We start from the raw sequence: 54,960 nt of genomic DNA, 5'->3' as shown, positions 1-54,960 counted from the left end.
AGCAGCAACCAGAACTTCAGAGCCGTTCGGGGCGATGACCTGTGCGTAAATATGACGCGGGGTACGATGTACCACCAGGCGAGTAGCACCCAGCTCTTTGATCTTGCGACGTGCGCGGGTCGCACGACGGATACGAGCAGATTTCTTATCCATAGTGTTACCTTACTTCTTCTTAGCCTCTTTGGTACGCACGACTTCGTCGGCGTAACGAACACCCTTGCCTTTGTAAGGCTCAGGACGACGGTAGGCGCGCAAGTCAGCCGCAACCTGGCCGATCAGCTGTTTATCTGCACCTTTCAGTACGATTTCAGTCTGAGTCGGACATTCTGCAGTGATTCCCGCAGGCAGAGCGTGTTCAACCGGGTGAGAAAAACCCAGTGAAAGATTCACGACATCGCCTTTAACGGCTGCACGATAACCTACACCAACCAGCTGCAGCTTCTTAGTGAAGCCTTCGGTAACACCGATAACCATTGCGTTCAGCAGCGCACGGGCAGTACCCGCCTGCGCCCAGCCGTCAACGAAACCTTCGCGCGGAGCGAAAGTCAGAGCGTTGTCAGCATGCTTAATTTCAACAGCATTATTGATAGTACGAGTCAGCTCGCCGTTTTTACCTTTAATCGAAATTTCCTGACCGTTGAGTTTTACCTCTACGCCGGCAGGAACAACGACAGGTGCTTTAGCAACACGAGACATTATATTCCTCCGTTAAGCCACGTAGCAGATAATTTCGCCACCAAGACCAGCCTGGCGCGCTGCACGATCAGTCATAACACCTTTAGAGGTAGAAATAACAGCAATACCCAGTCCAGCCATTACCTTCGGCAGCTCATCTTTTTTCTTATAGATGCGCAGACCAGGACGGCTAACACGTTGAATGCTTTCTACCACAGCTTTACCTTGGAAATACTTAAGAGTCAGTTCCAGTTCCGGCTTGGTGTCGCCTTCGATTTTGAAATCTTCAATATAACCTTCTTCCTTCAGCACGTTGGCGATTGCCACTTTCAGCTTGGAGGAAGGCATGGTGACCGCAACTTTGTTCGCGGCCTGACCGTTACGGATACGGGTCAGCATATCCGCGATCGGATCTTGCATGCTCATCTGTCTTTACTCCCGTGATTCAATTGGTGACAATTACCAGCTAGCCTTTTTCAGACCCGGGATCTCACCGCGCATAGCGGCTTCACGGACCTTGATACGGCTCAACCCGAACTTCCGCAGGAAACCATGCGGACGACCTGTTTGACGGCAGCGGTTACGCTGACGAGACGGGCTGGAATCACGCGGCAGACTCTGCAGCTTGAGAACAGCATTCCAACGATCTTCGTCGGAGGCGTTCACATCAGAAATGATCGCTTTCAGTTCTACGCGCTGTGCGAAGAATTTGTCTGCTAATTTCTCACGCTTGACTTCGCGTGCTTTCATTGATTGCTTAGCCATTAAGTAACCCTACCTTACTTGCGGAACGGGAAGTCAAAAGCAGCCAGCAGAGCACGGCCTTCATCATCAGATTTCGCAGTAGTGGTAATGGTAATATCCAAACCACGAACGCGATCGACTTTGTCGTAGTCGATTTCTGGGAAGATGATCTGCTCACGGACGCCCATGCTATAGTTACCACGACCATCGAAAGACTTCGCAGACAGGCCACGGAAGTCACGAATACGCGGTACAGCAATAGTGACCAGACGCTCAAAGAACTCCCACATGCGTTCGCCACGCAGAGTTACTTTACAGCCGATCGGATAGCCCTGACGGATTTTGAAGCCTGCAACTGATTTGCGTGCTTTGGTGACCAGCGGTTTTTGACCGGAGATTGCTGCCAGGTCAGCTACTGCGTTATCCAGCAGCTTTTTGTCAGCGATCGCTTCACCAACACCCATGTTCAGGGTGATCTTCTCGACCCGAGGGACTTGCATGACAGAATTGTAGCCAAACTCAGTCATGAGTTTTTTAACTACTTCGTCTTTGTAGTAATCATGCAGTTTCGCCATCGTACTACTCCAAATTACTTGATAGTTTCGCTGTTAGACTTGAAGAAACGGACTTTCTTTCCGTCTTCGAATCTAAAGCCTACACGGTCAGCCTTGCCGGTAGCCGCATTGAAGATAGCAACGTTAGAAACCTGAATTGCAGCTTCTTTTTCAACGATGCCGCCTGGTTGGTTCAAAGCCGGAACCGGCTTCTGATGTTTCTTCACCAGGTTGATACCTTCAACAATGACCTTGCCAGAAGACAGGACATTTTTTACTTTACCGCGCTTACCTTTATCTTTACCGGTCAGCACGATAACTTCGTCATTACGACGGATTTTCGCTGCCATTGCTCGCTCCTTAGAGTACTTCTGGTGCCAGGGAGATAATTTTCATGAACTTTTCATTACGAAGTTCACGAGTTACCGGCCCAAAAATACGCGTTCCGATAGGCTGCTCGCTGTTATTGTTCAGAATAACGCATGCATTACCATCGAAGCGAATGACAGAACCGTCAGGGCGACGAACACCCTTCCTGGTGCGCACCACTACCGCCTTAAGCACATCACCTTTTTTCACTTTACCACGCGGAATTGCTTCCTTGATGGTAACTTTGATGATGTCGCCTACGCCTGCGTAGCGACGGTGCGAGCCACCCAGAACCTTGATACACATTACGCGACGTGCACCGGAGTTGTCGGCGACGTTCAGCATAGTCTGTTCTTGGATCATTTTAGTGCTCCGCTAATGTCAACTACTACTTCGGGACCCAAACAACGGGTCGTTAGAAAGCCCCATAATTGAGGGCGCGGCATTATAACACCGGTCCCCGCAGATGGGTAGAAAAAATAAACGGCTCATATCGAGCCGATATTTGAACCTGTAAATTAAGGAACGCGACATTCTAAGGAATTGTTCACGTTGTAGCAATCGTAATCTGCACACTTCTTCATCTTATTGATGGTTATTCTTCTGTAGGAGGCAGAAAGCCGCTCCAGACGTGCTTATTTGTCACTTCAGCGTCACCTGCCCGGCACGTTGCCGCTGCAATGCTGACAAATTTGCCGGTATGAACGTCTTCCGCTGACCGCAGGCAAAAAAAAACCCTCTGCCGAGGCAGAGGGTTTTAGTAAGAAAGAGGATTCTATTACAGAACCGCTTTCTCAATAACGCGAACCAGAGTCCATGACTTAGTCTTGGACAGCGGACGGCATTCGCGGATTTCTACCACGTCACCGATACCACATTCATTGTTCTCGTCATGGATGTGCAGCTTAGTCGTACGCTTAATGAATTTACCGTAGATCGGGTGCTTCACGAAACGCTCGATAGCAACAACTGCAGATTTCTGCATTTTGTCACTAACAACACGACCTTGCAGAGTACGAATTTTATCGGTCATTACGCACCCGCCTTCTCAGTCAGTAAAGTTTTAACGCGTGCAACATCACGGCGCACATTCTTCAGCAGATGAGTCTGCTGCAGCTGGCCAGATGCTGCCTGCATGCGCAGGTTAAACTGCTCACGCAGCAGGTTCAGCAGCTCAGTGTTCAGCTCTTCAATGCTTTTTTCACGCAGCTCTTTTGCTTTCATTACATCACCGTCTTAGTAACAAAGGTGGTTTTGATAGGCAGTTTTGCTGCTGCCAGCTTGAATGCTTCACGGGCCAGCTCTTCCGGAACGCCGTCCATTTCATACAGGACTTTACCCGGCTGGATCAAGGCAACCCAATACTCCACGTTACCTTTACCTTTACCCATACGCACTTCCAGCGGCTTCTCGGTGATCGGTTTGTCCGGGAATACACGGATCCAGATCTTACCTTGACGCTTAACTGCACGGGTCATAGCACGACGTGCTGCTTCGATCTGACGAGCAGTCAGACGACCACGGCCAACAGCTTTCAGACCGAAAGTACCGAAGCTCACATCCGTACCGGCAGCCAGACCACGGTTGCGGCCTTTGTGCACCTTACGGAATTTTGTACGCTTTGGTTGTAACATCAGCGACTCTCCTTACTTACGGCCTTTACGCTGCTGCTTTTTCGGTTGAGCAGCCGGTTTTTCCGGTTGTTCAACAGCAGCCATACCACCCAGGATCTCACCTTTGAAGATCCATACCTTAACGCCGATTACACCATAAGTGGTGTGCGCTTCAGAGGTGTTGTAGTCAATGTCAGCACGCAGGGTGTGCAGCGGTACGCGACCTTCGCGGTACCATTCGGTACGTGCGATTTCTGCGCCGCCCAGACGGCCACTGACTTCAACTTTAATACCTTTAGCGCCCAGACGCATTGCGTTCTGTACAGCACGCTTCATCGCACGACGGAACATCACACGACGCTCCAGCTGAGAAGTGATGCTGTCAGCAACCAATTTCGCGTCCAGTTCCGGTTTACGGACTTCGGCGATATTGATCTGCGCAGGAACGCCAGCGATATTCGCTACAACGTTGCGCAGTTTTTCTACGTCTTCGCCTTTTTTACCGATAACGATGCCCGGGCGAGCGGTGTGAATGGTCACACGGATGCTTTTAGCCGGACGCTCGATAACGATGCGCGATACAGACGCTTTAGCCAGTTCTTTAGTCAGGAACTGACGCACTTTAAAATCGCTGTCCAGGTTGTCAGCGAATTCTTTGGTATTAGCGAACCAGGTAGAGTTCCAGGGTTTAACAATACCCAGTCGAATACCATTAGGATGTACTTTCTGACCCATTGCTAGTCTCCAGAGTCTCAGCGATCGGACACAACCACAGTAATGTGGCTGGTGCGCTTCAGGATGCGATCTGCACGACCTTTCGCACGCGGCATAATGCGCTTCATGCTTGGGCCTTCGTCGACGAAAATTTTCGCGACTTTCAGATCGTCGATATCAGCGCCATCGTTGTGTTCTGCGTTAGCAATGGCAGATTCCAGAACTTTCTTGACCAGTACAGCCGCTTTCTTATTGGTGTAGGTCAGGATGTCCAGAGCCTGCGACACTTTCTTACCGCGAATCAGGTCAGCCACCAGGCGAACCTTTTGAGCAGAAGAACGAGCGTGGCGATGTTGAGCAATAGTTTCCATCTCTTCCTCCTGCCTTAGCGTTTCTTGGCTTTTTTATCAGCCGCGTGACCGCGATAAGTACGAGTCGGCGCGAATTCACCCAGCTTGTGACCAACCATTTCGTCGGAAACAAAGACAGGTACGTGCTGACGACCATTATGGACAGCGATGGTCAAACCGATCATATTTGGAAAGATCGTTGAACGACGGGACCAAGTGCGCAGGGGCTTCTTGTCACCGCTTTCCACCGCTTTCTCTACCTTCTTCAGCAAGTGCAGGTCAATAAATGGACCTTTCTTGAGAGAACGTGGCATGGCTTATCCTCTAATATTATTTGCTACGGCGACGTACGATAAATTTATCAGTACGCTTGTTGCTACGGGTCTTCTTACCTTTGGTCTGAACGCCCCACGGAGATACCGGGTGCTTACCAAAGTTACGACCTTCACCACCACCGTGCGGGTGATCTACTGGGTTCATCGCAGTACCACGAACGGTCGGACGAACACCACGCCAGCGAGCTGCACCTGCTTTACCCAGAACGCGCAGCATATGCTCAGCGTTACCGACTTCGCCCAGTGTTGCGCGGCAGTCAGATTCGACTTTACGCATTTCACCTGAACGCAGACGCAGGGTTACGTAGGAACCTTCACGCGCAACGATCTGCACGTAAGTACCAGCAGAACGAGCAATCTGACCGCCCTTGCCTGGTTTCATTTCTACGTTATGTACGGTGGAACCAACCGGGATGTTACGCATCGGCAGGGTGTTACCTGCTTTGATCGCAGCATCAACGCCAGACTGAATCTGGTCGCCAGCTTTCAGGCCTTTAGGGGCCAGGATGTAACGGCGTTCGCCATCTTTGTACAGAACCAGCGCGATGTTCGCGGAACGGTTCGGATCGTACTCAAGACGTTCAACAACTGCCGGGATACCGTCTTTGTTGCGTTTAAAGTCAACGATACGGTAAGCCTGCTTATGACCACCACCAATGTGACGCGTGGTGATGCGGCCATTGTTGTTACGGCCACCGGATTTGCTGTTTTTTTCCAGCAGCGGAGCAAATGGTTTGCCCTTGTGCAGCTCTGGGTTCACCACTTTAACTACGTGGCGACGACCCGGAGATGTCGGTTTACATTTAACAATTGCCATTGTTCTTCTCCTCCGACTTACTCTGCGCCGCCGACGAAGTCCAGATTCTGGCCTTCTTTCAGGGTGACGTAAGCTTTCTTCCAGTCGCTACGACGACCAATACGCTGTCCATGACGCTTAACCTTGCCTTTAACGACCAGGGTGTTCACGTCTTTGACTTCAACTTCAAAAAGTTTCTGCACAGCGGCTTTGATTTCTGCTTTGGACGCGTCTTTCGCAACTTTGAGAACGATGGTGTTGGTTTTTTCCATCGCGGCAGACGCTTTTTCAGAAACGTGCGGCGCGCGCAGCACTTTCAGCAGACGTTCTTCACGGATCATGCCAGCATCTCCTCAACTTGCTTAACTGCGTCAGCAGTCATAACGACTTTGTCGAAGGCGATCAGGCTAACCGGATCGATACCTGCTGCATCACGCACGTCAACCTTGTACAGGTTACGCGCAGCCAGGAACAGATTCTCATCCAGTTCACCGGTGATGATCAGCACGTCTTCCAGCGCCATATCTTTCAGTTTCTGTGCCAGCAGCTTGGTTTTCGGTGCTTCTACAGAGAACGTCTCGACAACAATCAGACGATCCTGACGTACCAGCTCGGACAGGATGCTTTTCAGCGCGCCGCGGTACATCTTTTTGTTAACTTTTTGACTGTGATCCTGCGGCTTCGCAGCGAAAGTCACACCACCTGAACGCCAGATCGGGCTCTTAACAGAACCTGAACGCGCACGGCCGGTGCCTTTCTGGCGCCACGGTTTTTTACCGGAACCAGTTACTTCAGCACGGGTTTTCTGAGCACGAGTACCTTGACGGGCACCAGCTGCATAAGCAACAACAACCTGATGTACCAGCGCTTCGTTGAAATCACGACCGAAGGTAGTTTCGGAAACAGTCAGCGCGCTTTGCGCGTCTTTCAATACTAATTCCATTGCTATCCCCTTACGCCTTCACAGCTGGTTTAACGATCAGGTCGCTACCGGTAGCACCGGGAACTGCACCTTTAACCAGCAGCAGGTTGCGCTCAGCGTCAACACGTACTACGTCCAGGCTCTGAACGGTTACGCGCTCATTACCCAGCTGGCCTGCCATTTTCTTGCCTTTGAACACTTTGCCCGGAGTCTGGTTCTGACCGATAGAACCCGGAACGCGGTGAGACAAGGAGTTACCGTGTGTAGCGTCCTGGGTACGGAAGTTCCAGCGCTTAACGGTACCGGCGAAACCTTTACCTTTAGAGGTACCAGTTACGTCAACTTTCTTAACTTCAGCGAAAATTTCAACGCTGAGGTCCTGGCCAACGGTATATTCTTCACCTTCAGCGGTGCGGAATTCCCACAGACCACGGCCAGCTTCTACGCCAGCTTTAGCAAAATGACCTGCTTCAGGTTTGGTCACACGGTTTGCTTTTTTAGCACCGGTGGTAACCTGGATGGCGCGGTAACCGTCGCTGTCCAGACCTTTAACCTGAGTAACACGGTTTGCTTCAACTTCGATAACGGTTACTGGGATAGAAACGCCTTCTTCAGTGAAGATGCGGGTCATACCCACTTTTTTACCGACTAAACCAATCATTGTTTCAACCTCTCAATCGCTCGGTGACCTGATTAACCCAGGCTGATCTGCACGTCTACACCGGCAGCCAGATCCAGACGCATCAGAGCATCAACGGTTTTTTCAGTTGGCTCAACGATGTCAACCAGACGCTTATGAGTGCGGATTTCATACTGATCACGCGCGTCTTTGTTAACGTGCGGGGAGATCAGAACGGTAAAGCGCTCTTTGCGGGTCGGCAGCGGGATCGGACCACGGACCTGCGCACCAGTGCGCTTGGCAGTCTCAACGATTTCCGCGGTTGATTGATCGATCAGACGATGATCAAACGCTTTAAGACGGATACGGATTCTTTGGTTCTGCATGAGACCAGAGCTCCAATTATTTTATAAACGAAAAGAATTACTCCTCGCACCCATTACGATTGATGGGGGAGTGTAATCGTTCAGCATATAACTCCCCAATCGGGAGTATTGTCAGGCCAGTCGATATCCGACTCGCCTGCGATTCTGCTCGAATCGCGCTCGCAATATTAGCAAGCCCGCGCATTATACGGGAATCCGCTCAGATAGCAACCCGTTGAAGAGCATTGCGCTAAAAAAATGGAAGCGGCCACGCGAACGTGGTGGGCACAGCGCAACCGGCTATTTTTCTTTGCGAGCCGACTTCAGCGGCAGGTAACAGGCGAAAGACAGATTCAACGCGACGCTTTACCCTAAAGCAACTCACAGAAGGCTAAAAGGGAATGGTATGCTGTCGCTTCTACTGGCAGGGCTGTCAGGTTTGGTGGTGGGAAGTTTTCTCTGTCTGGCGGCCGATCGCTATCGGCCTGATGCTACCGCACGGCAATGGCTGCTTTCACTCGCTCTCCCCTCTTCCCACTGCGCGGAATGCGGTCATCACCTTATGTGCAGAGATTTGATCCCTGTTTACAGCTGGTGTCGCGCGCAAGGAAAATGTCGTTACTGCCAGATCAAGCTTCCGCGGCGTTTGCTGATTACGGAGATTCTCACCTCTCTGCTGTTTACCTTACTGGTAAGTTATCAAACCTCTCCTGTCTCGCTGCTCTTTTCACTGCTTTTTAGTGCAGCGCTGATTGTGCTTAGTCTCATCGATCGACAACATCTTTTGTTACCCGACGCCATTACGCTTCCGCTGCTGTGGCTGGGGCTGCTTTATCACCTGATGCTGCTACCGGCAGGTCTGGCTTCTGCCGTTACCGGCGCTTTGCTCGGCTGGCTTTGTTTATGGATGCTCTATTGGGGATTCTGGGGATGGTATCGCAGGAAAGGTATCGGCTATGGCGATATGAAATTGTTTGCCGCGTTAGGCGCGTGGTGTGGCTGGCAGGCGCTGCCTTTGATTGCCACTGCTGCTGCCGTGCTGGGCTTATCACGCTTTATGTTTTGTTACTGGCAAAATAAAGCTGCCGACTGGCATCGTCGACAGCCATTTGGACCTTGTCTGGCTATAGCAGGTTGGATTATCTTTGTTTGGCAAACGCAGGCGGTTGATGCTATTGCTCTTCCCTGATTTGCGCTTGCAGATAGTTCTGGATGCCCATTTTCTGTATTAACTCCAGCTCGGTTTCCAGCCAGTCAATGTGCTGCTCTTCGTCTGCAAGGATTTCAATCATCATATCCCGGCTAACGTAATCAAACACTTTATCCGCCCAAGCAATCGCCTCGCGCAGATCTTTCGCCCCTTCGACTTCAAGCGCCAGATCGGAACGCAGCATCTCTTCGACATCTTCGCCAATGCGTAACCGGCCTACATCCTGAAGATTGGGGATGCCTTCCAGAAAAAGAATACGCTCAATGTATTTATCCGCGTGCTTCATCTCATCGATGGATTCGTGATATTCCACATCATTTAAGCGCATCAATCCCCAGTTTTTGAACATCCGCGCATGAAGAAAGTACTGATTGATAGCAACCAGTTCATTTCCCAACAGTTTATTCAAATGGCTTATGATTTTTGCATCGCCTTTCATTATGCTTCCTCCGCTTCCAGTTACTTTGAGCCTATACCGGGTTTTTAATCTTGCCACTTTCTCCTCTGTTCTCCTTACTGGTTTGGGCGGTGTATCGCGCTTGAATGCTCAACGGCGAGTTTTGCTTCAGGCGACAGAGAGCCGAAATTCGAACCTCTTACCGGCGCTAAGCATGTAAGGTTATGGGCAGCCAGAAGAAAGGGAGTCGTTTGCGCAGGAATATGAAAAATGAGAGAGCTGCACGTTGAACAGCGGTGCCCGGACATTCTTTTGCGCAAGAGGTGATAACAGATTAAAGAAGGCTAAATAGCAAAAACGCCGCCTGAAGAGAAAACAGGCGGCGCAGCCATCGGACGTGACTCCTTAAGTCATCTTACTTAAGCATATCTTCCGTTATGATAATACTTTTCAGTAGCTTACTGGACTCTACAATATGGCTCGCGTTGGGCTTGCCGGTAGCCAGAACCACCCTTACTTCATCGCCTACTTTCGGTTCTGCCGTAAAGTTTGTTTTTACGGTTACCCCACCATCATCATGGTAAGTATTGTAGGAGTAATATGATTTACCGTTGTATATCTCGCCTTCATAGGTGTCATTGATATAGATCACAATGCGTTTTTCAGCATTAAACGTTTCTTTATCCAGCGTGGTTTTGATAGCGACCCTGCCATTAGGCTGACGGGCAACCTCATACTTAAGGTTAAGTCCTATTTCCTGCGAAAGCAGCTTCGCGGAGATAGCACCCAATTCATGATCTTCTGTGTCACCACTCAGGTCCCAGATAATGGCACCGCCATAACCCTCACGTTCGATATAGTCTACTTTCCCCTTAATCGATGCGGCATCATCATAAGTATGGAACTCTTTTGTACGGACGTTATAGAGATAAGGCACTTGCGCCTGCGCATCCCAGTAACGTTTGAACTTGTTACTCAGCGCCATCTGCTTAAGCTTGCGATAAGGGTTGGTCCCGGTGAACTCGTTCTGATCGTCCCACTGGCCTTTTACCCCTGCGCGTCCTTCATTAAACAGCCCCGGCAGACCCGCAACTTTTTCACTACCTGCGACAGAATCCCATGCTCGACCATACCATGACAGGCCGACCATCAGTTTGCTTTTCGGTATGCCCCAGGTTTGGTGATATTCCTTCATAGTGGAATCGATATTAAATTTCTTATCATTATCAAGGGCGTTGGCATAAAGCGGCGAATTATGCCCGGTAATTTCATCAAAAGCGCCGTGATAGTCGTAGCTCATGACATTAACGCTATCAAGCAGAGGAGCCGTCACTGCCGGATTGGTATAAATAATGTTGTTATGATTTGCTGTAACCGCCGATGAGAGTTGGAAATAGCGATCGTTTTTTAAGCCTAATGCATCCAGCTTAGCGCGCAGGCTTTTGAGCAGTTGAGTATACTGTGCCGCCTGTTTTTCGGTGGCGGGATACTCCCAGTCAATATCGACGCCATCAAAGCCCCATTCCATCATGTAGTCAACAATGCTCTGGGATAGCCGTTCTACCCGGTACGCCGTAGCCGTAGCGGCCTCGAAAACATTAACCTGGTTTGCTACAGGCTCATTACAACGCTCCGCGCAAAGCTGAGAGTTGGTATAGCCCCCTACAGAAAGCATATTTATCACGCCCGCCTTTTTAGTGCGCTTAGCAATATCTTTCATTAATGCTGGCGCTTTCCAGGTATCATGCGTCTCAATAACCCCGGCAGGAGTAACAACAGCAAAACCATAATTTAAGTGGGATATTTGATCATAAGCCACTTTGTCTGGCGTAAAATAATCATGCGCCTCATAGACGCCCCACTCCGGGAAATAGCCAATAACTTTACGCTTACCAGCAGATTTTTCTTTAAGTTCTTTTTGGTAATCCAGCGCCTGCTGCCCGGTATATGGGCTAAAGCGTAACACTTTAATAATGTCAGGTTTAGCAGGTTTCAATTTCAGCCAGACAGGATCTACACCCGGTAACTGTCCCGGACCCGCCCACCATTGATTTTGCCAGAGCCAACCATCATGAATAATATATTGATTTTTTGTGTCATACACTTTCGTTTCATCATAAGCGTAGTTAATAAAATCATAGCTATATTCAGCAACGGTTACTGAAACCTCTCCAAAGAATGTTATTTCTTTATTATCTTCACTTTTGCCACCAGGAAAAACTTCATGCCATGTTTTTCCATCATCAGTTGAATACATATGCCCTTCATTTAACCCAACGATAACATTTTTCTGGTCATCAACCAGCAAGTCATCATTCACCGCCAGCGCATTATAGCTTGCCATTACGGTACAGCTTGCCAGCAATAATCCTTTTGCTATTTTATTCAAACGCATTTATTTCCCTCTGAATTATTAATTTTTTCAATTAATCGGTTTCTTTCAGGATGATATAAATTACCTTTTTGATATCACCGCGAATTGCGTAAAAAAGAAATCGACTACAAGAGGGACAATATATAACGTCGAAATAGATATCGTGATAAATCTGCTTAATTAATAAATATTGGTTTTTAACGTGAAAAATATAGGCCGGGATAAGAAACAACAGAACAGATTACAATGCCGTCGGAGGAGAGCGCGTAGCCTGTATGTCTGTAACAACAAGCTTGCGCCGCTGGTAAAGGTGGGTGAGCGAATAATCTGGTTTTCAGCAGCATTTATTAAGCTATCTCTTTATATTCTGCCAGCAACAGCAATTCTTCATCCATAATTTCACGCGTGGTGCGAATGCATTTCCCGCATTGCTGACCAACCGGCACAATTTTTCGCAAATGTTGGATCGATTTTGGCTGATGGCGACGTATAGCTTCGCGGATAGTTTTGTCACTAATCGCATTACACAGACAGACGTACATTCAACGACTCCAGTACAAATTTTGATCGCATTCTAAATGAGAATCGTTTGTATTACAACATGCAGTTTGTAGGGATTAATGCGGGCGGGTCGTGTGAAGTGTCACAAAATTAAGAGAGAATTAAAAATGAAAAAAAGAGCGCCGAAGCGCTCTTTTTCAGGCTAAAGCGGGACCAAAGGTTCCGCCAGCTTATCGACAATTAAGCGATAATTTTAGCAACAACGCCCGCGCCTACGGTACGGCCGCCTTCACGGATTGCGAAACGCAGACCGTCGTCCATCGCGATCGGGTGGATCAGGGTAACAACCATTTTGATGTTGTCGCCCGGCATTACCATTTCAACGCCTTCCGGCAGTTCAACGGAACCCGTCACGTCAGTAGTACGGAAGTAGAACTGAGGACGGTAGCCTTTGAAGAACGGAGTATGACGGCCGCCTTCGTCTTTGGACAGAACGTAAACTTCTGATTCAAAGGTGGTGTGCGGCTTGATGGAGCCCGGCTTAGCCAGAACCTGGCCACGCTCGATCTCTTCACGTTTGATACCACGCAGCAGAACACCAACGTTCTCACCAGCCTGGCCCTGATCCAGCAGTTTGCGGAACATTTCAACGCCGGTACAGGTAGATTTCGCAGTATCTTTGATACCAACGATTTCAACTTCTTCACCAACTTTGATCACGCCACGCTCAACACGACCGGTAACAACGGTACCACGGCCAGAGATTGAGAATACGTCTTCGATCGGCAGCAGGAACGGCAGATCGATAGCACGCTGCGGGTCAGGGATGTAAGAATCCAGGTGACCAGCCAGCTCAACGATTTTCTCTTCCCACTCAGCTTCGCCTTCCAGCGCTTTCAGCGCGGAACCGCGAACGATCGGGGTGTCGTCGCCCGGGAAGTCGTACTGTGACAGCAGGTCACGGACTTCCATTTCAACCAGTTCCAGCAGCTCTTCATCATCAACCATGTCACATTTGTTCAGGAACACGATGATGTAAGGAACGCCAACCTGGCGACCCAGCAGGATGTGCTCACGGGTCTGCGGCATCGGGCCGTCAGTCGCAGCAACAACCAGGATAGCGCCGTCCATCTGAGCAGCACCGGTGATCATGTTTTTCACATAGTCGGCGTGGCCCGGGCAGTCAACGTGCGCGTAGTGGCGAGACGGGGTTTCATATTCAACGTGAGAAGTGTTGATGGTGATACCACGTGCTTTTTCTTCCGGCGCGTTATCGATCTGATCGAACGCACGAGCCTGGCCACCGTAAGTTTTAGACAGAACGGTGGTGATAGCTGCGGTCAGAGTGGTTTTACCGTGGTCAACGTGGCCGATAGTACCAACGTTAACGTGCGTTTTGTTACGCTGAAATTGCTCTTTCGCCATGGCGATATTCCTTACTGTTATGCCCTCATCCGTGATGAGGGCATCTGTTCACTATTCTAAAACCGTAGCTTATTTGCTACGAGATTCAATAACGGCCTGAGCGACGTTGTTCGGCGCTTCCGCGTACTTCAGGAACTCCATGGAGTAAGAAGCACGGCCCTGGGTCTGAGAACGCAGGTCAGTAGCATAACCGAACATTTCAGACAGCGGTACCTGAGCGCGAACGGTTTTACCGGTAGCGGTGTCATCCATACCTTCGATGATACCGCGACGACGGTTCAGGTCACCGATTACGTCACCCATGTTCTCTTCCGGCGTTTCAACTTCAACCTTCATGATCGGCTCAAGCAGAACCGGCTTCGCTTTCTTAAAGCCGTCTTTAAACGCCAGAGATGCAGCCAGTTTAAACGCCAGTTCAGAGGAGTCCACATCATGGTAAGAACCGAAGTGCAGACGAACGCCCAGATCAACTACCGGATAACCCGCCAGCGGACCAGATTTCAGCTGTTCCTGGACGCCTTTGTCAACCGCAGGGATGTATTCGCCAGGAATCACACCGCCTTTGATGTCGTTGACAAATTCGTAACCTTTGCCGCCCGGCTCCAGCGGGTACATGTCGATCACAACATGACCATACTGACCACGACCACCAGACTGTTTCGCGTGTTTACCTTCGACATCCTTGATGGTGTCGCGGATAGTTTCACGGTAAGCAACCTGCGGTTTACCAACGTTAGCTTCAACGTTGAACTCGCGCTTCATACGGTCAACGATGATGTCGAGGTGCAGTTCGCCCATACCAGCGATGATGGTCTGGTTAGATTCTTCGTCAGTCCATACGCGGAATGACGGGTCTTCTTTCGCCAGACGTCCCAGAGCCAGACCCATTTTTTCCTGGTCAGCTTTGGTTTTCGGTTCAACCGCGATAGAGATAACCGGCTCCGGGAACTCCATACGTTCCAGGATGATCGGGTTAGCCGGATCACACAGGGTATCACCGGTGATCACGTCTTTCAGACCGATCGCCGCAGCGATATCGCCCGCGCGAACTTCTTTGATCTCTTCACGTTTGTTAGCGTGCATCTGTACGATACGGCCAAAACGCTCACGCTGTGATTTCACAGAGTTCAGTACGGTATCACCTGAGTTAACCACGCCTGAATAAACGCGGAAGAAGGTCAGGTTACCCACGAACGGGTCGTTGGCAATTTTGAACGCCAGAGCAGAGAACGGCTCTTTATCGTCAGAGTGACGCTCTGCCGGAGTATCTTTACCGTCGTCCAGCATACCTTTGATAGCCGGTACGTCGGTCGGTGCTGGCAGGAATTCAACCACTGCATCCAGCATCGCCTGAACACCTTTGTTCTTAAACGCAGAACCACAGGTAACCAGGATGATCTCGTTGTTCAGCACGCGCAGACGCAGTGCTTTCTTGATCTCTTCCTCGGTCAGCTCTTCGCCGCCAAGGTATTTCTCCATCAGATCTTCAGAAGCTTCTGCTGCAGATTCGATCAGGTTCTGATGCCATTCTTCAGCCAGGTCAACCATGTCAGCCGGGATATCTTCATAAGTGAAGGTCACGCCTGCATCTTCTTCGTTCCAGTTGATGGCTTTCATTTTGATCAGGTCAACAATACCGGTGAATTTCTCTTCAGCGCCGATAGCCAGCTGCAGAGGAACCGGGTTTGCACCCAGACGGGATTTGATCTGACCAACAACTTTCAGGAAGTTGGCGCCCATGCGGTCCATTTTGTTAACGAACGCGATGCGCGGAACTTTATATTTGTTAGCCTGACGCCATACGGTTTCAGACTGCGGCTGAACACCACCAACCGCACAGTAAACCATTACCGCGCCATCAAGAACACGCATGGAACGTTCAACTTCGATGGTGAAGTCAACGTGTCCCGGGGTGTCGATGATGTTGATGCGGTGCGGCTCAAACTGCTTGGCCATACCTGACCAGAACGCGGTGGTCGCAGCAGAAGTAATGGTAATACCACGTTCCTGCTCCTGTGCCATCCAGTCCATGGTTGCAGCGCCATCATGTACTTCACCGATTTTGTGGTTAACACCGGTGTAGAACAGGATACGCTCGGTGGTAGTGGTCTTACCGGCGTCGATGTGAGCACTGATACCGATGTTACGGTAACGTGAAATGGGTGTTGTACGAGCCATTTGATTCCTCGGATTTTCGGACGTTCAAAACAAGTCATCCCCAGCGGGTTGGCTAATTGAGCGCCCGCTGGGTTAACAATAACTACGCGGTTATTACCAGCGGTAGTGAGCGAACGCCTTGTTGGCTTCGGCCATACGGTGAACGTCTTCACGTTTCTTCACTGCAGTACCTTTGTTCTCAGCAGCATCAGAAAGTTCGTTCGCCAGGCGCAGAGCCATCGATTTATCACCGCGTTTACGAGCAGCTTCTACGATCCAACGCATTGCCAGAGCATTACGACGAACCGGACGGACTTCAACTGGTACCTGATAAGTAGAACCACCAACGCGACGTGACTTAACTTCGACAGTCGGGCGCACGTTGTCCAGAGCTACTTCGAAAGCTTCCAGTTCGGTTTTACCAGAACGCTGAGCCAGGGTCTCCAGCGCGGTATACACGATTGCTTCAGCGGTAGATTTTTTACCGTCTACCATCAGGATATTTACAAATTTGGCCAGCAGCTCAGATCCGAACTTAGGATCTGGCAGGATTTTACGTTGACCAATGACGCGACGACGTGGCATGGAAATACTCCGTTGTTAATTCAGGATTGTCCAAAACTCTACGAGTTTATTTTGACATTTAATTTAAAACGTTTGGCCTTACTTAACGGAGAACCATTAAGCCTTTGGCTTCTTCACGCCATACTTGGAGCGAGCCTGCTTACGGTCTTTAACACCAGAGCAGTCAAGCGCGCCACGAACGGTGTGGTAACGCACACCTGGCAAGTCTTTAACACGACCGCCACGGATCAGGATTACGGAGTGTTCCTGCAGGTTGTGGCCTTCGCCACCAATGTAGGAAGTCACTTCGAAACCGTTGGTTAAACGAACACGACATACTTTACGCAGTGCGGAGTTCGGTTTTTTCGGGGTAGTGGTGTACACACGGGTACAAACACCACGTTTCTGCGGGCAAGCTTCCAGCGCCGGCACGTTGCTTTTAGCAACTTTGCGTACGCGCGGTTTGCGAACCAGCTGATTAACTGTTGCCATTAAATAGCTCCTGGATTTAGCTTTTGCTTCGTAAACACGTAATAAATCGCCTCGTATTAATACGAGGACGCGGAATTTTAGGGCTGAGCAGAAAAGGTGTCAAGAAATAACCAGGCGTCTTATGCTCACCAGGGCATTTGTTGTTGCTGTTTTACCGTCAGCGTGACGAAATCATTATAGTCGATAACGGTGATTTTGGCGGATATTTGCGCAGTCAATCCGCGCGCCACTACATCCTCTTTCAGCGCCCACAGCCGCGCCGGGGCCTGTAGCAGCGGCGGCAACAGGCGGCTCTGCTGCAAACCAGCCAGCACGCCATCCTGCATCAACAAAAGATCGTCATCCGCCCTGAGCATGCGCAGCAATAAAAAATAATCGCACTGAAAGGGAGAACTTATCAGCGTATGCAGCATTATCGCCTCTTAAAAGGTCAGGATATGGTCAGCCTGCGACAAACGCGCCTGCAGCGCAACGTTGTCCAGCACCTGAGCGGGCAGCACGCGCGGGCTTTCTGGCGTTAATCCACGTTCAGCCAGCGAGTCTGCGCAAATATAACACGCCTCGACATCATACAGCGGCAGCACGCCAAAGGTGGCGATGTAGTTACGCGCCAGCACCTGCTCCGGCTGCTGATCGCCACTCAACTGGAGCACGCCATCACCGATAAAAAACAGCGAAACCTGCTCGCAGAGCGCGGCTGTTGCCAACACCGCATCCAAACCTTCTCTGCCGCTGCTGCTGCCGTGAGGCGCGCGAGTAAAAACAAAGGCGATCGATTTCATCAAAACTGCACCACTCTGTCGCAGGTAAGCACCGCTTCGGCTAACGCGCCCAGCCCCGCCAGCGTAAATCCTGGCTGCAGATTCGCGCCTGCCAGCCCCAGACTGGCAGCCTCCTGCTCATCGGTTACGCCGCGCCGAAGCGCCGCTGCCACGCAAATGTTCAGCAACACGCCCTGCTGCTGCAACGCCTGCCAGGCGCGCACGATATCAAACTCGTCGCTGGCCGGTGCCGTCAGCTGATTGCCGTTGAGCACGCCTTCGCGATAGAAAAAGATGCTCTCTAACTGATGCCCCGCCGCCAGCAGCGCACGTGCAAAAAGCAGCGCGCTGCTCGCCTGCTGGGTGCCGTACGCCGGCCCGGTAACCAACAGCGTGTAACGCATTAGCGCTCCTGCCCCTGCGTATCGCCGCTTTTAAACTGGCGGATATAGAGATAAACCGTATGTTTGGAAATATTAAGGCGGTCGGCCACCTGGTTAATCGCATCTTTAATATCGAAGATGCCTTTCTCATGCAGATTAAGAACAATCTGACGGTTCTTCATGTTGTTTGCGACGTTGCGATCGGCGCTGACCTCTTCAATGGTAAACTCCAGCGTCTGCGTCACCAGATCCTCGACCGACGAGGCGAAGTTAACCGGCGAAGGGACATCCGGAGTTTCCGGCGGCATAAACGTCGACATGATTTGCGAGAACGGCACGTCCAGATTCATGTTGATACAGAGCAGGCCAATCACCCGCTGCTGGCGATTACGGATGGCGATGGTCACCGATTTCATCAGCACGCCGCTCTTGGCGCGGGTGAAATAGGCGCGCGAGACATTACTGTCGGCTCCGGTCATATCATGCAGCATACGCAGCGCCAGGTCGGTAATCGGCGACCCCACTTTGCGGCCGGTATGTTCGCCGTTAGCAATACGCACCGCCGAGCATTTTAAATCTTCCAGCGAGTGCAGCACGATTTCACAATGCGAGCCAATCAGCATCGCGAGGCCATCGACGACGGCTTCGTAAGATTTCAGAATATCGTAGTCAGTTTGATCAAACGGGTGTTGCTCCAGCAAATCGACATCGGTCAGATCGCCTGGATTAAATGGATTAGACATGGAAGACATTACCCTAATTGGCTGGAGCCTGTCTCAGCGCGGCCAGGGCAGACTCATCATACAAATTTGCGCAGCGCTAGTCTGGCAAATGTCCGCAGGTTATGCCAGATTTTTGTCCAGTCGGGGATGGTGGGGCTGAAAAATAAAACCGCCGCGTTAACGCGGCGGTAGCAGAATTACTGTGCCTTTTTCTCGTCGGCGACCGGAGCCTGCGCTTTCGCGTCAGCTTTTGGTGCCGGTTTGATATCCAGCAATTCGACATCAAACACCAGCGTGGAGTTAGCCGGAATGCCCGGAACGCCGTTTTTACCGTAAGCCAACTGCGGTGGGATCACCAGCTTGATTTTGCCGCCTTTCTTCACATGTTTCAGGCCTTCGGTCCAGCCCGGAATCACGCCGTCAAGACGGAAAGAAAGCGGTTCGCCACGGGTATAGGAGTTATCGAACTCCGTGCCGTCGATCAGCGTGCCTTTGTAGTTAACCACAACGGTATCGCTATCTTTCGGCGCGTCGCCGCTGCCTTCTTTCTCTACCAGATAGAGCAGGCCGCTATCGGTTTTCTTCACGCCCTTCTGCTTAGCGAATTTCGCGGTGTAGGCATCGCCTTTCTCCGCGTTTTCCTTGGCATCTTTTTCCATCTTCGCCTGAGCGGCGCCTTTCACGCGGCCTTCAAAAGACTGCAGGGTTTGCTCAATTTCCTGATCGGAGAGTTTGCTTTTGCCAGCGAACGCATCCTGAACGCCAGCAATCAGCTGTGATTTATCCAGCTTGATGCCCAGCTTCTCCTGCTCTTTCAGCGAGTTTTCCATATAGCGACCCAGCGACGCGCCCAGCGCATAGGCAGACTGCTGATCTTCGTTTTTAAAAGCCGCATTTTTCGGGGCTTGAGGCGTAGCTTGTTCAGCCGGTGCGGAGTCTGCTGCCAGTACCTGCGGTGCATTGAGCGTGGCGGCCATCGTGGCGGCTAACAGCGTAATTTTAAACAGTGATTTCATCCATTATCTCCAAAACCGAAGCCTCTCACCTCGGCAATCGTTGCAAGCCATCAGGCCTGTACTATAACTGTGCGGAACAACTTATCATGCCCGCCCGGCAAACTTAAGTGTACATCCGACCCTTTTTTGTGTCGGGAAGTTCCAACTGATATGACGATAAGGCTGTGCTTTTTCAACCATCGCGGGCAAAATCGCACAACGTAAAGTGAAGGCATGCGGTTTTACCGTAAACGGAAAACCCGTCAACATGCCAGGCACCGGCAACAGGGGAACGGCTATGCAGCAACATATTTTTGAACAACAGCTGGAACGGCTGGAGAGCAAACTCGCTTTTCAGGAACAGACCATTGAAGATCTGAACCAAACCGTCGTACAGCATGAAATGGAATTGGCGAAAATGCGTGAGCAGATACGCCTGCTGATAGATAAATTAAAATCTGCCGCACCTTCCATGATGGCGCACCCTTCGGAAGAGACGCCGCCGCCGCACTATTAATTGTTACTAACTCGCGGCCGCTGCGACAAGATGAAATATCACGTAATAAAAAGGGCAGGAAGCTAACCGCCCCCTGCCCTCATTTAATGCGCTGCGTGCGCTTAGTGGCAGCCGCAGCCGCCGGTACCGCAACCGCCTTTACCATGCTCATGACCGTGGTCATGATCGTGGTCGTGGTGGTGATCGTGCTCGCCATGGACGTGACCATGCGCCAGTTCTTCCGGCGTCGCTTCGCGGATAGCAACCACTTCCACGTGGAAGTTCAGGTTCTGGCCTGCCAGCATGTGGTTACCGTCAACCACAACGTGATCGTCTTCCACTTCGGTGATTTCTACCGGTACCGGGCCCTGATCGGTTTCAGCCAGGAAACGCATGCCAACCTGCAGTTCATCCACGCCCATAAATACATCTTTCGGTACGCGCTGAACCAGATTGTCATCATACTGGCCGTAAGCGTCATTGGCGGCAATATGCACATCAAAGTTGTCGCCGACTTCATGATCTTCCAGTGCCTTTTCCAGACCAGAAATCAGGGAACCATGACCGTGCAGATAGTCCAACGGCGCGCTCACCGGAGACTCGTCGACCAACACACCGTCTTCTGTACGTACCTGATAAGCCAGGCTGACCACCAGGTCTTTTGCTACTTTCATGATATCTCCTAACCGTTGAGAGCTTTGATCCCGACTCATTGGTCTATTTTTGCCTGCAATAACACCAACCAGAAAGATCCAGATGCTGACCCTTTGCGCGCCATACCGGCAAGACGCTCAGGTAATATTAACGATGCCGATTGTAACGGAATTCAGGGTCGCTGTAAGGGTAAGCTTAAAAAAAGCTGCGCTGTTCCGCTACTCTGGATGAAAAATTCCAATGACTTGCTCCTGACTGCGGATCTGATCGCGTACCTGCTTATCCGCCTCACGCATCTGATGACCGCATTTCACGCACTCCACCACATCGATATTATTTTCACGCCACATCGCCAGCGTATCTTTTTGCTGGCAGTGCGGGCAGGTTGCATCCGCAATAAACCGTTTACGCATTTTTCTTTCCTGCTGTGTTGGTCAACACGCCCGACGGCGCGCGTTATTCAAATTCATCCCAGCTATCCAACTGCCGCTTTTCCTGCTGCATCTCACGCTGGAAAATATCCTCCAGCTCGCGCCGCGCCTCACGCGCACGGGAGATCTGCGCATTGTCGGTATGGCCCGGCATCAGCTCGCGCAGCATACGCATATCCAGCCGCCGAAAGTGCTGCTGCGCGCGATGCGCCTGATGCGGATGCATCCCCAGCGACATCAATGCCTTCCGCCCTAGCTCCAGCGCGCTGGAAAAAGTTTCACGCGAAAACTGCGTTACACCCGCCTGCAGCAGTTCATGCGCCTCTACGCGTCCACGCGCGCGCGCCAAAATTTGCAGATGGGGGAAATGCTGCTGACAGAGATGAACAATTGTCATGGTATCTTCTGGATCATTGCAGGTAATCACAATCGACTGCGCGCTGGCGGCACCGGCGGCGCGCAGCAGCTCCAGCTCCGTCGCATCCCCATAGTATACTTTATAACCATATTTACGCATCAAACTCACGGCGCTGATGTCGCGTTCAAGCACGGTAATGCGCTTTTTATTCGCCATCAGCAAGCGCCCGATCACCTGACCAAAACGGCCAAATCCCACCACGATCACCTGTGGCTGATCGTCATCCACCCAGGGTTTTTCCGCCTGTTCGTCGCCATCGTTAAAGCGACGCACCAGAATGCGGTCAACGCCCTGCATCAGCAACGGCGTCGTCATCATAGAAAGCGTCACGGTCACCAGCAGCAACGGCAGCTGATCGCCCTGAAACAGGCGCACGGCCGAGGCGGCGGAAAACAGCACAAAGGCGAATTCCCCGCCCTGGCTCAGCACGCTGGCGAACTGTAGGCGCTCTGAGCTACGCAGGCCGTAAATACGCGCCAGCAGATAAAGCACCAGCGTTTTTACCGCCACCAGCACCAGCACGCCGATCAACACCGTCAGAATATGGGTATAGAGCACGCCTAAATTCAGCGCCATGCCAACGGAAATAAAGAACAGCCCGAGCAGCAAACCTTTAAACGGCTCGATGGCGATCTCCAGTTCGTGGCGATATTCACTTTCCGCCAGCAGAATGCCGGAAATAAAGGTGCCCAGCGCCATCGACAGCCCCAGCGCATCCATAAACAGCGCCGAACTCAGTACCAGCAGCAGCGAGGCGGCGGTAAAGACTTCGCGCACGCCGGAGGCGGCGATATAGCGAAAAATCGGCCGCAGCAGCAGCCTGCCGCCAATCAGCATCCCGGCGAAAGCCAGCACCTTCATCCCGAGCTTCATCCAGTCGGTATGGCCGCTATCGGTTCCGGCCAGCAGCGGCACCAGCGCCAGCGCCGGGATCACCGCCAGATCCTGAAACAGCAACACCGAAAAGCCCAGCTGCCCCGCTTCGCTGCGGTTCATGCCTTTATCGCGCATCAGCTGCAACGCCATCGCCGTCGAGGACATCGCCAGGCCGATGCCGCCGACGGTCGCCGCCTGCCAGGAAAAATCCGTCAGCAACAGCAGCCCGGCCAGCACCGCCGCGCTGAAAATAACCTGCGCGGCACCCACGCCAAAGATGGAGCGCCGCAGCGCCCAAAGCTTGGCAGGATTCAGTTCCAGGCCAATCAGGAACATCAGAAACACCACGCCGATTTCCGAGAAGTGCAGGATCTCTTCCACGTCGCTGATTAAACCCAGCCCCCAGGGACCAATGGCGATTCCCGCCAGCAAATAGCCCAACACCGCGCCGATGCCCAGGCGGGCTGCGATCGGCACCGCAATCACGGCGGCGAACAGGTAGACGACACCGGCGGTCAGTAAAGTATGCCCTTCCATCTATAAAGCTCCAGCAGGCAAAGGAGAAGAAAGCCAGCTGCCATAGGCCTCGGCATAACTTTTCATGGTTTCCGGCGTTTGCCGACGCGCCCAGTAGATAATCATCGGCGACAGCCAGTGCATACGACACATCTGCGCCGTCAGCTCAAAGGGACGCATAATTTCCGTCATCGAATAGCGATTCAGGCCATCCTGCTGATAAGCCGTTTCCGGCTCGCCGGTGGTAATCACGCTGCGCCAGTATTTCCCCTCCAGCGCATTGCCGCCGACGCCGCTGGCAAAACCGCGCGACAGCACGCGATCCAGCCACTCTTTCAGCAGCGCCGGGCAGCTCCAGGTATAAAGCGGATGCTGAAAAATAATGACCTGATGCTCCCGCAGCAGCTGCTGTTCATAATGAACATCGATAAAAAAATCGGGATAGTGGGCGTACAGGTCGTGTACGGTAACGTGTGATAGTTGCTGTGCCGGCTGTAACAAGATTCGATTAGCAATTGAGTCTTGCGATTCCGGATGGGCATACAGCAGCAAAACTTTAGGCAGCTGCGCCATCTCTCTCCTCCAAATCGTCGTCATGATGCTGGATTTCCGCTACCATGCACGACATAACGGAATCTCTGATTCCTGACTAATTATGATGACAATAAATTAACATATTCTGACAATACGGCGCTTATGATTGTATTCTCTTCATTACAGATCCGACGCGGTACCCGCGTGCTGCTGGACAATGCCACAGCCACCATCAACCCCGGACAAAAAGTGGGGCTGGTGGGCAAAAACGGCTGCGGCAAATCGACGCTGCTGTCGCTGCTAAAAAATGAACTCAGCGCCGATGCAGGCAACGTCACGTTTCCCGGCAACTGGTCGCTGGCCTGGGTTAACCAGGAAACGCCCGCGCTGTCGGTTGCCGCCATCGAGTATGTTATTGATGGCGATAGAGAGTATCGACAGCTCGAGTCCGAATTACAGCGCGCCAATGAAAAAAATGACGGCAACGCCATTGCGCTGCTGCACGGCAAACTGGATGCCATCCAGGCCTGGAGTATCCAGGCGCGCGCCGCCAGCCTGCTGCACGGTTTGGGCTTTAGTCAGCAACAGTTACAGCGCCCGGTGAGTGATTTTTCCGGTGGCTGGCGCATGCGCCTCAATCTGGCGCAGGCGCTGCTCTGCCGTTCCGATCTGCTGCTGCTGGATGAACCTACCAACCACCTCGATTTAGATGCGGTGATCTGGCTGGAGCGCTGGCTAAAAAGCTACGACGGCACGCTGATTTTGATCTCGCACGACCGCGATTTCCTCGATCCGGTAGTAGATAAAATTCTGCATATTGAGCAGCAATCGCTGTTTGAATACACCGGCAACTACAGCTCTTTCGAGCAGCAGCGCGCCACCAAACTCTCCCAGCAGCAGTCGCAGTATGAACATCAGCAGCGCAAAGTGACGCATCTGCAAAGCTATATCGATCGTTTCCGCGCCAAAGCCAGTAAGGCGAAACAGGCGCAGAGCCGCATTAAAATGCTGGAGCGCATGGAGCTTATCTCTCCCGCGCACGTTGATAATCCTTTCAGCTTCAGCTTTCGCGCGCCGGAAAACCTGCCCAACCCGCTGTTGAATATGGAAAAGGTGACCGCCGGTTATGGCGAGCGCGTGATTCTGGACGCCATCAAACTCAATCTGGTGCCTGGCTCGCGTATTGGTTTGCTGGGCCGCAACGGCGCCGGGAAATCAACGCTGATCAAGCTGCTGGCGGGCGAACTCGCGCCGCAAAAAGGGGAGATTGGCCTGGCGAAAGGGGTGCAGCTGGGTTACTTCGCGCAGCACCAGTTAGAGTTTCTGCGCGCCGAAGAGTCGCCGCTCCAGCATCTGGCGCGTCAGGCACCGAAACTGCCGGAACAGCAGCTGCGGGACTATCTGGGCGGTTTCGGCTTCCAGGGCGATAAAGTCAGCGAGCCGACGGAACGCTTCTCCGGCGGCGAGAAAGCGCGCCTGGTGCTGGCGCTGATTGTCTGGCAGCGCCCTAACCTGTTGCTGCTGGATGAACCCACCAACCACCTCGATCTTGATATGCGCCAGGCGTTAACCGAAGCGCTAATTGATTTTGAGGGCGCGCTGGTGGTGGTCTCGCACGATCGCCATTTGCTGCGCTCCACCACTGACGATCTTTATCTGGTGCATGACGGCAAAGTGGACGTCTTCGCAGGCGATTTGGACGATTACCAGCAGTGGCTCAGTGATTTGCAAAAGCGGCAGACGCAAGAGAGCGAGCCGAAACAGGACAACGGCAACAGCGCTCAGGCGCGTAAAGATCAGAAACGCCGCGAGGCGGAACTGCGGGCGCAAACGCAGCCGCTGCGTAAACAGATTGAAAAGCTGGAAAAAGAGATGGAAAAGTTGAATGTCCAGCTTTCTGATGCAGAGGCGAAGCTGGCCGATTCCGCCATTTACGAGGCGAGCCGTAAAGCCGATCTCACCGCGGCGCTGCAGCAGCAGGCCGCAGCAAAATCAGCGCTGGAAGCGTGCGAGATGGACTGGCTCGACGCGCAGGAGCAGCTGGAAACCATGCTGGCCTGCTAACGCCGAGCCGTTGTCGCTTGCTGATGCGTCAGCAAGCGCGATAAAAAGGTTTATCCCCCAGTATGGTGGCGCGATGCATGATGCGTCTGGTGGGCAGATAGTCAGCGTTCGCGTAGTGCTGCGTGACCCGATTATCCCAGATAGCGACATCGTTAGCCCGCCAGCGCCAGCGAACCTGAAACTCCGGCTTGTTGATATGCGCAAACAAAAAGCCCAGCAGCGCATCACTCTCTTTCGGCGCCAGATCGACAATCCGCGTGGTAAATCCTTCATTGACAAACAGCGCCTGCTGGCCGCTGACCGGATGGGTACGCACCACCGGATGCAGCAGCGGAGGGTGGTTCGCCGCCGCCTGACGCCAGCGCGCATGTTCTTCCGGCGTGGCGCGGTGCTTATATTCAGGAAACGATTTTGTAAAATCATGCTCGGCCTGCAAACCGCTCAGCAGCGTGCGCAGCGGCGGTGACAGCGCGGCAAACGCCGCAATGCCGCTGGCCCACAGCGTATCGCCGCCGTGATCCGGCACCTGTTTCGCGGCCAGTATCGCCCCGGCGGGCGGCGTAGCGATAAAGGTGACGTCGGTGTGCCAGTTATCGTTATCGGGCGGATTATCGTTATGGGTATCCAGCACGATAATCTCCTCCACGCCCTCGGCGTGCGGATAGACCGGATGAATATGCAGATCGCCGAAGCGGGCGGCCAGCGCTCGCTGCTGCACCGGCGTCAGCGGCTGATCGCGCAGGAACAGCACCTGATGACGAATCAGCGCATGCCACAGCTGTTCAAACTGACCATCGCTCAGCGGACGGGAAAGATCGAGGTTATCAATTCTGGCACCGATATAAGGCCCCAGCGCGGTAATAATCAGACGTTCGTTCATTGCGATTCTCCATGCCAGGGCGTCAACCGACGCTGTAGCGTCCGCAGGCCCAGTTCTAAACCAAATGCGATTAACGCAATCACCAAAATGCCGGCCAGCACCACATCGGTTGCCAGAAACTCACCGGCGGACTGCACCATAAAGCCCAACCCGCGCGTTGCCGCAATCAGCTCCGCGGCCACCAGCGTCGACCAGCCCACGCCCAACCCGATGCGTAGGCCGGTCAGGATTTCCGGCAGCGCGCCGGGCAGAATAACCAGCCACAACAGCTGCCAGCGGCTGGCGCCCAGCGATTGTGCCGCCCGCAGCCGCACCTGCTGCGCATTTCTCACGCCCTGTAGCGTTGAGAGCGCGACCGGGGCGAAAATAGCCAGATAGATCAGCAGGATCTTTGAGGTTTCACCGATGCCGAACCAGATCACCATCAGCGGCAGATAGGCCAGCGGCGGCACCGGTCGGTAGAGTTCAATCAGCGGATCGAGGATGCCGCGCGCCGTGGCGCTCAGCCCCATTACGATACCGGTCGGCACGCCGATCGCCGCTGCCGCCAACAGCGCCAGCAGAATACGCCCCAGGCTGGCGGCCAGATGCTGCCAGAGCGTGGCATCCATAAACCCCTGCGCGCTGGCGATAACCGCCAGCTGATGTAATACCTGCTGCGGCGGCGGCAAAAACAGCGGCGCAATCAGTTGCAGCGCGGTCACCAGCCACCACAGCGCCAGCAGCAGCATTAATGTCGTCAGGCTCAGCGTTAGCTGACGGGAGAGCGGCCAGCGCCAACGCCAACGGCGCGCCCCTTGTTTATCCAGCGCCTGGATGCTCATGAGAATGCCTCGCGCTGCTGGAACACCCGGCTCAGCACATATTCGCGCTGGGCAATAAAAGCGGGATCGGATTTGATGGCGCGGCAGGATTCACCGGCGGCAAAGCGGCGGCCAAAGTCCAGCGGCAGCCGCTCGCTGATGCGCCCCGGCCCCGGCGTCATTAACACCAGTTCGCTGGCGAGGAAAATCGCCTCTTCTATATCATGCGTAATCAGCAGAATGCCTTTACCGCTGTCGCGCCACAGACGCAGCAGCAGCTCCTGCATTTGCTCACGGGTAAAGGCATCCAGCGCGCCAAACGGCTCATCCAGCAACAGCAGCTGCGGATCGGCGGTCAGCGCCCGCGCAATGCCGACGCGCTGGCGCATGCCGCCGGAAAGCTGCCAGATAAAGCGCTTTTCCGCGCCCTCCAGCCCGACTTTTTTCAGCATCCTGCTCGCCTGCTCGCGCCGCGTTTTAACCTCCACGCCCGCCAGCTGCAGGCCAAGCGCCACGTTATCCACCACGTTGCGCCAGGGCAGTAACCCTTCATGCTGAAAAACCACCCCACGATCGGCTCCCGGCCCGGTTACCGCTTCGCCCGCCAGCGTAATCGTCCCCTCTTCTGTGGGCAGAAAACCGGCGATAAGATTCAACAGCGTGGTTTTCCCGCAGCCGGACGGCCCCAGCACCACCACCAGCTCTCCGGCATCCAGCGTTAGGTTAATCTCCTGCAGCGCAAGCTGCCCGTGGTAACGCGCACTGACCTGAGTCACAGCAAGCATGGTTAACTCCTCACGGCTGAACCAAAGGTTGAATAAAGCGGTCGGTAACATAGTCGTGATAATCGGCATCGACCTGCGCCACTTTGCCCTGCTGCTTGAGAAACTGCGCCGTATCGCCAATGGCTTTGTTCACCGGATCGCCCAGCTGAGTGATTTGTTGCTGCGCGTTAAGATAGGTATTGCCCTGAACCAGGCTGGCGACCTGCGCCACCGGCACGCCGCTCAGGCGGGACAGCTTGTTAAGATTTTCCGGCTGCTGTAGCCACTGGTGCGGATCGGCAAGGTAAGCCTGCTGAGCGGCCAGCGCGCTGCGAGCAAACGCGGTGACGATATCAGGATGGCTGGCGGCAAAATCTTTGCGCACCACCCAGACATCCAGCGTCGGCGCGCCCCACTGCCCCACCTGCGCCGAATCCGTCAATACGTTGCCGGTTTTAGCCAGCTGATTTACGGCAGGCGCCCAGACGTAAGCGCCATCAATATCGCCCCGCTGCCATGCCGCGATAATCGCCGGTGGTTGCAGGTTGATAATTTGCAGCTGAGCGGGCTTAATGCCCCAGTGTTTTAGCGCGGCCAGCAAACTGTAATGCGTGGTAGAGATAAAGGGCACGGCAATGCGTTTGCCGATCAGATCCTGCGGCGAGGTAATGTTCTTGTTCACCACCAGCGCCTCTGAGCTGCCGAGCTGCGACGCCAGCAGGAAGACCTCAATCGGTAATTTCTGGCTGGCGGCAACGGCCAGCGGGCTGGAACCGATATTGCCGATCTGCACATCACCGGAGGCCAACGCACGTACGACGCTGGATCCACTGTCGAACTTGCGCCAGTTAATCTGCGCGCCGCTTTGCTGGGCAAACGTGTTGTCCGCCTGGGCAACTTTTGCCGGTTCCGCTGAGGTTTGATAAGCCACTGTTACCTCAACGGCGTATGCCTGGGTTGCCAGCAGCGATAAGGTCGCTGCTAATGCCAAAAACCGTGTCATCCTCACCATTTGCGTTCCGCCTGTTGTTATCATTGTGATGGCTCAGTTGTAACTGAGAGGCGGACGCGGCATGAAGTAATTAAAAATTATGTTTAATCACCAAATTGACTTAGAAAATATATCGCTATCGTTATCTGGAAAGTAAAAAAGCCTGATGTTTTCTGATGAAAAATGGATCTAAATCAGACACTGTATAAGTACGCTTCAGGGCGCTTCATTGGTGAGTTGTCAGAGGGTTGTCCATGTCGATTGAGAAAGTTGCTCGTTTCGCTGGTGTATCGACCGCGACCGTTTCCCGCGTGCTGAACGGCTATCAGGGCGTGCGGCCGGCAACGCGTGAGCGTGTTCTCGCTGCTATCGCCGCCTGCCAGTACCAGCCGAATCTGCTGGCGCGTCAGTTACGTACTTCGCAGAGCCGGATGTTGCTGGTGCTGGTCTCGAATATTATTAATCCCTTCTGTTCGCGCGTGGTACGCGGCATTGAGGCGGAAGCCGAAGCCAACGGCTATCACATTCTGCTGTGCAACTCCGATTCGCAAACTCAGCGCGAATCCGCTTACCTGTCGCTGCTGAGCGGTAAAGTGGTGGATGGCGTGATTACCATGGATGCGGCGAGCAACCTGCCTGAGCTGCGCCAAATGATTGGCGATGCGCCCTGGGTGCAGTGTGCCGAGGGCGATCCTGAAGAGGATGGCTCATCGGTAACCATTGATAATCAACAGGCGGCGCGCGCGGCGGTGCAACATCTGGCGCAGCGTGGACGGCGGCGTATTGCGATGATTAACGGCGATCCGCGTTATCTCTATGCGCAACAGCGCGAGTTAGGTTACCGGGCAGCGTTAGGCGAACTGAATTTGCCATGGTCGGCCGTGGAGTATGCCAATGAAGTCGAATGCGAGGCAGGTTTTGCGGCAATGCAGCGGCTGCTGGAGGCGCCGGAGCCGCCCGACGCCGTGTTTACCGTCTCTGATGTGCTGGCGGTCGGGGCGATCCACTGCGCGCGCCAGCATCAGCTAACCATCCCGCAGGATATCGCCGTGATGGGCTTTGACGGCCTGCCGTGGAGCGCCATGCTGTCGCCGCCGCTCAGCACGCTGGAGCAGCCGATGCATGAACTGGGCACCCGCAGCGTCCAGCTGCTGTTGCAGCGGATACAGAATCCGCTGGCGCCGCAGGTGCATGAGCGGCTGCTCTGCCAGCTGGTGGCGCGCGCCTCCAGTTAATCAGTGCCAGATCAACAGCACGCAGGCGGCGGTCAGCGCGCCCATCGTCAAGTTAAAGATTTTCCAGGCGCGGCGGCTACGCAGCAGGCGGCCAATCAGGGTGCCGAAACCCAGCCAGAGAACACCGGCAACCAGGTTAACCAGCGCCATGCCAACGCTGATCGCCACGATGGAACTGCGATATGCCTCGCCCGACAGGCTGAAGCTGGCTACCGCTCCCAGCGCCATTAGCCAGGCTTTGGGGTTCACCAGCTGCAACAGCCCGCCCTGCCAGAAAGGCATGGGTCGGGGCGGCGCTTCGCCCAGTTCGATTTTTTCATAAGCCGCCGTGGCGATTTTCCACGCCAGCCACAGCAGATAGAGGCTGCCGACAATTTTCAAAAACAGATGCAGCGAGGGATAAACCAGGATCAGACCGCCCACGCCAAACGCCACCAGCAGCAGCATCAGCTGCATGCCAAGCATAATGCCCACCATCAAAGGAAGCGATCGCAGGAAACCAAAATTGGCGCCCGCCGTGGTCAATAGCGTATTATTTGGACCGGGCGTCACTGCTGCGACCCAAAGAAAACCAAGCATCGATAAAAACAGACTGAGTTCCATACAATGGGTGCTCCCCACCCGGTAAAGGTTAATCCGTTTAAACTAACAGCGTGCCTGAATGCGCACAAGCGTGAAACGATGAGCTTTGATCACACGCAGGAATCCTTTATTCCCCTGAAAGGACTGCATAATCCGCATTTACAAACGGTGCTGCCGCGCCTGTTTCGCCGTCGCGCTTATTTGCGCCCTCACTGGCAGCGGCTCGACCTGCCCGACGGGGATTTTATCGATCTGGCCTGGAGCGAAGATCCGCTCCAGGCGCGACACAAGCCGCGCGCGGTGCTGTTTCACGGACTGGAAGGAAGCTTTCACAGCCCTTATGCGCACGGCCTGTTGCAGGTTTGGCAACAGCGCGGTTGGCTGGGCGTGGTGATGCATTTTCGCGGCTGTAGCGGCGTGCCTAACCGCATGGGGCGCATCTATCATTCCGGCGAAACCGAAGATGCCAGCTATTTTTTACGCTGGCTGCAAACCACGCTGGGCCATGCGCCAACGGTTGCCGTCGGCGTGTCGCTTGGCGGCAATATGCTTGCCTGCCTGCTGGGCCAGCAGGGCGATGACTGCCCGCTGGATGCTGCCGTCACGGTCTCTGCGCCGTTGATGCTGGAACCGTGCAGCGCGAAGCTGGAGCAGGGGTTCTCCCGCGTCTATCAGCGTTATCTGCTGGGCCAGCTGAAACTCAACGCCCGCCGCAAGCTACAAGCCTGGCCCGGCACGCTGCCGGTCGATTTGCCGCAGCTGAAAGCGTTAAAGCGCCTGCGTGATTTTGATGATGCCATCACCGCGCGCGCCCACGGTTTCGCCGACGCTGGTGATTACTATCGACGCGCCAGTGCGATGCCGCTGCTGCCTGCTATCCGCAAACCGCTGTTAATTATTCACGCCGCGGACGACCCATTTATGACCCGCGAGGTGATCCCCGACAGAACGCGGTTACCTGCTAACATTGAATATCAACTCACGGAATATGGCGGCCATGTCGGCTTTGTCGGCGGTACATTGCGCCGCCCGCAAATGTGGCTGGAACAGCGTATTCCCCAATGGCTCTCACCTTATCTGGATAACTAAGCTGTGATTATTCCCTGGCAAGATCTCTCTCCGGAAACGCTGGAAAACCTGATTGAAGCCTTTGTGCTGCGCGAAGGCACCGATTACGGCGAGCAGGAACGCTCGCTGGCGCAAAAGGTGGAAGATGTGCGACGTCAGCTGAAAAGCGGCGAAGCGGTGCTGGTCTGGTCGGAACTGCATGAAACGGTGAATATTATGCCGCGCGGTCAGTTTCGCGACGGCTAGCGATGACGATGGCGCTGTGCGGCTCGTCACATTAATGCGCGCTGGCAGGCGCGTACAGTAATGACACTTGTCGCCTAAACGTGATAACAATGCTCATCGCCCGATGTTACCCAGAGAGTGCTTATGTCAGCCAGACATCCGATTATCGCGGTAACCGGCTCCAGCGGAGCGGGAACCACCACCACCAGCCTTGCCTTTCGTAAGATTTTCCAACAGCTTAACCTACACGCCGCCGAACTTGAGGGCGACAGCTTTCACCGCTATACGCGTCCGGAAATGGATATGGCGATCCGCAAGGCACGCGATCTGGGCCGCCATATCAGCTATTTTGGCCCGGAAGCCAACGACTTTGGCCTGCTTGAGCAAACCTTTGTTGAATATGGCGAACATGGGCGGGGCCAGTCGCGTAAGTACCTGCATACCTATGATGAAGCGGTGCCGTGGAATCAGCTGCCGGGTACCTTCACACCGTGGCAGCCGCTGCCGGAGCCAACGGACATTCTGTTTTATGAAGGGCTGCACGGCGGTGTGGAGACGCAGCAGCACAACGTGGCGGAAAAGGTCGATCTGCTGGTGGGTGTGGTGCCGATCGTCAACCTGGAATGGATCCAGAAGCTGATACGCGACACCAGCGAACGCGGCCATTCACGCGAAGCGGTGATGGATTCGGTGGTGCGCTCAATGGAAGATTACATTAACTACATCACGCCGCAGTTTTCACGCACCCATCTTAACTTTCAGCGCGTCCCCACGGTGGATACCTCGAATCCTTTTGCCGCGCGCGCCATTCCTTCGCTGGATGAAAGCTTTGTGGTGATTCATTTTCGCGGTCTGGAGGATATCGATTTCCCCTATCTGCTGGCGATGCTGCAAGGCTCCTTTATTTCACATATTAATACGCTGGTGGTGCCGGGCGGAAAAATGGGCCTGGCGATGGAGCTGATCATGCTGCCGTTAGTGAAACGTCTGATAGAAGGCAAGAAAATCGAATAGCTGATAAGTCAGCCAAAGCATTGCCTGGGCTGGCAACAACTACACGGCAATTGTCCGATTCAGCACAAGCTGAAGCGAGACAACAGGAGACAGTAAGATAAAGCTGTGCTACAAACAAAGCTGTAATATTTTCGTTCTATGAAACGAAAACGGGACGACTGCACGCCTTAAGGCCTCGCAGTTGCCTGCATAAATTTCCAGCAGGAAACGCTTGAAGATTTCCACGCCTGACAGGGAAAACTGCCCCCTGTATTTAGGGCACGATTACAACAGAGGATAATAGCGAATGGTTCTCGGCAAACCGCAAACAGACCCTACACTCGAATGGTTCCTGTCACATTGCCATATCCACAAATATCCATCAAAAAGCACGTTGATTCATCAGGGTGAAAAGGCCGAGACGCTCTACTACATCGTAAAAGGTGCGGTTGCGGTACTGATCAAAGATGAAGAAGGCAAAGAGATGATTCTTTCCTATCTTAATCAGGGTGATTTCATTGGCGAGCTTGGCCTGTTTGAAGAAGGTCAGGAACGCAGTGCATGGGTACGTGCGAAAACCGCCTGTGAAGTGGCTGAAATTTCTTATAAGAAATTCCGCCAGCTGATTCAGGTGAATCCCGATATTCTGATGCGCCTCTCTTCCCAGATGGCGCGCCGCCTGCAGGTGACTTCAGAGAAAGTAGGCAATTTAGCTTTCCTTGACGTGACTGGCCGCATTGCGCAAACGCTGCTGAACCTGGCGAAACAGCCAGATGCGATGACCCACCCGGACGGGATGCAAATCAAAATTACCCGTCAGGAGATCGGTCAGATCGTTGGCTGCTCGCGCGAAACGGTGGGCCGTATTCTGAAAATGCTGGAAGATCAAAACCTGATCTCCGCTCACGGTAAAACGATTGTCGTTTACGGCACCCGTTAAGCACCCCTGAAAATACGGCGTGATGCCTGTCATCACGCCGTATTTATTTTTGGTGATGTCGTGATGTGGCGGAGAATTATTTACCATCCTGAAGTGAACTATGCCCTGCGTCAGACGCTGGTGCTCTGTTTGCCGGTCGCCATTGGCTGGCTGCTGGGTAACCTGCAACAAGGGTTACTTTTCTCACTGGTGCCCGCCTGCTGTAATATCGCCGGGCTGGATACGCCCCACCGCCGCTTTTTTAAACGCCTGATCGTTGGCGGCTCGCTGTTTGCGCTCAGCAGTTTCCTGTTGCAATGGCTTACGCTGCAGCAGGTGCCGCTACCCGTGGCGCTGTTCGCCATGGCGCTGTTGCTCGGCGTTACCGGTGAAATCGGTTCGCTGCATGCGCGTCTGCTGCCCGCCTCGTTGATTGCGGCAATTTTTACGCTGGGTCTGGTGGGGCATATGCCCATCTGGGGCCCGCCGCTGCTTTATATCGGCGGTACCTTCTGGTACGGCCTGTTTAACTGGTTCTGGTTCCGGCTGTGGAAAGAGCAGCCAATGCGCGAGACGCTCAGCCTGCTTTACCGCGAACTGGCTGATTACGGCGAAGCCAAATATACCTTCTTAACGCAGCTCACCGACCCGGAAAAGGCGCTGCCGCCGCTGCTGGCGCGTCAGCAAAAGGTTGTTGATCTGATTAATACCTGTTATCAGCAAATGCATATGCTGGCCGCTAACCGCGATCACAGCCATCGCCATTTGACGCGCGCTTTTCAGGTGGCGCTCGATCTGCAGGAGCATATTGCCGTCAGCCTGCATCAGCCTGAGGAAGTGCAGAAGCTGGTCGAGCAAAGCCATGCGGAAGCGGTGATTCGCTGGAATGCCCAAACCATCGCCGCCCGGTTGCGCGAGCTGGCGGACGATTTGCTGTATCACCGGCTGCCGTCACGTTTCACCATGGAAAAACCGCTGCTGGGGCTGGAGAAAATCGCCCGTCAGCATCCGGAAAATCCGGTGGGTCATTTCTGCTATTACCATTTCAGCCGTATCGCCCGCGTACTGCGCACCCAGCGCCCTCTCTACCGGCGCGATCTGATGGCCGATCGGCAACGTCGGCTGCCGCTGCTGGCCGCGTTGCGTAGCTATCTGTCGTTTAAATCCTCTGCCCTGCGCACCGCCGCTCGCTTTGCGGTGATGCTGGTGTTCGGCAGCGTGCTGGCGTTGACGTTTAACGTGCCGAAACCCTGGTGGATTTTGATGACGATTATGTTTGTCAGCCAGAACGGCTACAGCGCGACGCGCGTACGTATTCAGCACCGTGCGCTCGGCACGCTGGCGGGGCTGATTATTGCCGCTGCCGCCCTGCGCTTTGCGGTGCCGGAATCGCTGGTGCTGCTGATCATGTTGGCCATTACCCTGGTCAGCTATCTGTTTATCCGCAAATATTATGGCTGGGCAACCATCGGCTTTACCGTCACCGCGGTGTATTCACTGCAACTGCTGTCGCTGAACGGCGCGCATTTTCTGCTGCCGCGCCTGATGGATACGCTGATGGGGTGCTGCATCGCCTTTGGCGGCATGGTCTGGCTGTGGCCGCAGTGGCAGAGCGGGCTGCTGCGCCAGAATGCGCACGATTCGCTGGAAGCGTATCAGGACGCCTTAAGAATGCTGCTGGGCAATGAGACCTCGCCGCAGAAGCTGGCCTGGCAACGGGTGCGCGTCAATCAGGCGCATAACGCCCTGTTTAACTCCCTAAGCCAGGCGATGCAGGAGCCTGCTTTCAATACGCGCTATCTGAACGATATGAAACTTTGGGTTACGCACAGCCAGTTTATTGTGGAGCATATTAACGCCATGACCATTCTGGCGCGTGAACATACCATGCTGCCGCCCGGACTGGCGCAACGCTATCTGCAATCGTGTGAAATTGCGCTGCAACGCTGTCAGCAGCGGCTGGCGTATGACGGGCCAGGGCAGGAGAGCAATATTCTGGAGGGCCCGTCCGATAACCAGGAAGGGCCAACCACCATTGTGGAGCGCCACGTAAAACGTATTCTTGAGCATCTTTCGGTGATGCATACCATCTCGTCGCTGGCGTGGAGCCAACGGCCGCACCACGGTAAATGGCTGGTGCGCCGTTTGCGTAAAGGATAAGCGCGCCTGGGCATCAGGCGCGTTCAATATTATGCAGGGTTCAATACGCGATCGGCGGCGCGCGCCAGACGCGCCATGCCATCGCCAATATCCGCCAGCGGGATCACCAGCGAAGGCGCGAAGCGCAGCACATCGTTGCCTGCGGTAAGAATCATCACCCCTTCGGCAGCGGCGGCATTGAGAATATCGCGCGCTTTACCTTTATGCTGCGGCTGCAGTTCCGCGCCGATCAATAACCCTTTACCACGGATGTCGCTGAAAAGATCCAGTTTGGCGTTGATCGCTTCCAGCGCCTCAATAAAACGCTGACGCCGCTGCTCAATGCCATCCAGCACCCACGGCGTATTAATCACATCCAGCGCCGCCTCCGCCACGGCGCAGGCCAGCGGGTTACCGCCATAAGTGGTGCCGTGTACGCCCGGCGCCATCGCCGAGGCGATGTGGTTGGTGGTCAACATTGCGCTAATGGGAAAGCCGCCGCCCAACGCTTTCGCCGAGGTCAGAATATCGGGCTGTACGCCATAATGTTCATAGGCAAACAGCTTACCGCTGCGTCCCATGCCGCTCTGTACTTCATCCAGCACCAGCAGCGCCTGATGTTGATCGCACAGCTGGCGCAGACCTTGCATAAATTCCTGCGTGGCGGGCACCACGCCGCCTTCGCCCTGAATCGGCTCAACCACAATCGCGCAGGTGTGATCGTCGATGACCGCCTTGACCGCCTCAAGGTCGTTAAAAGGCACGTGGACGATATCGGCCGGTTTCGGCCCAAAACCGTCAGAGTATTTCGGCTGTCCGCCAACGGAGACGGTAAACAGCGTGCGGCCATGAAACGCATGATGGAAGGCGATGATTTTGGTTTTGTAAGGGCTGTGGCGGGTGGCGGCATAGTAACGCGCCAGTTTAAACGCGGCTTCGTTGGCTTCCGCGCCGGAATTAGCGAAAAAAACGCGTTCGGCAAAGGTGGCAGCAATTAACTTGCTGGCAAGGCGCAGCGCCGGTTCGTTAGTAAACACGTTGCTGGTGTGCCACAACATTTCGCCCTGGGTTTTCAGCGCCTCCACCAGCGCCGGATGGCAGTGGCCCAACGCGGTTACGGCGATCCCGGCGGTAAAATCGATATACTCTTTACCCTGCTGATCCCATACCCGGCTGCCTTTCCCTTTTACCGGCACAAACTGCGCTGGTGCATAAACAGGCAATATCACCTTATCGAAGGTTTCCCGCGTAACCGCCATTTTTTCCGCTGTCATTCGCTACCCCATTTGATTTCACGTTGATGCTCAATGAAAAAATAATCATTAAATATGCATAGTAAGTCAAACGGAATCGCAAAGAAGCTGGGTTAAACCGCCGATTTACGGCGCAGAAAGTTTGCCAGCAGCTGATGGCCTTGCTCACTCAGGATGCTTTCCGGGTGAAACTGCACCCCTTCGACATCCAGCGTTTTATGGCGTAATCCCATGATCTCATCGGGCTGACCGTCGCGCAGGCTCCATGCCGTGACCGCCAGGCAATCAGGCAGCGTCTCTTTTTCCACAATCAGCGAGTGATAGCGCGTTACGGTCAGCGGCTGCGCCAGACCGGCAAATACCCCCTGCTGCTGATGGGCAATCGCCGACGTTTTGCCGTGCATCACCTCGCGGGCACGTATAACGCGCGCGCCGAACACCTGCGCCAGCGCCTGATGACCCAGGCAAACGCCAAGCAGCGGCACTTTGCCGGCAAAGGTGCGGATCGCGTCCAGAGAGATACCCGATTCATCAGGCGTACAGGGACCGGGGGAAATCACCAAATGCGTCAGCGGCAGCGCCTGCATTTCTGCCAGAGTGATCTCATCGTTGCGCCGTACCAGCACTTCCGCGCCTAATTCGCAGAAGTACTGATACAGGTTCCAGGTAAAAGAGTCATAGTTATCAATAAGCAGCAGCATTTTTGCTCCGGGCTGACCAAAACGCCGCTATTCTACGCGCTTACTTCGGCTCGCTCACTATGTTGCTGAAGATATCGGTCAGCCCCTGAAGATCGCCGCGCGCGCCCTCTTCATTCGCCTGTAGCCAGGCTTCCCGTTCTGTTTTGCTCCAGTCCACGTCGTAGCCCGCATGAATAATCAACTGTTCAAAGAACAGACGCTGCGCACGGCCATTGCCGTCGCGAAAGGGATGCAGCATATTGATTTCACAATAGTAGTGCGCCAGTCGCGCCACAAACTGTTCATGAGGCAGATCAATCAGGCCATTCTCTTCTTCCAGCGCCTCCATCAGCGCATTGCCCTCTTTTTCAATATATTCAAAATGGCAAAACGGCGTATCGCCAAGGTAGAGATCGATTTCGCGGATCTCACCGGCCCAGTCATACAGATCCTGAAACAGCGTACGATGGATAGCGCACAGGTAAGGAAAGCCCAGATTGCGCGGCCCCAGCTCGATGGTGGCCGCCCGCAGCGAGGTAAATGCCACCTCCGCTTTTTGCAGCTGGGCGGCATCGTGCAGGTTAAGGCGGTTGCGCAGCACATCATCGTTCTGCCAGTAGTAGGGATCGCGCCCGTTCATTGCGTTAGCCGCCATATTGCCTCCGTAATGCGGTTAAGCGTTGCTCCGCCTGTTCAGCATCCAGCGTCACTTCCGCGAAAGATAAGCCTTCCAGTTTGCTACTGGCCAGAAAATTAGCGTTGCGCCGCTGCTGCCACAAGGTAGCTTTCTGCTTTTCGGTCAGTTTTGTTGGCATACCGCCTCCGGTCAGAGAATGAGAGACCTAAGTATAAGCAGCAAATTGCCGCTCTGCAGGGAGGCGGGTATGCCGCCGCAGACGCGGCGGCAGAAGAGATTACGGCAGGACTTTTGCGGAGAGGATCACGATCGGCTTGCTGGGAACGTTCTGGTAAGGCCCGATATTTTTCGTCGGCACCTGAGAAATTTTGTCCGCCACGTCCATGCCTTTCACAACTTTACCAAATACGGCATAGCCGAAGTCACGCTGCCCGTGATCAAGGAAGGCGTTATCGGTCACGTTGATAAAGAACTGGCTGGTGGCGCTGTCTTTTTCTGCGGTACGCGCCATGGAAATCGTGCCACGCGTATTACGCAGGCCGTTATCCGCTTCATTTTTAATCGGCGCATTGGTCGGCTTTTGCTGCATATCGGTCATAAAGCCGCCGCCCTGAATCATAAAGCCGGGAATCACGCGGTGAAACACGGTGTTATTGTAGAAACCGTTATTAACGTAATCGACAAAGTTCTTCACAGAGACCGGTGCTTTCTGATTATTCAGTTCGAGTTCAATATTACCGGCTGAAGTGGTCAGGAGGACGTGCGTATCGCCCTGCGCAGCAAAAACGGGGGCAGAAAAAGTGGACAGCGCCAAAAGTGCGGCGACCGCTGTCAAAGTACGTTTCACCATGAATAATTCCTTACTGAGGCCACAAAATCTAAACGAAATTGATTGTAAAGAGCCTGTTAGGCAAGAGCCAGCGTTTTACCTTTATTTACGTAAACGAACTCTTTGAGCAAACGTTAACGTCAAGGGAATAAAGGGTGATTTAAATCACAATATTGGTGAAATGAATGAAACTGTTTTCATCGTTAGTTTGATCGTACCTGAAATTTCTTTACACTCCCGTCGACGACTCCTGCGCTGCTTTAGCCAGGCCCTTTAGCTCAAGGTTTCCCCAACTATGACAAATCGTAACCGCATTGGACTGACGTGGATCAGTTTCTTTTCCTATGCGCTCACCGGCGCACTGGTGATTGTCACCGGGATGGTGTTAGGCGATATCGCTAACTATTTCCAGCTTCCGGTTTCTGAAATGAGCAATACCTTTACCTTCCTCAACACCGGTATTTTGGTGGCGGTATTTCTGAATGCCTGGCTGATGGAGATCGTGCCGCTGAAGCGCCAGCTGATTTTTGGCTTTGTGCTGATGGTGTTGGCGGTGCTGGGCCTGATGACCAGCCATAGCCTGAGCGTTTTCTCGCTCTGTATGTTTGTGTTGGGCGTGGTCAGCGGCATTACGATGTCGATTGGTACCTTTTTGATTACGCATCTTTATGAAGGGCGTCAGCGCGGATCGCGTCTGCTGTTTACCGACTCCTTCTTTAGCATGGCCGGAACCATCTTCCCGGTTATCGCCGGTATCTTGCTGGCGCGCCATCTGCCCTGGTATTGGGTCTACGTCTGCATCGGCGTGATCTACCTGGCGATTTTTGTCCTGACGCTGACCGTTGAGTTCCCGGTATTAGGCAAAAAACAGCATAATGCGCAGCCGGTCGCCAAAGAAAAATGGGGCGTGGGCGTGCTGCTGCTTTCCATCGCCGCACTCTGCTATATCCTCGGCCAGCTGGGCTTTATTTCATGGGTGCCGGAATACGCCACGAAAACCATGGGCATGGACATTAGCGCCGCCGGGCAGCTGGTTGGCAACTTCTGGACCTCCTATATGATCGGCATGTGGGCATTCAGCTTCATTCTGCGCTTCTTTGACCTGCAACGTATTCTGATGGTGCTGGCAGCGCTGGCCACCCTGCTGATGTACTGGTTTGTCAGCAGCAGCGAGCCGGGCATGCTGAAGTGGATCATTATCGGTCTGGGCTTCTTCTCCAGCGCGATTTATACCACCATTATTACGCTTGGCTCGCAGCAAACCCGCGTTTCCTCGCCGAAGCTGGTGAACTTTATTCTGACCTGCGGCACCGTGGGCACCATGTTGACCTTTATCGTAACTGGCCCGATCGTCGCCAAAGGCGGCGCGCATGCGGCGCTGGCAACTGCTAACGGCCTCTACGCGGTGGTGTTTGTGATGTGTCTGCTGTTGGGCTTTGTGACGAAGCATCGCCAGAACGGCCACGCCGGACATTAATCTCTACGGGCGGAACGCCGGTTCCGCCCGCTGTTTTCCAGCGCGTTCAAATTTCATTTCTCTCTCTCTTTTCCTGACGCGTTGATCCTAAAACGCTATACCGCACCCGTAAGAATAAGTTGAAGGTTATTCAGGTAGGATACAGCGTGATGCGGACGGCTCCAGCTGCAAGCTGCTAAGCAACAGATATTTAATATATTTCCTAAAAACAACCACGATTCAGCAACATACCACCAAAGGAGTATTTTACGCCTCAATTGATGCACATCAATAAGCTTGCTAATAATCGCGCTATTGTGGCGCCAATTAGATCAATTTTGAGGCAAAAATGAGCACTGTCAAACTCGCCATCATTGGTAATGGCATGGTTGGCCACCGCTTCATTGAAGAACTGATCGATAAAGCCGAACCTGGCCAGTTCGAAATTACCGTCTTCTGTGAAGAACCTCGCGTGGCTTACGACCGAGTCCATCTCTCCGCATACTTTTCCCATCATACTGCTGATGAACTTTCGCTGGTGCGCGAAGGCTACTATGAAAAACATGGTATCCGCGTGCTGCTTGGCGAACGTGCCATCACGCTTAACCGTAAGGAAAAGGTTATTCACTCCAGCAGCGGCCGCGCCGTTCAGTATGACAAACTGATCCTGGCGACCGGTTCCTATCCGTGGATCCCGCCGATTCAGGGCTCTGACGGCCCGGATTGCTTTGTCTACCGCACCATTGAAGACCTCAACGCCATTGAAGAGTGCGCGCGTCGCAGTAAAAGCGGCGCGGTTATCGGCGGCGGTCTGCTGGGTCTGGAAGCGGCTGGCGCGCTGAAAAACCTGGGTGTTGAAACGCACGTTATCGAATTTGCTCCAGTGCTGATGGCCGAACAGCTGGATGTGCAGGGCGGCGGCCAGCTGCGCCAGAAAATCGAGCAGATGGGCGTGCGGGTTCATACCGGCAAAAATACCAAAAATATCGCGCATCACGCCCCTGGCAAAACGCTGGAATTCGCCGACGGCACCAGCCTGGATGTCGATTTTATCGTATTCTCCACCGGGATCCGTGCGCAGGACAAACTGGCTCGCCAGAGCGATCTGCCGATCGGTCCGCGCGGCGGCGTCCAGATCAACGATGTTTGCCAGACCGCCGATCCCGATATCTACGCCATCGGCGAATGCGCTTCCTGGAACGAGAAAATGTTTGGCCTGGTGGCGCCGGGCTACAAAATGGCGCAGGTTGCCAGCGATCACCTGCTGGGCCGCGAGAATCAATTTAGCGGCGCGGATATGAGCGCCAAACTGAAACTGCTGGGCGTCGATGTAGGCGGCATTGGCGATGCGCATGGCCGTACGCCAGGCGCGCGCAGCTACGTTTATCTGAACGAGAAAAGCGGCGTCTATAAACGCCTGGTGGTCAGCGAAGACAATCAATACCTGCTGGGCGCGGTGCTGGTAGGCGATACCAGCGATTATGGTCAGCTACAGCAGCTGGTGCTGAATCAGATCAAGCTGCCGGAACATCCTGACAGCTTGATCCTGCCTGCGCACGCGGGCGGGGAAAAACCCACGCTGGGTGTGGATTCGCTGCCGGAAAGCGCGCAAATCTGCTCCTGCTTTGACGTCACCAAAGGCGATATTATCCAGGCCGTGGCTAAAGGCTGCCACACCGTTGCCGCCATCAAAACAGAAACGCGTGCCGGTACCGGCTGCGGCGGCTGTATCCCGTTGGTCACCCAGGTACTGAATGCCGAGCTCAGTCGCCAGGGCATCGAAGTTAACCACCATCTGTGCGAACACTTCGCCTGGTCACGTCAGGAGCTGTATCACCTGATCCGCGTGGAAGGCATTAAGAGCTTCGATGAACTGCTGAAAAAATATGGTAAAGGCTACGGCTGTGAAGTCTGTAAGCCAACCGTTGGTTCCCTGCTCGCCTCGTGCTGGAACGATTATGTGCTGCAACCGGAACATGCGCCGCTGCAGGACAGCAACGATAACTTCCTCGGCAATATCCAGAAAGATGGCACCTATTCCGTGATCCCGCGCTCGGCGGGCGGTGAAATCAGCCCTGAAGGCCTGATGGCAATTGGCCAGGTGGCACGTCAGTATAACCTTTACACCAAAATCACCGGTTCGCAGCGTATCGGCCTGTTCGGCGCGCAGAAAGATGATTTACCGGCGATCTGGCGCCAGCTGATAGATGCCGGATTTGAAACCGGCCACGCCTACGCGAAAGCATTGCGCATGGCGAAAACCTGTATCGGCAGCACCTGGTGCCGCTATGGCGTTGGCGACAGCCTGGGCTTCGGCATCGAGCTGGAAAACCGTTATAAAGGCATCCGCACCCCGCATAAAATGAAGTTCGGCGTGTCTGGCTGTACGCGTGAATGCGCCGAAGCCCAGGGCAAAGATGTCGGCATTATCGCTACCGATAAAGGCTGGAACCTGTACGTATGCGGTAACGGCGGCATGAAACCGCGTCACGCCGATTTGCTGGCGGCCGATCTCGATAAAGAGACGCTGTTACGCTACCTTGACCGCTTTATGATGCTCTACATTCGCACCGCAGATAAGCTGCAGCGCACCTCCACCTGGCTGGAAAGTCTGGAAGGCGGCATCAACTACGTACGCAGTATCGTTATCGATGACAAACTCGGCCTGAACGCCCAGCTGGAAGACGATATGGCCCAACTGCGCAGCCGCGTGATCTGCGAATGGAAAGCGACGCTCGATCAGCCTGAGGCGCAGAACCGCTTCAGTCACTTTATCAACAGCCCGCAGCGCGATCCGCTGGTGCAGATGGTAGGTGAGCGTGCACAGCATCGCCCGGCACGCCCTCATGAGCGTATCGCGATCAAACTGGTTGAAGAGGAGGAACACGCATGAGCCGCTGGCAACCCGTCTGTAAATTAGCAGCGATTCTGCCTGCAACCGGCGTTTGCGCGCTGGTTGAAGGCGAACAGGTCGCGATTTTCCGCCCGCGTGACGACGAAGAGCTGTACGCCATCAGCAATGTCGATCCTTTTGCCGAAGCCAGCGTGCTGTCACGTGGCATCATCGCTGAGCATCAACAGGATTTGTGGGTCGCCAGCCCGCTGAAAAAACAGCGCTTCCGCCTGCGTGACGGTCTCTGCATGGAAGACGCCAGTCGTTCCGTACGCAGCTGGCCGGTACGTGTGCGTGAAGGTCAGGTCGAGGTCGCCTGCGGCTAAGGCCGCAATGCACCGTAAATAAAACTGCGTTTATCCTGCCTGCGGCGCACCCCGTGCGCCGCATCACCTGCAAACATGATAAAAACCGGCAAACCGGGAGAACACCATGGATTACCTACCGCTATTTTGTCAGCTACGTGGCAGAACCTGCCTGCTGGTTGGCGCAGGCGATGTCGCCGCCCGCAAAGCCCGGCTGTTACTGGATGCGGGCGCACGGCTTCAGGTTTGTGCGCTTGATTTCAGCACCCCGTTTTATGAATGGCAGCAGGCTGGCGATGTCACCCTGCTGCATCAACCTTTTTCCGCCGAGCTGCTTGATCAATGTTGGCTGGTTATTGCCGCAACCAACAACGAAGCGGTTAATCAACAGGTCAGCGCGGCGGCGGAGGAACGTCGTCTGTTTTGCAACGTGGTGGATGCGCCTGCGCAGGCCAGCGCCATTATGCCATCGATTATCGACCGTTCTCCGTTAATGATTGCCGTTTCCTCTGGCGGACGCGCGCCGGTGCTGGCGCGTCTGCTGCGTGAAAAACTGGAAGCGCTGTTGCCGCAGCATCTGGGCAAGCTGGCGGCGCTCGCCGGTACGCTGCGCCAGCGGGTGAAAACGCAGTACGCGACCGGCGCTGAACGCCGCCGCTTCTGGGAAAAGCTGTTTGTCAGCGATCGTCTGGCACAGTCGCTGGCGAATAATGATACTCAACGTGCGGCGGCGTTAACCGATGAGCTGTTTAATCAGCCGTTGGATAAACGCGGTGAGCTGGTGCTGGTGGGGGCCGGTCCGGGCGATGCCGGGCTGTTAACGCTGAAGGGGCTGCAACAAATTCAGCAGGCGGATATCGTTGTCTACGACCGGCTGGTTTCAGATGATGTGTTACAGCTGGCGCGGCGCGATGCGGAAAAGATTTTTGTTGGCAAGCGAGCCGGACATCACTGTGTCCCGCAGGAAGAGATCAATCAGATTCTGCTGGAGCAGGCTCAGCGGGGCAAACGCGTGGTACGGCTGAAAGGCGGCGATCCCTTTATCTTTGGGCGCGGCGGCGAAGAGCTGGAAGCGTTACAAAACAGCAATATCCCCTTTTCCGTGGTGCCGGGCATTACTGCTGCCTCTGGCTGCTCCGCCTACAGCGGGATCCCCTTAACCCATCGCGATTATGCGCACAGCGTGCGCTTTGTTACCGGCCACCGCAAACAGGATTCTCAGCTGGACTGGGCTAACCTGGCGGCCGAACAACAAACGCTGGTGTTTTATATGGGTCTGGCGCAGGCGGGAGAAATTCAGCGCCAGCTACAGGCGCATGGCATGCCCGCTACCATGCCGGTCGCGCTGGTAGAGAACGGCACCAGTACGCGTCAGCGCGTGGTCAGCGGTGAGCTGGCCCAGCTGGAAAACCTGGCGACGCAGGTTGTCAGCCCCAGCCTGATTATTGTTGGTCAGGTTGTTGCGCTACGTGACAGGCTGAACTGGTTCGCTTCATAGCCACAAGTAACCGGGGCGCTGACAACAACGCCCTGGTTATATCCCGCTTTTTAACTGCTGTCTCGCCCTCTTCTGATGCCGGGTAAAACAGGAAACCGCTGCTGCTCTTCTAATTAAAATATACTCTACCGAACATAACTATTTAAGATATTTCACCCTCCCATAAATAATGTAATCTCATTTAATTAAATCGCATTAAATCATACGAATATGCGTTTTTATTGGATTATAGATATTTTGATAAAGCGCGTAGATTCCGCTAAGTTACTGCACATGAAAATGTGCGGGAAACCGGATTCCGCCTACAGGCAAACAATCATCACCCGCTATTAAACGATAAATACAACAGCCCTTCCCTACAAAAGGGAAACGCGCGCTGCTGTTTCCTGTGCTGTAAACCAATACAAAAAACACAGCCATATTTATCACATAAAATAACCATAGCGCGCTAATCAGCTGTGCTTTTATCACTTATCCAGCGATTATTTAACCCAGGGAAGGCAGGCTATTAAGGAAGACAGGATGCAAAAACGGACCAGGAAAAAATTAATTGCTATACAAATAGCATTGGCATTAATGCCTGGCTCCATGCAGGCCGCAAAAATTGCGATTAAACAGGATGATACATCGGATAAGCTGGACGCCAGCCTGAAAGCTAACGGCAGCCTTGACCTACAGTTCACTAATGATTCTTACCACTCCGATTCGCTTTATTTTATCGATACCGGGGATAGGGCCAAAACCGGGCTTACTAATGATACCTCGCTGAGTAAATTTCGCACCGGGCACCCGATGGACACGATTGCCATTCACTCATCGGGCGAGAAAACGTTAAATAACCGCCAGCTGGTTGCCGATGGCAATATTGACGCTAATGATAAAGGGAAAATTAATTTAGCGTTAACGAATAGCTCATCTCTTCCAGGCGCGATTAAGCAAACCGCATCCGGCGGAGTCAATCTTTGCCTGAAGGGGGGAAATAGCCATTGGCGCATTAGCGATAATAGCCATCTGAATAAACTAACGCTCAAGTCATCTTCCGTAGAATTCCTTACAGGCGCGTTTAAAACGCTGACCATCGCAGGCAATTATCATGCTGAAGATGGCAAAATTATTCTGAATAGCGATCTCGCCGGAGATAGCGCCACATCAGACCGCATCATTGTTCAGGGTAATACTTCAGGCGATACGCGGTTAACCATTAATAAAACCAGCGGGCAACCAGCCGAAACGGAAAATGGCGTTCTGCTGGTTGAAGTGCGCGGCACATCTAACGGTGTGTTCAGGCAAAATGGCAGAACCACGGCGGGCCTTTACGATTACTTTTTACGGCGTAAAGATAAAAACTGGTATCTGGTTTCCTGGTATGAGCCAGCGCCATCCGTGCCTGATGATAGTAACAACAACAACCGCGGCAGTGACAACAGCAACAGCAGCAATGATAACAGCAATAGCGGCAGCGGCAGCGGCAGCAATGACAATAGCAATAGGGGCAGCGGTAACGGCAGTGACAGCAGCAGTTACGGCAACAGCGGCGGCAGCAACACCGGCGGCGTAAGCGGCAACAGCAATCACGATATGCCGCGCACCCACGCTTACCGTCCCGAAAGCGCCAGTTATATCGCTAACCTGGCCGTTGCCAATAACCTGTTTGTTACCAGCATGCACGACCGCCAGCCAGGGCAGCATGTTGAACCCGGCACCTCATCTTTCTGGGTGCGTAAGGGTGGCGGTCATGCGCACTTTACCGATGCCAGCGGGCAGTTAAAAACCAAAAGCAATAGCTACCGTCTTCAGGCGGGTAGCGATATCGTTCGACGGGAAAACGGCCGGGACGGCATACGGTTAGGCGTTATGGCAGGTTACGGCAACAACTATAACAAAACACAGTCAGCGCTCACCAACTATCACGCCAAAGCAGAGCTTAATGGATACAGCATGGGGTTTTACGGCTCCTGGTTTAGCGATAAAAACCGCCAGCAGGGAGCATGGCTGGATAGCTGGTTACTCTATAGCGGATTTGAGGCTTACGTTACCGGTCAGGGCTTGCCCAGCAAAAAATATTGGCTAAAAGGCTTCAGTGGATCGCTGGAAGCGGGTTATATCCAGCCGGTTATCCAGTCGCAATCCGTTAATTTCTGGGTGGAACCGCATGCTCAGGCTGTTTTTATGGGCGTAAAAGACAAAGCCATGCATGAGATTGATGGCACCAGGGTGAAAGGCACCGGCGCCGGGAATACCATGACCCGTATCGGCGTGCGTAGCTGGGCAACGGGCGCAACCCTTCCTTTGCAGAAAGCAACGTTCCGTCCCTGGCTGGAAGCGAACTGGGTTCACAATAGCCATGCTTTTGGGGTGAACATGAATAACGGCAGTAACCAGCAAGCTGGCGCCAAAGAGAAGTTAGAAATTAAACTGGGAATAGAAGGACAACCGATCGCGGATCTACATCTGAGTGGCGAAGTGAGCCAACAGAGAGGGGCGTCAGGCTACCTGGAGACATTTGGCACCTTACAGATTAAATACACGTTCTGACGGGGAGATAAGCCATCAACGGTCTTGCAAGATACGCCTTGCAAGACCGTTTTTTTACCGGGACGCCCCGCCCGCTCGCTAAAGCGGCAACATTCCTTCGCTTACGGCTGGGCGACGAAACCTACGGCTTCATACACCTTCTTCAGCGTTTCCTGCGCATGCGCGCGGGCTTTGGCTGCGCCATCACGCATGACCTGCTCAAGGAAGGCTTCATCTTCACGATAGCGCTGATAGCGTACCTGCAGCTCGCTCAGCATAGCGGAAACCGCTTCCGCCACTTCGCCCTTCAGATGACCATACATTTTGCCTTCAAATTCCTGCTCCAGCTGGCTGATGCTTTTGCCTGAAATCGCAGAGAGAATATCCAGCAGGTTAGAGACGCCCGCTTTGTTCTGCACATCGTAACGCACCACTGGCGGCTCGTCGGAGTCGGTAACCGCACGTTTGATCTTTTTCACTACCGCTTTCGGATCTTCCAGCAGGCCAATCACGTTATTACGGTTATCATCCGATTTAGACATCTTTTTCGTCGGCTCAAGCAGCGACATCACGCGCGCGCCCGATTTCGGAATAAACGGCTCTGGCACCTTAAACACGTCGCCATACAGCGCGTTAAAACGCTGGGCGATATCGCGGCTCAGCTCCAGATGCTGCTTCTGATCTTCGCCGACCGGCACCTGATTAGTCTGATACAGCAGGATATCCGCCGCCATCAGAACCGGATAATCAAACAGGCCAGCGTTGATGTTTTCCGCATAGCGCGTGGATTTATCTTTAAACTGCGTCATCCGGCTCAGCTCGCCGAAATAGGTATAGCAGTTCAAAATCCAGCTCAGCTGCGTATGTTCCGGGACATGCGACTGGACGAAAATGGTGCTTTTTGCGGGATCGATACCACAGGCAAGGTAAAGCGCCAGCGTATCCAGCGTCGCTTTACGCAGCGCGGCCGGGTCCTGACGTACGGTAATGGCGTGCAGATCGACAATACAGTAGATGCAGTGATAATCATCCTGCATCTGTACCCACTGACGCATCGCACCCATGTAGTTACCAATGGTCAGTTCGCCGGAGGGCTGTGCGCCGCTAAATACGATGGGTTTGCTCATGCTTTAAAATCCTGATAATTACCGCCCCAATGCGGGCAAAAGGTCGTTGAAATCGTCCAGAACAAGGTTGGGTTCACTGGCCGCGATCGGCTCGCCATAGTTGTAGCCGTATGACATGCCCACGCAGGGGCAGCCTGCCGCCTGCGCTGCCTGAATATCATTGCGTGAATCGCCAACAAACAGCAACTCCTGCGGCAGCAGACCAAACTTGCCTAACACTAAAAACAGCGGCGCCGGATGCGGCTTTTTCGCCGCCACGTCATCGCCGCCGATCACCTGCGAAAAATAGCTATCGATGCCGAGCGCGCTTAGCAGCGGCGCAATAAAAGGGGTCGGCTTGTTGGTTACCAGCGCCAACGGCAGACCGGCGGCGCTTAATGTCTTCAGCGTCTGCGCAACGTGCGGAAACAAAGCGGTGCCCGGCTCCGCCGTTTCAGCATAAAACCGATCAAACAGCGCTCTGCCTTCGCGCAGTTCATGGGCTTCCGGCTGACGCTGCAACGCCCAGCCCAGGGCGCGCTGCACCATAACGTCAGCGCCGTTTCCTATCCAGGTGGTCACCTGCGGCACGCCTGCGGCGGGCAGATTCATCGCCACCAGCGCGCGATCCACCGCCGCTGCCAGCCCCGGCACGCTGTCGACCAGCGTCCCGTCAAGATCGAACGCCAGCGCGCGAATATCAGTGAAAGGCACCATGACGGCTTTTCTCCAGTTCATTACGCATCGCTTCAATAACTTTTTTGTAGTCGGGCTGACCAAAAATCGCCGATCCGGCGACAAACATATCCGCGCCCGCCTCGGCGATCTCGGCGATGTTATCGACTTTTACGCCGCCATCGACTTCCAGACGAATATCGTAGCCGCTTTCGTCAATACGCTTGCGCGCTTCGCGCAGCTTATCGAGCGTACCCGGAATAAAAGACTGACCGCCAAAGCCAGGGTTAACCGACATCAGCAAAATGATATCCAGCTTATCCATCACATAATCGAGATAGCTCAGCGGCGTCGCGGGGTTAAATACCAAACCCGCTTTGCAGCCATGCTCTTTGATCAGCTGCAGGCTGCGGTCGATATGTTCGCTGGCTTCAGGGTGGAAGGTGATAAAGCTGGCGCCCGCTTCGGCAAACTGCGGGATCAGGCTGTCAACCGGCTTCACCATCAGGTGAACATCGATTGGCGCGGTAATGCCGTAATCGCGTAGGGCTTTTAACACCATCGGCCCCATGGTCAGATTGGGCACATAATGGTTATCCATCACGTCGAAATGCACCACGTCCCCGCCCGCAGCCAGGGCTTTCGCCGTATCTTCGCCCAGGCGGGCAAAGTCTGCCGCAAGGATGGAGGGGGCCAGCAAAAATTGTTTCATCCGTATCTCCCACTGTATGCGCCAGTAACAATACTGACAGATTGCGCTGGTTGCGGACGAAACTGGCTAGCGAAAAAGGGCCAGCAGCTCGTCCACTTTGGTACGTCCGCTAATGCTTCTGCTGATCGAGCGGCGCGCTTTAACCACGTGCAACGCTTCCGCTTCCTGATACCACAGCCGGGTGAGCTCGGTATCATGATTAGAAATCAGCACTGGAATTGCGCTTTCCTGCGCCAGCTTTACCGCCAGCTCAGCCAGATGCTGCTGCTCACGCATACTGAAGCTATTGGTATGGTAAGCGGTAAAATTCGCCGTTGCCGAAAGCGGCGCGTAAGGCGGATCGCAGTAAACCACCGATCCCGCCTGCGCTTTACTCAGGGTAACATCGTACGATTCACAAACAAAAATGGCTTTTTGCGCCCGTTCGGCAAACCCGTAAAGCTCCTCTTCCGGGAAGTAGGGCTTACGGTAACGGCCAAACGGCACGTTAAATTCACCGCGCAGGTTATAGCGGCACAGGCCGTTGTAACCGTGACGATTCAGATAAAGAAACAGCAGCGCCCGGCGATAAGCATCATCGCTGGCATTGAATTCGCTGCGGTACGCATAGTAAGCGTCCGACTCGTTGCTGCGCGGCGTAAAGAGCTGGCGCGCATCGCTGACAAACTCGACGGTGCGTCCTTTTACAATGTTATACAGGCCGATCAGATCGTTATTGATATCGGCCAACACATAGCGTGGATAGTCGGTGTTAAGGAACACGGAGCCGGCGCCGACAAAAGGCTCGACCAGGCAGTCGCCTTGCGGCAAATGGCGGCGTATATCTTCCAGAAGAGGATATTTACCGCCAGCCCATTTCAGGAAAGCGCGATTTTTTTTCATGCCGTCGTTTTGGTTACTTCTGTTCATCTGGCTGTGGCTATAGCGACAGCATATCTGCGCTTACGAATCTGCTTACGACAAAAATGGCAACAGAGTTGCCATTTTCGATGCCGTTGCAACGGCTGAGGTAATACGCTGCCAGAGCGTATTACCTCCGTAATAGTGTGAGGTGCGGTTTAGCGTCCCGCCTCTTTTTTCACCTGGCTCACCGGCTTCACCCACGGCTTTTTCGCCTGCACGTCCGCTGGCAGCGAGGCTACGGCACGTTTAGCATCCGCTGGCGTGGCGTAAGAACCGCTTACCAGAACGTACCACGGCTCGCCGTTGCGCGTTGTCTGATAAACATGATAGTGGCTCAGGTTTTGTTTCTTCGCCCAGGCATTCAGCGTATCTGAACGCGAGGCGCTGCTCAGCTGTAAGGTATAATTACCGCCCGGCGTACTTTGCTTTGCTGCGGCAACCGGCTTACTGCTCGGCCTGGTCGCCGTCGGCTGATGAGCCTGTTTGGCTGGCGGCTGGCTGGTAACGGGCTTACGCGTCGGCGCAGGCTTGCCGCTGCTCTGCTCAGCTGGCGCAGCGTGAGCGTTACGGGTATCAGCACCGCTTACCGTGGCGGGCGCGGTCGGTAAAGAACTGCCGCCCATGGTATCCTGCGCCGCAGAATCGATCCGATCCTGTTGATTGGTCAGCGCGTTGTTCAGATCGCCCGGCAGCTCGACGCGCTGCTGATTTTGCGGCGTTTCCAGCGGCGCGGCCTGCGTCGGCGTTGGGGAAACTGGCGGAACGGCAACCGACTGCGGCGCATCGCTTGCTGCGCCGTTGTTCATGGCGGACGCATCGCCGCCCGCCGTATTACCGTTCTGCCCGCTCATCGCTGAGCCGGAAAGATCGATATTTCGTTCATTGCCGCCGGAGGTGGCTGCGCCGTTCTCCGCCTGAGCCGAAGGCTTTTTAGAGTCGGGCCCGTTTAGCGCTGAACCAATGCCGATAACCAACAGCAAAAGTACCAACACCCCGATGCCCATCATCATGCGCTGACGCGATACCGGCGCTTTAGGCGCAGAAGACGTTTTACGAGACCGCGTTGGACGGCGATCGCTGGTATCAGGTTTTAACTCGTCTTCCGGTTTAAACTCATCCATTCAACCTCCCCGTCTTACGGCAAGCGCCGCCAACATCCCGTTCGCGGCAGACATCACTATCAGGCCTTACGGCAATCATTGATTGCGGCAAGCACAATATCATGCGCCACGCCGCTACGCACCTCGGCTTTGCCGACGGCCTGCGGCAACACCAGACGCAGCTCTCCCGCCAGGACTTTCTTATCCCGCATCATATGCGGCAGGTAGTCCTGCGCGGTCATTTCTTGCGGCCCCGTTACGGGCAGGCCAGCGCGCGTGAGCAGCGCGATAATGCGATCGGTATCCGCAGCGCTAAACTGACCGAGCCGTTCGGCAGTGCGCGCCGCCATAACCATCCCGGCAGCAACCGCCTCGCCGTGAAGCCAGTTACCGTACCCCATCTGCGCTTCAATCGCATGGCCATAGGTATGACCCAGATTCAGCAGCGCCCGCAGCCCGGTTTCCCGTTCGTCGGCAGCCACCACTTCTGCTTTCAGCTCACAGCAGCGACGAATACAAAAAGCCAGCGCGTCCTCGTCCAGCGCCATCAGCGCATCCAGATTCTGCTCCAGCCAGTTGAAAAAATCGCTATCAAGGATAATGCCGTATTTGATCACTTCAGCCATGCCGGAAGCGAGCTCGCGCGGCGGCAGACTGCGCAGGCAGTCAAGATCGACAACCACTGAGGCAGGCTGCCAGAAGGCGCCTATCATGTTCTTGCCCAGCGGATGATTGACGGCGGTTTTCCCGCCAACAGAAGAGTCCACCTGCGCTAACAGCGTGGTCGGCACCTGAATAAAGCGTACGCCGCGCTGATAGCTGGCGGCAGCGAAACCGGTCAGATCGCCAATCACGCCGCCGCCCAACGCAATCAGCGTGGTATCTCGCCCGTGGGGCTTTTGCAGCAGCGCGGTGAAGACCTGATCCATTACCGCCAGGGTTTTGTACTGTTCGCCATCGGGAAGGATAACCTGATCCACCTTTACGCCCGCCTCCTCCAGCCGCTGTCGCAGCGGCGTGAGATAAAGCGGAGCCAGCGTCTCGTTGGTTACCAACATAGCCTGGTCGCCTGCTTTCAACGGCCAAAAGGCAGCCGCATCGTTAAACAGACCGGCGGCGATGGTGATCGGGTAGCTACGCTCCCCAAGGGTAACGGTGATCCTCTCCATGACGCTCTAAAACCTTTTCGCTATGCCCTCAGGCGATGGATTAATTCTTTTCCAGTAAATTAATGATTTGATTAGCGACGACTTTCGCACTTTGATCGTCAGTGCGGATGGTCACATCAGCAATCTCTTCATACAGGGGATTGCGTTCATCCGCCAGCGCTTCCAGCACTTCACGTGGCGGTGCATCGACCTGTAATAAAGGACGCTTTTTATCGCGCTGCGTACGCGCCAGTTGCTTCTCAATAGTGGTTTCAAGATAGACCACAACGCCACGGGCGGAGAGACGATTACGGGTTTCGCGGGATTTTACAGAGCCGCCGCCGGTAGCCAGCACGATGCCCTGTTTTTCTGTGAGTTCATTAATGATTTTCTCTTCACGTTCGCGAAAACCTGCTTCGCCTTCAACGTCAAAAACCCAGCCCACATCCGCTCCGGTACGTCGCTCAATTTCCTGATCGGAATCATAAAATTCCATATTGAGTTGCTGAGCTAACTGACGACCAATAGTGCTTTTGCCGGCACCCATAGGCCCAACCAGAAAGATATTGCGTTTCTCTGCCATTTTTTCGGTATTACTAAGACAATGCGTTGATGATACCCCGTCT

65 protein-coding genes (1 of these 65 only partly in view) are annotated in these 54,960 nt (G+C 54.0%); 14 read left to right on the top strand and 51 right to left on the bottom strand.

Annotation, left to right across the window (positions count from 1 at the left end):
• The 18 genes from rplR to rpsJ all read right to left on the bottom strand — a co-directional run.
• Positions 1-153 carry the beginning of a 50S ribosomal protein L18 gene (rplR, locus tag J2X14_RS12500; RefSeq protein ID WP_038629765.1) on the bottom strand. It extends 201 nt beyond the left edge of the window, so the window shows 153 of its 354 coding nt (coding positions 1-153); the start codon lies at positions 151-153; the stop codon falls past the left edge of the window.
• Between the two features lie 9 nt (positions 154-162).
• Positions 163-696: a 50S ribosomal protein L6 gene (gene rplF / locus J2X14_RS12495; RefSeq protein WP_352411526.1), complete on the bottom strand. Its 534-nt coding sequence runs from the start codon at positions 694-696 to the stop codon at positions 163-165.
• A gap of 12 nt (positions 697-708) precedes the next feature.
• On the bottom strand, positions 709-1,101 hold the full coding sequence (rpsH, locus tag J2X14_RS12490; RefSeq protein ID WP_352411525.1) for a 30S ribosomal protein S8: 393 nt from the start codon (positions 1,099-1,101) through the stop codon (positions 709-711).
• 33 nt (positions 1,102-1,134) lie between these two features.
• Positions 1,135-1,440: a 30S ribosomal protein S14 gene (gene rpsN / locus J2X14_RS12485; protein WP_352411524.1), complete on the bottom strand. Its 306-nt coding sequence runs from the start codon at positions 1,438-1,440 to the stop codon at positions 1,135-1,137.
• A 14-nt stretch (positions 1,441-1,454) separates the two neighbouring features.
• Positions 1,455-1,994 carry a 50S ribosomal protein L5 gene (gene rplE / locus J2X14_RS12480; protein WP_038629762.1) on the bottom strand — a complete coding sequence of 180 codons (540 nt, stop codon included), beginning with the start codon at positions 1,992-1,994 and terminating at the stop codon, positions 1,455-1,457.
• A gap of 14 nt (positions 1,995-2,008) precedes the next feature.
• The gene (gene rplX, locus J2X14_RS12475; RefSeq protein WP_038629761.1) at positions 2,009-2,323 is read right to left on the bottom strand and encodes a 50S ribosomal protein L24; all 315 of its coding nucleotides are present in this window, start codon (positions 2,321-2,323) and stop codon (positions 2,009-2,011) included.
• A gap of 10 nt (positions 2,324-2,333) precedes the next feature.
• Positions 2,334-2,705 carry a 50S ribosomal protein L14 gene (rplN, locus tag J2X14_RS12470; RefSeq protein ID WP_038629760.1) on the bottom strand — a complete coding sequence of 124 codons (372 nt, stop codon included), beginning with the start codon at positions 2,703-2,705 and terminating at the stop codon, positions 2,334-2,336.
• Between the two features lie 415 nt (positions 2,706-3,120).
• The gene (rpsQ, locus tag J2X14_RS12465; protein WP_003850147.1) at positions 3,121-3,375 is read right to left on the bottom strand and encodes a 30S ribosomal protein S17; all 255 of its coding nucleotides are present in this window, start codon (positions 3,373-3,375) and stop codon (positions 3,121-3,123) included.
• Complete coding sequence (gene rpmC, locus J2X14_RS12460; protein ID WP_141178026.1) at positions 3,375-3,566, bottom strand: 50S ribosomal protein L29; 192 nt, start codon at positions 3,564-3,566, stop codon at positions 3,375-3,377. The genes rpsQ and rpmC overlap by 1 nt, the downstream gene beginning before the upstream one ends.
• Positions 3,566-3,976, bottom strand: coding sequence for a 50S ribosomal protein L16 (gene rplP, locus J2X14_RS12455; protein WP_008927134.1), 411 nt, complete (start codon positions 3,974-3,976; stop codon positions 3,566-3,568). Before rplP ends, rpmC begins: the two co-directional genes overlap by 1 nt.
• A gap of 12 nt (positions 3,977-3,988) precedes the next feature.
• A complete protein-coding gene (rpsC, locus tag J2X14_RS12450; protein ID WP_085068468.1) occupies positions 3,989-4,690 on the bottom strand; it encodes a 30S ribosomal protein S3 in 702 nt (233 codons plus the stop codon).
• Positions 4,691-4,707: 17 nt separating this feature from the next.
• A complete protein-coding gene (gene rplV, locus J2X14_RS12445; RefSeq protein WP_007891659.1) occupies positions 4,708-5,040 on the bottom strand; it encodes a 50S ribosomal protein L22 in 333 nt (110 codons plus the stop codon).
• 14 nt (positions 5,041-5,054) lie between these two features.
• Positions 5,055-5,333, bottom strand: coding sequence for a 30S ribosomal protein S19 (gene rpsS, locus J2X14_RS12440; RefSeq protein ID WP_004929772.1), 279 nt, complete (start codon positions 5,331-5,333; stop codon positions 5,055-5,057).
• 16 nt (positions 5,334-5,349) lie between these two features.
• The gene (gene rplB / locus J2X14_RS12435) at positions 5,350-6,171 is read right to left on the bottom strand and encodes a 50S ribosomal protein L2 (protein ID WP_352411523.1); all 822 of its coding nucleotides are present in this window, start codon (positions 6,169-6,171) and stop codon (positions 5,350-5,352) included.
• Positions 6,172-6,188: 17 nt separating this feature from the next.
• A complete protein-coding gene (gene rplW, locus J2X14_RS12430; RefSeq protein ID WP_352411522.1) occupies positions 6,189-6,491 on the bottom strand; it encodes a 50S ribosomal protein L23 in 303 nt (100 codons plus the stop codon).
• Positions 6,488-7,093 (bottom strand): 50S ribosomal protein L4, encoded by a 606-nt coding sequence (gene rplD / locus J2X14_RS12425; protein ID WP_010304939.1) that lies wholly within the window; start codon positions 7,091-7,093, stop codon positions 6,488-6,490. The genes rplW and rplD overlap by 4 nt, the downstream gene beginning before the upstream one ends.
• Before the next feature lie 10 nt (positions 7,094-7,103).
• Complete coding sequence (rplC, locus tag J2X14_RS12420) at positions 7,104-7,733, bottom strand: 50S ribosomal protein L3 (RefSeq protein ID WP_352411521.1); 630 nt, start codon at positions 7,731-7,733, stop codon at positions 7,104-7,106.
• A gap of 32 nt (positions 7,734-7,765) precedes the next feature.
• Positions 7,766-8,077, bottom strand: a complete 312-nt coding sequence (gene rpsJ / locus J2X14_RS12415; RefSeq protein ID WP_001181005.1) for a 30S ribosomal protein S10 — start codon at positions 8,075-8,077, stop codon at positions 7,766-7,768.
• Positions 8,078-8,462: 385 nt separating this feature from the next.
• Here rpsJ and J2X14_RS12410 point away from each other — a divergent pair, with 385 nt between their 5' ends.
• Positions 8,463-9,245, top strand: a complete 783-nt coding sequence (locus J2X14_RS12410) for a prepilin peptidase (RefSeq protein ID WP_352411520.1) — start codon at positions 8,463-8,465, stop codon at positions 9,243-9,245.
• Here J2X14_RS12410 and bfr read toward each other — a convergent pair.
• The 12 genes from bfr to fkpA form a co-directional block, all read right to left on the bottom strand.
• Positions 9,229-9,705: a bacterioferritin gene (bfr, locus tag J2X14_RS12405; protein ID WP_352411519.1), complete on the bottom strand. Its 477-nt coding sequence runs from the start codon at positions 9,703-9,705 to the stop codon at positions 9,229-9,231. The genes J2X14_RS12410 and bfr overlap by 17 nt on opposite strands.
• Positions 9,706-10,078: 373 nt before the next feature.
• Entirely contained in the window at positions 10,079-12,058 is a 1,980-nt protein-coding gene (locus J2X14_RS12400; RefSeq protein WP_352411518.1) for a glycosyl hydrolase family 18 protein, read from the bottom strand.
• A gap of 326 nt (positions 12,059-12,384) precedes the next feature.
• Complete coding sequence (gene bfd / locus J2X14_RS12395) at positions 12,385-12,579, bottom strand: bacterioferritin-associated ferredoxin (protein WP_352411517.1); 195 nt, start codon at positions 12,577-12,579, stop codon at positions 12,385-12,387.
• 199 nt (positions 12,580-12,778) lie between these two features.
• Positions 12,779-13,963 (bottom strand): elongation factor Tu, encoded by a 1,185-nt coding sequence (tuf, locus tag J2X14_RS12390; RefSeq protein ID WP_352411516.1) that lies wholly within the window; start codon positions 13,961-13,963, stop codon positions 12,779-12,781.
• A gap of 69 nt (positions 13,964-14,032) precedes the next feature.
• A complete protein-coding gene (gene fusA, locus J2X14_RS12385; protein ID WP_352411515.1) occupies positions 14,033-16,141 on the bottom strand; it encodes an elongation factor G in 2,109 nt (702 codons plus the stop codon).
• A 93-nt stretch (positions 16,142-16,234) separates the two neighbouring features.
• Entirely contained in the window at positions 16,235-16,705 is a 471-nt protein-coding gene (gene rpsG / locus J2X14_RS12380) for a 30S ribosomal protein S7 (protein ID WP_038629748.1), read from the bottom strand.
• Positions 16,706-16,801: 96 nt separating this feature from the next.
• Positions 16,802-17,176 (bottom strand): 30S ribosomal protein S12, encoded by a 375-nt coding sequence (gene rpsL / locus J2X14_RS12375; protein WP_003852912.1) that lies wholly within the window; start codon positions 17,174-17,176, stop codon positions 16,802-16,804.
• 125 nt (positions 17,177-17,301) lie between these two features.
• A complete protein-coding gene (gene tusB / locus J2X14_RS12370; RefSeq protein ID WP_352411514.1) occupies positions 17,302-17,589 on the bottom strand; it encodes a sulfurtransferase complex subunit TusB in 288 nt (95 codons plus the stop codon).
• Between the two features lie 9 nt (positions 17,590-17,598).
• A complete protein-coding gene (gene tusC, locus J2X14_RS12365; RefSeq protein ID WP_352411513.1) occupies positions 17,599-17,958 on the bottom strand; it encodes a sulfurtransferase complex subunit TusC in 360 nt (119 codons plus the stop codon).
• Positions 17,958-18,341: a sulfurtransferase complex subunit TusD gene (gene tusD, locus J2X14_RS12360; protein WP_352411512.1), complete on the bottom strand. Its 384-nt coding sequence runs from the start codon at positions 18,339-18,341 to the stop codon at positions 17,958-17,960. Before tusD ends, tusC begins: the two co-directional genes overlap by 1 nt.
• Positions 18,341-19,063, bottom strand: a complete 723-nt coding sequence (locus J2X14_RS12355) for a helix-turn-helix transcriptional regulator (protein WP_352411511.1) — start codon at positions 19,061-19,063, stop codon at positions 18,341-18,343. Before J2X14_RS12355 ends, tusD begins: the two co-directional genes overlap by 1 nt.
• A gap of 176 nt (positions 19,064-19,239) precedes the next feature.
• On the bottom strand, positions 19,240-20,058 hold the full coding sequence (gene fkpA / locus J2X14_RS12350) for an FKBP-type peptidyl-prolyl cis-trans isomerase (RefSeq protein ID WP_352411510.1): 819 nt from the start codon (positions 20,056-20,058) through the stop codon (positions 19,240-19,242).
• A gap of 277 nt (positions 20,059-20,335) precedes the next feature.
• Here fkpA and J2X14_RS12345 point away from each other — a divergent pair, with 277 nt between their 5' ends.
• On the top strand, positions 20,336-20,554 hold the full coding sequence (locus J2X14_RS12345) for a SlyX family protein (protein ID WP_352411509.1): 219 nt from the start codon (positions 20,336-20,338) through the stop codon (positions 20,552-20,554).
• A gap of 101 nt (positions 20,555-20,655) precedes the next feature.
• Here the strand turns inward: J2X14_RS12345 and slyD are convergent, their stop codons facing one another.
• From slyD to kefG, 4 genes are all read right to left on the bottom strand, one after another.
• Positions 20,656-21,207 (bottom strand): peptidylprolyl isomerase, encoded by a 552-nt coding sequence (slyD, locus tag J2X14_RS12340; RefSeq protein ID WP_352411508.1) that lies wholly within the window; start codon positions 21,205-21,207, stop codon positions 20,656-20,658.
• 198 nt (positions 21,208-21,405) lie between these two features.
• A complete protein-coding gene (locus tag J2X14_RS12335; RefSeq protein ID WP_352411507.1) occupies positions 21,406-21,600 on the bottom strand; it encodes a YheV family putative zinc ribbon protein in 195 nt (64 codons plus the stop codon).
• Between the two features lie 43 nt (positions 21,601-21,643).
• Positions 21,644-23,449: a glutathione-regulated potassium-efflux system protein KefB gene (gene kefB / locus J2X14_RS12330; RefSeq protein WP_352411506.1), complete on the bottom strand. Its 1,806-nt coding sequence runs from the start codon at positions 23,447-23,449 to the stop codon at positions 21,644-21,646.
• A complete protein-coding gene (kefG, locus tag J2X14_RS12325) occupies positions 23,450-24,001 on the bottom strand; it encodes a glutathione-regulated potassium-efflux system ancillary protein KefG (RefSeq protein ID WP_352411557.1) in 552 nt (183 codons plus the stop codon). It lies immediately after the preceding gene.
• 123 nt (positions 24,002-24,124) lie between these two features.
• On the opposite strand from kefG, the gene J2X14_RS12320 reads away from it, so the two are divergent.
• A complete protein-coding gene (locus tag J2X14_RS12320) occupies positions 24,125-26,026 on the top strand; it encodes an ABC transporter ATP-binding protein (RefSeq protein WP_352411505.1) in 1,902 nt (633 codons plus the stop codon).
• A gap of 28 nt (positions 26,027-26,054) precedes the next feature.
• Here the strand turns inward: J2X14_RS12320 and tauD are convergent, their stop codons facing one another.
• The 4 genes from tauD to tauA are packed head-to-tail and all read right to left on the bottom strand — an operon-like array spanning position 26,055 to position 29,485.
• Positions 26,055-26,906, bottom strand: a complete 852-nt coding sequence (gene tauD / locus J2X14_RS12315) for a taurine dioxygenase (RefSeq protein WP_352411504.1) — start codon at positions 26,904-26,906, stop codon at positions 26,055-26,057.
• Positions 26,903-27,730, bottom strand: a complete 828-nt coding sequence (gene tauC, locus J2X14_RS12310) for a taurine ABC transporter permease TauC (RefSeq protein WP_352411503.1) — start codon at positions 27,728-27,730, stop codon at positions 26,903-26,905. The genes tauD and tauC overlap by 4 nt, the downstream gene beginning before the upstream one ends.
• Positions 27,727-28,494 (bottom strand): taurine ABC transporter ATP-binding subunit, encoded by a 768-nt coding sequence (gene tauB, locus J2X14_RS12305; protein WP_352411502.1) that lies wholly within the window; start codon positions 28,492-28,494, stop codon positions 27,727-27,729. The genes tauC and tauB overlap by 4 nt, the downstream gene beginning before the upstream one ends.
• 10 nt (positions 28,495-28,504) lie before the next feature.
• The gene (gene tauA / locus J2X14_RS12300; protein ID WP_502889997.1) at positions 28,505-29,485 is read right to left on the bottom strand and encodes a taurine ABC transporter substrate-binding protein; all 981 of its coding nucleotides are present in this window, start codon (positions 29,483-29,485) and stop codon (positions 28,505-28,507) included.
• A 233-nt stretch (positions 29,486-29,718) separates the two neighbouring features.
• Here tauA and J2X14_RS12295 point away from each other — a divergent pair, with 233 nt between their 5' ends.
• The gene (locus J2X14_RS12295; RefSeq protein ID WP_352411501.1) at positions 29,719-30,699 is read left to right on the top strand and encodes a LacI family DNA-binding transcriptional regulator; all 981 of its coding nucleotides are present in this window, start codon (positions 29,719-29,721) and stop codon (positions 30,697-30,699) included.
• Here J2X14_RS12295 and J2X14_RS12290 read toward each other — a convergent pair whose 3' ends face one another.
• The gene (locus tag J2X14_RS12290; RefSeq protein ID WP_352411500.1) at positions 30,700-31,302 is read right to left on the bottom strand and encodes a LysE family translocator; all 603 of its coding nucleotides are present in this window, start codon (positions 31,300-31,302) and stop codon (positions 30,700-30,702) included.
• A 78-nt stretch (positions 31,303-31,380) separates the two neighbouring features.
• Between J2X14_RS12290 and J2X14_RS12285 the strand changes: the two genes are divergently transcribed.
• From J2X14_RS12285 to J2X14_RS12265, 5 genes are all read left to right on the top strand, one after another.
• Positions 31,381-32,370, top strand: a complete 990-nt coding sequence (locus J2X14_RS12285; RefSeq protein WP_352411499.1) for a hydrolase — start codon at positions 31,381-31,383, stop codon at positions 32,368-32,370.
• A 3-nt stretch (positions 32,371-32,373) separates the two neighbouring features.
• Positions 32,374-32,595: a YheU family protein gene (locus J2X14_RS12280; protein ID WP_352411498.1), complete on the top strand. Its 222-nt coding sequence runs from the start codon at positions 32,374-32,376 to the stop codon at positions 32,593-32,595.
• A 123-nt stretch (positions 32,596-32,718) separates the two neighbouring features.
• Positions 32,719-33,588, top strand: a complete 870-nt coding sequence (locus J2X14_RS12275; RefSeq protein WP_352411497.1) for a phosphoribulokinase — start codon at positions 32,719-32,721, stop codon at positions 33,586-33,588.
• Between the two features lie 286 nt (positions 33,589-33,874).
• Positions 33,875-34,507, top strand: a complete 633-nt coding sequence (gene crp / locus J2X14_RS12270) for a cAMP-activated global transcriptional regulator CRP (protein WP_017803012.1) — start codon at positions 33,875-33,877, stop codon at positions 34,505-34,507.
• Positions 34,508-34,570: 63 nt separating this feature from the next.
• Entirely contained in the window at positions 34,571-36,646 is a 2,076-nt protein-coding gene (locus tag J2X14_RS12265) for a YccS/YhfK family putative transporter (protein WP_352411555.1), read from the top strand.
• Positions 36,647-36,675: 29 nt separating this feature from the next.
• Here J2X14_RS12265 and argD read toward each other — a convergent pair whose 3' ends face one another.
• The 5 genes from argD to ppiA all read right to left on the bottom strand — a co-directional run bounded on the left by argD (position 36,676) and on the right by ppiA (position 40,045).
• The gene (argD, locus tag J2X14_RS12260; protein ID WP_352411496.1) at positions 36,676-37,899 is read right to left on the bottom strand and encodes a bifunctional acetylornithine/succinyldiaminopimelate transaminase; all 1,224 of its coding nucleotides are present in this window, start codon (positions 37,897-37,899) and stop codon (positions 36,676-36,678) included.
• Between the two features lie 92 nt (positions 37,900-37,991).
• Positions 37,992-38,579 (bottom strand): aminodeoxychorismate synthase component II, encoded by a 588-nt coding sequence (locus J2X14_RS12255; RefSeq protein ID WP_352411495.1) that lies wholly within the window; start codon positions 38,577-38,579, stop codon positions 37,992-37,994.
• Positions 38,580-38,619: 40 nt separating this feature from the next.
• Positions 38,620-39,213: a putative adenosine monophosphate-protein transferase Fic gene (locus J2X14_RS12250; protein WP_352411494.1), complete on the bottom strand. Its 594-nt coding sequence runs from the start codon at positions 39,211-39,213 to the stop codon at positions 38,620-38,622.
• Complete coding sequence (gene ficA / locus J2X14_RS12245; RefSeq protein WP_352411493.1) at positions 39,203-39,373, bottom strand: FicA/YhfG family antitoxin; 171 nt, start codon at positions 39,371-39,373, stop codon at positions 39,203-39,205. The genes J2X14_RS12250 and ficA overlap by 11 nt, the downstream gene beginning before the upstream one ends.
• A 99-nt stretch (positions 39,374-39,472) precedes the next feature.
• Positions 39,473-40,045 (bottom strand): peptidylprolyl isomerase A, encoded by a 573-nt coding sequence (gene ppiA, locus J2X14_RS12240; RefSeq protein WP_352411492.1) that lies wholly within the window; start codon positions 40,043-40,045, stop codon positions 39,473-39,475.
• 274 nt (positions 40,046-40,319) lie between these two features.
• Here ppiA and tsgA point away from each other — a divergent pair, with 274 nt between their 5' ends.
• The 5 genes from tsgA to J2X14_RS12215 all read left to right on the top strand — a co-directional run bounded on the left by tsgA (position 40,320) and on the right by J2X14_RS12215 (position 48,711).
• Positions 40,320-41,501 carry an MFS transporter TsgA gene (gene tsgA / locus J2X14_RS12235; protein ID WP_352411491.1) on the top strand — a complete coding sequence of 394 codons (1,182 nt, stop codon included), beginning with the start codon at positions 40,320-40,322 and terminating at the stop codon, positions 41,499-41,501.
• A 328-nt stretch (positions 41,502-41,829) separates the two neighbouring features.
• Positions 41,830-44,373 (top strand): nitrite reductase large subunit NirB, encoded by a 2,544-nt coding sequence (nirB, locus tag J2X14_RS12230; RefSeq protein ID WP_352411490.1) that lies wholly within the window; start codon positions 41,830-41,832, stop codon positions 44,371-44,373.
• A complete protein-coding gene (gene nirD, locus J2X14_RS12225; protein WP_352411489.1) occupies positions 44,370-44,699 on the top strand; it encodes a nitrite reductase small subunit NirD in 330 nt (109 codons plus the stop codon). The genes nirB and nirD overlap by 4 nt, the downstream gene beginning before the upstream one ends.
• A 106-nt stretch (positions 44,700-44,805) precedes the next feature.
• Positions 44,806-46,176 carry a siroheme synthase CysG gene (gene cysG / locus J2X14_RS12220; protein WP_352411488.1) on the top strand — a complete coding sequence of 457 codons (1,371 nt, stop codon included), beginning with the start codon at positions 44,806-44,808 and terminating at the stop codon, positions 46,174-46,176.
• Positions 46,177-46,698: 522 nt separating this feature from the next.
• Positions 46,699-48,711, top strand: coding sequence for an autotransporter outer membrane beta-barrel domain-containing protein (locus J2X14_RS12215; protein ID WP_352411487.1), 2,013 nt, complete (start codon positions 46,699-46,701; stop codon positions 48,709-48,711).
• Positions 48,712-48,812: 101 nt separating this feature from the next.
• Here the strand turns inward: J2X14_RS12215 and trpS are convergent, their stop codons facing one another.
• From trpS to aroK, 7 genes are all read right to left on the bottom strand, one after another.
• Positions 48,813-49,817: a tryptophan--tRNA ligase gene (trpS, locus tag J2X14_RS12210; RefSeq protein ID WP_352411486.1), complete on the bottom strand. Its 1,005-nt coding sequence runs from the start codon at positions 49,815-49,817 to the stop codon at positions 48,813-48,815.
• An 18-nt stretch (positions 49,818-49,835) separates the two neighbouring features.
• Entirely contained in the window at positions 49,836-50,513 is a 678-nt protein-coding gene (locus J2X14_RS12205) for a phosphoglycolate phosphatase (RefSeq protein WP_352411485.1), read from the bottom strand.
• Complete coding sequence (gene rpe, locus J2X14_RS12200) at positions 50,497-51,183, bottom strand: ribulose-phosphate 3-epimerase (RefSeq protein WP_352411484.1); 687 nt, start codon at positions 51,181-51,183, stop codon at positions 50,497-50,499. Before rpe ends, J2X14_RS12205 begins: the two co-directional genes overlap by 17 nt.
• A 66-nt stretch (positions 51,184-51,249) precedes the next feature.
• The gene (dam, locus tag J2X14_RS12195; RefSeq protein ID WP_352411483.1) at positions 51,250-52,065 is read right to left on the bottom strand and encodes an adenine-specific DNA-methyltransferase; all 816 of its coding nucleotides are present in this window, start codon (positions 52,063-52,065) and stop codon (positions 51,250-51,252) included.
• Positions 52,066-52,241: 176 nt separating this feature from the next.
• Positions 52,242-53,207 (bottom strand): SPOR domain-containing protein, encoded by a 966-nt coding sequence (locus tag J2X14_RS12190; RefSeq protein ID WP_352411482.1) that lies wholly within the window; start codon positions 53,205-53,207, stop codon positions 52,242-52,244.
• A 59-nt stretch (positions 53,208-53,266) separates the two neighbouring features.
• Entirely contained in the window at positions 53,267-54,355 is a 1,089-nt protein-coding gene (aroB, locus tag J2X14_RS12185) for a 3-dehydroquinate synthase (RefSeq protein ID WP_352411481.1), read from the bottom strand.
• Between the two features lie 40 nt (positions 54,356-54,395).
• Positions 54,396-54,917, bottom strand: a complete 522-nt coding sequence (aroK, locus tag J2X14_RS12180) for a shikimate kinase AroK (protein ID WP_085068555.1) — start codon at positions 54,915-54,917, stop codon at positions 54,396-54,398.
• Positions 54,918-54,960 lie beyond the last annotated feature (43 nt).

Origin of the sequence: Mixta sp. BE291, from assembly GCF_031457955.1 — a bacterium.
In the GTDB taxonomy this organism is placed as follows: Bacteria; Pseudomonadota; Gammaproteobacteria; order Enterobacterales; family Enterobacteriaceae; genus Mixta.
The sequence above is the reverse complement of the archived record's forward strand: the minus strand, read 5'-3'. Positions and strand labels throughout refer to the sequence as shown.

Bases quoted from the DNA above. Each gene is read 5' to 3' on its own strand.
- aroB (WP_352411481.1), bottom strand. From the start codon at position 54,355: ATGGAGAGGATCACCGTTACCCTTGGGGAGCGTAGCTACCCGATCACC.
- tusC (WP_352411513.1), bottom strand. From the start codon at position 17,958: ATGAAATCGATCGCCTTTGTTTTTACTCGCGCGCCTCACGGCAGCAGC.
- rplX (WP_038629761.1), bottom strand. From the start codon at position 2,323: ATGGCAGCGAAAATCCGTCGTAATGACGAAGTTATCGTGCTGACCGGT.
- J2X14_RS12400 (WP_352411518.1), bottom strand. From the start codon at position 12,058: ATGCGTTTGAATAAAATAGCAAAAGGATTATTGCTGGCAAGCTGTACC.
- trpS (WP_352411486.1), bottom strand. From the start codon at position 49,817: ATGAGCAAACCCATCGTATTTAGCGGCGCACAGCCCTCCGGCGAACTG.
- tauD (WP_352411504.1), bottom strand. From the start codon at position 26,906: ATGAACGAACGTCTGATTATTACCGCGCTGGGGCCTTATATCGGTGCC.
- J2X14_RS12250 (WP_352411494.1), bottom strand. From the start codon at position 39,213: ATGGCGGCTAACGCAATGAACGGGCGCGATCCCTACTACTGGCAGAAC.
- rpe (WP_352411484.1), bottom strand. From the start codon at position 51,183: ATGAAACAATTTTTGCTGGCCCCCTCCATCCTTGCGGCAGACTTTGCC.
- J2X14_RS12265 (WP_352411555.1), top strand. From the start codon at position 34,571: ATGTGGCGGAGAATTATTTACCATCCTGAAGTGAACTATGCCCTGCGT.
- J2X14_RS12285 (WP_352411499.1), top strand. From the start codon at position 31,381: ATGAGCTTTGATCACACGCAGGAATCCTTTATTCCCCTGAAAGGACTG.
- J2X14_RS12190 (WP_352411482.1), bottom strand. From the start codon at position 53,207: ATGGATGAGTTTAAACCGGAAGACGAGTTAAAACCTGATACCAGCGAT.
- J2X14_RS12355 (WP_352411511.1), bottom strand. From the start codon at position 19,063: ATGTCTAATCCATTTAATCCAGGCGATCTGACCGATGTCGATTTGCTG.
- tusD (WP_352411512.1), bottom strand. From the start codon at position 18,341: ATGCGTTACACGCTGTTGGTTACCGGGCCGGCGTACGGCACCCAGCAG.
- J2X14_RS12205 (WP_352411485.1), bottom strand. From the start codon at position 50,513: ATGGTGCCTTTCACTGATATTCGCGCGCTGGCGTTCGATCTTGACGGG.
- rpsQ (WP_003850147.1), bottom strand. From the start codon at position 3,375: ATGACCGATAAAATTCGTACTCTGCAAGGTCGTGTTGTTAGTGACAAA.
- rplF (WP_352411526.1), bottom strand. From the start codon at position 696: ATGTCTCGTGTTGCTAAAGCACCTGTCGTTGTTCCTGCCGGCGTAGAG.
- kefB (WP_352411506.1), bottom strand. From the start codon at position 23,449: ATGGAAGGGCATACTTTACTGACCGCCGGTGTCGTCTACCTGTTCGCC.
- rpmC (WP_141178026.1), bottom strand. From the start codon at position 3,566: ATGAAAGCAAAAGAGCTGCGTGAAAAAAGCATTGAAGAGCTGAACACT.
- J2X14_RS12345 (WP_352411509.1), top strand. From the start codon at position 20,336: ATGCAGCAACATATTTTTGAACAACAGCTGGAACGGCTGGAGAGCAAA.
- rplP (WP_008927134.1), bottom strand. From the start codon at position 3,976: ATGTTACAACCAAAGCGTACAAAATTCCGTAAGGTGCACAAAGGCCGC.
- nirB (WP_352411490.1), top strand. From the start codon at position 41,830: ATGAGCACTGTCAAACTCGCCATCATTGGTAATGGCATGGTTGGCCAC.
- rplN (WP_038629760.1), bottom strand. From the start codon at position 2,705: ATGATCCAAGAACAGACTATGCTGAACGTCGCCGACAACTCCGGTGCA.
- tusB (WP_352411514.1), bottom strand. From the start codon at position 17,589: ATGCTGCATACGCTGATAAGTTCTCCCTTTCAGTGCGATTATTTTTTA.
- J2X14_RS12320 (WP_352411505.1), top strand. From the start codon at position 24,125: ATGATTGTATTCTCTTCATTACAGATCCGACGCGGTACCCGCGTGCTG.
- crp (WP_017803012.1), top strand. From the start codon at position 33,875: ATGGTTCTCGGCAAACCGCAAACAGACCCTACACTCGAATGGTTCCTG.
- J2X14_RS12290 (WP_352411500.1), bottom strand. From the start codon at position 31,302: ATGGAACTCAGTCTGTTTTTATCGATGCTTGGTTTTCTTTGGGTCGCA.
- J2X14_RS12275 (WP_352411497.1), top strand. From the start codon at position 32,719: ATGTCAGCCAGACATCCGATTATCGCGGTAACCGGCTCCAGCGGAGCG.
- rpsC (WP_085068468.1), bottom strand. From the start codon at position 4,690: ATGGGTCAGAAAGTACATCCTAATGGTATTCGACTGGGTATTGTTAAA.
- cysG (WP_352411488.1), top strand. From the start codon at position 44,806: ATGGATTACCTACCGCTATTTTGTCAGCTACGTGGCAGAACCTGCCTG.
- tauA (WP_502889997.1), bottom strand. From the start codon at position 29,485: ATGGTGAGGATGACACGGTTTTTGGCATTAGCAGCGACCTTATCGCTG.
- rplW (WP_352411522.1), bottom strand. From the start codon at position 6,491: ATGATCCGTGAAGAACGTCTGCTGAAAGTGCTGCGCGCGCCGCACGTT.
- rpsJ (WP_001181005.1), bottom strand. From the start codon at position 8,077: ATGCAGAACCAAAGAATCCGTATCCGTCTTAAAGCGTTTGATCATCGT.
- rpsG (WP_038629748.1), bottom strand. From the start codon at position 16,705: ATGCCACGTCGTCGCGTCATTGGTCAACGTAAAATCCTGCCAGATCCT.
- tauC (WP_352411503.1), bottom strand. From the start codon at position 27,730: ATGAGCATCCAGGCGCTGGATAAACAAGGGGCGCGCCGTTGGCGTTGG.
- ficA (WP_352411493.1), bottom strand. From the start codon at position 39,373: ATGCCAACAAAACTGACCGAAAAGCAGAAAGCTACCTTGTGGCAGCAG.
- rplE (WP_038629762.1), bottom strand. From the start codon at position 1,994: ATGGCGAAACTGCATGATTACTACAAAGACGAAGTAGTTAAAAAACTC.
- tsgA (WP_352411491.1), top strand. From the start codon at position 40,320: ATGACAAATCGTAACCGCATTGGACTGACGTGGATCAGTTTCTTTTCC.
- tauB (WP_352411502.1), bottom strand. From the start codon at position 28,494: ATGCTTGCTGTGACTCAGGTCAGTGCGCGTTACCACGGGCAGCTTGCG.
- rplD (WP_010304939.1), bottom strand. From the start codon at position 7,093: ATGGAATTAGTATTGAAAGACGCGCAAAGCGCGCTGACTGTTTCCGAA.
- J2X14_RS12215 (WP_352411487.1), top strand. From the start codon at position 46,699: ATGCAAAAACGGACCAGGAAAAAATTAATTGCTATACAAATAGCATTG.
- fkpA (WP_352411510.1), bottom strand. From the start codon at position 20,058: ATGAAATCACTGTTTAAAATTACGCTGTTAGCCGCCACGATGGCCGCC.
- bfr (WP_352411519.1), bottom strand. From the start codon at position 9,705: ATGAAAGGCGATGCAAAAATCATAAGCCATTTGAATAAACTGTTGGGA.
- rplB (WP_352411523.1), bottom strand. From the start codon at position 6,171: ATGGCAATTGTTAAATGTAAACCGACATCTCCGGGTCGTCGCCACGTA.
- aroK (WP_085068555.1), bottom strand. From the start codon at position 54,917: ATGGCAGAGAAACGCAATATCTTTCTGGTTGGGCCTATGGGTGCCGGC.
- rpsS (WP_004929772.1), bottom strand. From the start codon at position 5,333: ATGCCACGTTCTCTCAAGAAAGGTCCATTTATTGACCTGCACTTGCTG.
- rplC (WP_352411521.1), bottom strand. From the start codon at position 7,733: ATGATTGGTTTAGTCGGTAAAAAAGTGGGTATGACCCGCATCTTCACT.
- J2X14_RS12255 (WP_352411495.1), bottom strand. From the start codon at position 38,579: ATGCTGCTGCTTATTGATAACTATGACTCTTTTACCTGGAACCTGTAT.
- ppiA (WP_352411492.1), bottom strand. From the start codon at position 40,045: ATGGTGAAACGTACTTTGACAGCGGTCGCCGCACTTTTGGCGCTGTCC.
- J2X14_RS12335 (WP_352411507.1), bottom strand. From the start codon at position 21,600: ATGCGTAAACGGTTTATTGCGGATGCAACCTGCCCGCACTGCCAGCAA.
- dam (WP_352411483.1), bottom strand. From the start codon at position 52,065: ATGAAAAAAAATCGCGCTTTCCTGAAATGGGCTGGCGGTAAATATCCT.
- rpsH (WP_352411525.1), bottom strand. From the start codon at position 1,101: ATGAGCATGCAAGATCCGATCGCGGATATGCTGACCCGTATCCGTAAC.
- J2X14_RS12410 (WP_352411520.1), top strand. From the start codon at position 8,463: ATGCTGTCGCTTCTACTGGCAGGGCTGTCAGGTTTGGTGGTGGGAAGT.
- bfd (WP_352411517.1), bottom strand. From the start codon at position 12,579: ATGTACGTCTGTCTGTGTAATGCGATTAGTGACAAAACTATCCGCGAA.
- kefG (WP_352411557.1), bottom strand. From the start codon at position 24,001: ATGGCGCAGCTGCCTAAAGTTTTGCTGCTGTATGCCCATCCGGAATCG.
- slyD (WP_352411508.1), bottom strand. From the start codon at position 21,207: ATGAAAGTAGCAAAAGACCTGGTGGTCAGCCTGGCTTATCAGGTACGT.
- rplV (WP_007891659.1), bottom strand. From the start codon at position 5,040: ATGGAAACTATTGCTCAACATCGCCACGCTCGTTCTTCTGCTCAAAAG.
- nirD (WP_352411489.1), top strand. From the start codon at position 44,370: ATGAGCCGCTGGCAACCCGTCTGTAAATTAGCAGCGATTCTGCCTGCA.
- tuf (WP_352411516.1), bottom strand. From the start codon at position 13,963: ATGGCGAAAGAGCAATTTCAGCGTAACAAAACGCACGTTAACGTTGGT.
- rpsN (WP_352411524.1), bottom strand. From the start codon at position 1,440: ATGGCTAAGCAATCAATGAAAGCACGCGAAGTCAAGCGTGAGAAATTA.
- rpsL (WP_003852912.1), bottom strand. From the start codon at position 17,176: ATGGCAACAGTTAATCAGCTGGTTCGCAAACCGCGCGTACGCAAAGTT.
- argD (WP_352411496.1), bottom strand. From the start codon at position 37,899: ATGACAGCGGAAAAAATGGCGGTTACGCGGGAAACCTTCGATAAGGTG.
- J2X14_RS12295 (WP_352411501.1), top strand. From the start codon at position 29,719: ATGTCGATTGAGAAAGTTGCTCGTTTCGCTGGTGTATCGACCGCGACC.
- fusA (WP_352411515.1), bottom strand. From the start codon at position 16,141: ATGGCTCGTACAACACCCATTTCACGTTACCGTAACATCGGTATCAGT.